This is a genomic window from uncultured Xylophilus sp. (assembly GCA_913776965.1).
GTDB lineage: Bacteria > Pseudomonadota > Gammaproteobacteria > Burkholderiales > Burkholderiaceae_C > Xylophilus.
Genome location: CAJYQL010000117.1, coordinates 1 through 56,253, shown reverse-complemented (window position 1 = coordinate 56,253; position 56,253 = coordinate 1). Strand labels below are relative to the sequence as shown.

Genomic DNA, 56,253 nt, shown 5'->3' with positions numbered 1-56,253 from the left:
ATCGAGCGTGTCGCCGGTGAAGGCCATCTCCGACGCCTTCGACATGCCGACCACCCGCGGCAGCAGCCAGGCGCCGCCGTCGCCCGGCACGATGCCGACCTTGACGAAGCTCTCGGCGAATGTCGCCCGCTCGGAGGCGATGCGGATGTCGCACATGCAGCTGAGGTCCAGGCCGGCCCCGATCGCCGGTCCGTTGACGGCGGCGATCACCGGCACGTCGAGGTGGTAGAGCGCTTTCGGTATCCGCTGGATGCCGTGGCGGTACTCCTCGCGGATCTTCTCGGGGTCGGTGTCCTCGGTCTCGTAGCGGCGCATGTCCTTGACGTTGCCGCCCGAGCTGAAGGCCGGATCGTTGCCGGTCAGCACGACCGCCCGCACGCCCGGGTCCCGGGCGATGGCGGCGCAGGCCGCGACGATCTCGTCGACCGCGCTGTTGCCGGTCAGCGCGTTGCGCGTCTCCGGCTGGCGCATCGTGAGCGTGACGACCGCGCCCTGGCGGTCGGTGTGGAGGAAGGAAGGGTTCGTCATGGCAATGGCAGTCGTGGTCGTGAACGTCAGGCCGGATCGGTCAGGGTGCGCAGCAGGTCGAGCGCCGGGCCGTCGGTGCCGTCCAGCAGCGCGGTGCCCAGCACCTCCTGCCAGTACGACTCGGCGCCGGCCGCCTGTCGCCAGGCGTGCAGCCGGCGGGTGTAGAGCTGCAGGTCGAATTCCTCGGTGAAGCCGATGGCGCCGTGGATCGCGTGGCTGAGCGACGCGACTTCCAGCGCGGCTTCGGCGGTGCGGGCCTTGGCGACCGCGACCCGCAGCCGGTCGCCGCCGCAGCCGAGCTGGGCGGCCATGCGGGCGGCGAAGACGTGCTCGGCGATCACCGCCAGCTGGTGCTGGATCGCCTGGAACTTGCCGATGGCCCGGCCGAACTGCTGCCGCTCGTTGGCGAACTGCAGGGTGCGGGTGAACACCGCGCCGAGCGCGCCGGCCAGCTGCGCGGCGACGACGCCGGCCTGCACGGTGCGCAGCGCGTCGGCGCCGCAGGCCAGCGTGTGCGCCGCGGCCACCGCGGCGGGTGCCCAGGCAAGCGTGGCGTCGAGCGGCGCGACGGCGGGCGCCGATGTCGCCGCAGCGGTCGGCAGCAGCTGGCCGGTGTCGCCGACGCCGGCCAGCACCCAGTCGGCGACGCCGCCGGCGCTCACGCGGCAGCAAGTCACGCCGCCGTCGTCGGTCCGCACGCCCTGTGCCAGCGCAATGCTGCCGGCCGGCGGCGCCACGCCGGCCTGCGCCAGCAGCGCCCGTGCGGCCATCGTCTCGGCCAGCGGCACCGGCAGCACCACGCTGCCGCAGAGTTCGAACAGCGGGAAGGCCTCGGGCCACGTCAGGCCGGCACCGCCCTGGTCGTCGGGCACCAGCGCGTCGGCGAAACCCGAAGCCTCGATGGCGGTCCACAGTGCCGTCGGCGAGCCGCCGTGCTCGATCGCCCGCACCGTCTGCGGCGTGCAGTGGTCGGCGAGCAGGGCGCGCAGGGCGTCGGCGTAGAGATCGTCATGCATGTCGTCGTCTCCGGTCAGCGCAGGCCGAGGCCGCGGGCGATCATGCCGCGCAGGATGTCGCGGGTGCCGCCGCGCAGCGAGAAGGACGGCGCGACCTGCGTCACGTAGTCCAGGGTGTGCAGCAGTTCCAGCGGAATGTCCTGCCCGTCGCGGGAGAACAGGTCGTCGGCGATCGCCGCGGGGATCAGCTGCTCGACGCCGGTGCCGAGGTCCTTGACCAGTGCGGCATCGACCACCGGGCTGCCGCCCTGCGCGACCTTGTCGGTCACCGCCAGCGACATCGCCCGCAACGGCGCGAGCTGCGCCAGGATGCGCCCTGCGAGCTTGGCCGACGCCGGCGTGCGGCCGGCCGGGGTGCGCACGAAGGCGAGCCATTCGTCGAACAGCACGATGCTGGAATACAGCCGTTCCGGGCCGCTGCGCTCGAAGGCGAGCTCGGCGGTCACCTGTTCCCAGCCGTGGCCTTCCGCGCCGATCAGCGCGTCGGCGCCGAGCTGCACGTCCTCGAAGAACACCTCGCAGAAATGCGCGTCGCCCGACAGATCGGTGATCGGCCGCACCGTCACGCCGGGCAGGCTCAGGTCGACGATGAGCTGCGACAGCCCCCGGTGCCGGTCCTGCGGCTCGCCCGAGGTGCGGACCAGCGCGATCATGTACTGGCAGTGGTGGGCGTTGGTGGTCCAGATCTTCTGGCCGTTGAGCGTCCAGCCGGCGGCAGTACGTACCGCGCGGGTCCGCACGCTCGCCAGGTCGGAGCCGGCGCCGGGCTCGCTCATCCCGATACAGAAGAACGATTCGCCGCGGCAGATCGGCGGCAGGTAGCGGCGCTTCTGGGCCTCGGTGCCGTACTTCAGGATCAGCGGGCCGCTCTGGCGGTCGGCGATCCAGTGGGAGCCGACCGGCGCGCCGGCGTTCAGGAATTCCTCCACCAGCACGTAGCGGGCGAAAGCGCTGCGGCCACCGCCACCGTATTCCGGCGGCAGCGTGATGCCCAGCCAGCCCCGGCGGCCCAGCTCTCGGCTGAAGGCGCTGTCGTAGCCCGACCAGGACTTGGCGCGCACCTGCGCCGGTACACCGGCCAGCGCCTCGCGCAGGAAGGCCCGGACCGGGCCGCGCAGGGCCTCGTCCTCCGGCGGGATGGCCGTCATCGGCAATGCACTCAGCTCGCTCATCGTGTGGTTCCGTCGTTCACTGTTGCTCCACATTCGCCTGCGTGGCGATGCGTTTCCAGCGCCGGATCTCGGCGGCCTGGAAGGCCCGCATCTCCTCGGGGCCGCCCTGCATCGTCTCCGCGCCGATCCGTTCGTAGAACTCGCGGGTCTCGGGCAGAGTCTCGATCCGGGTGAGCAGGGCGGCGAGCCGGTCGGTCTCGGCCTTGGGCGTCTTTGCGGCCACCATCGCGCCGACCCAGGTGTAGGCGGTGAAGCCGGGCAGGCCTGCCTCGGCGGCGGTGGGCACGTCCGGCAGCACGGGCATGCGGCGGTCGGCCGCGACGGCCAGCGCCCGCAGCTTGCCCCCGCGGGCCAGTTCCTGCACGCTGGTGACTTCGGCGAAAGCGTAGTCGACCGTGCCGGCCACGACCGCGACGACCGCCTCGCCCGCACCCTTGAACGGCACGTGGGCCGTCTGCAGCCGCGCCGATTCGTTGAACAGCTCCGCCATCAGCTGGTAGCCGGCCGAACCCGCACCGTAGTTCAGGGCCCCCGGCCGTGCGCGGGCGGTGGCAATCAGTTCGGGCAGCGTCCGCGCGGCCGATGCCGCCGGCACGACGATCAGGGCGGGCGAGCGCATCATCATCGTGAGCGGCGCGAAGTCGGCCATCGGGTCGTAGGGCAGCGACTTGAACAGCGCCGCGTTGACCGCCAGCGTCGAATTGCTGCCGACGAAGACGGTGCTGCCGTCCGCCGGGGCCGACAGCACCGCCTTGACCGCGATGAAGCCGTTGGCACCCGGCCGGTTGTCGACGACGACCGTCTGGCCGGTCAGCTCGGTGACCTTGCGCGCGAAATAGCGGGCCGAGGTATCGGTCCCGCTGCCTGGGGGAAACGGGACGACGAAGCGCAGGGTCCGGGCGGTGGCGTCCTGGGCGGCCGCCGGCCAGGCGGCGGCCAGCAGGGCGCCCGTGCCGGCGGCGGCGCGCAGGGCGGAGACGAGGAAGGGGCGGCGGCGCATGGGGCGGGCCTCAGTCCAGCGTGATGCCGGTGGCCTTGACCACGGTGGCCCAGCGGGCCGATTCCTTCTTCACGTAGGCCGCGTATTCCTGCGGCGTCGAGCCCAGCGGCTCGGCACCCTGCAGCGCCAGCCGGTCGCGGACGTCGGGCGACTTCAGCGCCTTGACGATCTCGGCGTTCAGGCGGTCCACCACCGCCGCCGGCGTGCCGGCCGGCACCATCACGCCCTGCCACGCCCCGACCTCGAAGCCCGGCATGCCGGATTCGGCGAGGGTCGGCACATCGGGGAACAGCGACATGCGTTTGGCCGATGTCACGGCCAGCATCTTCATGCGCTTGTCGCGCACGAAGCTCATCACCGAGTTCACCGTATCGGTCATGAACTGGATCTGCCCGCCGGCCAGGTCCACGTCGGCCGGGGCACTGCCCTTGTACGGAATGTGCGTCGCTTCGATGCCGTTGGCCTGCACGAACTGGAAGGCACCCAAGTGGGTGACGTTGCCGTTGCCCGCCGAGCCGTACGACAGCTTCTGCGGGTGGGCGCGCGCATAGGCCACGAATTCCTTCACATTGTTCGCCGGGACCGACGGATGCGTCACCAGGGCGAGCGGCACCACGGCGGTGAGCGCCACCGGCGCGAAGTCGCGCTGCAGGTCGTAGGGCACGCTCTTGTAGAGCGCCGGGCTGAGCGTGATCGACGAGGTGTTGTAGAGCAGCGTGTAGCCGTCGGCCGGCGCCTTGGCGACCAGCTGCGCACCGATGTTGCCGTTGGCGCCGCCGCGGTTGTCCACCAGCACGTTCTGGCCGAGCTGTTCGCCGAGCTTCTGTGCCAGCACCCGGGCCACCAGGTCGGTCGGGCCGCCGGGCGGAAAGGGGACGACGAGCGTGATCGGCTTCGACGGATACGCGCCCTGCGCGACGGCCGCCGCCGGGGCGGCCAGGCCGCCGGCGGCGACGGCCAGAGCAGCAGCGATCGCGCAGGCGCGCCGCCGCGTGGATAGTGCGGAACGGAGGGAAGCGAAGGTGGTAGGTGGCATGGTGGTTTGTCTCCTGTCGTTTTTTATCGGTGGGGGGATGTCGTCAGGCGCCGGTGTCCGGGCGCCCGGCGAGCAGCCGGCGTGCGTCGTAGTGCATGACGCAGCGCCCGTGCTGGTTGAAGACCGTGATCCGCGAATCGACCACGGCCCGGCCGTGTTTCGAGGTCGGGCGGATGCCGGTGACCTCGACCACCGCTTCGATGCTGTCGCCGACCAGCACCGGCGCATGGATCTTCTGCACCAGCTCCAGCATGGCGAGGCCGGTGCCCTGGATCATGGTCTGGAGGATGAAGCCCTCGATCAGCGTGTAGGTCAACGCGGCCGGTACCGGGCGGCCGGCGATTGCGCCGCCGTCGTGGCTGGCGTCGATGAAGATCGCCTCCAGCATGCCGGTGACGCCGATGAAGTTCACCAGATCGGTCTCCGTCACGGTACGGCGGTAGGTGCGCAGCCGCTGGCCGACCGACAGGTCCTGCCAGACGAAGCCCTGGCCCAGGCGAGGCAGGGCGGTATCGCGGGGGTCGAAGGGGGCGGGTGTGGTCATGGGTGGGTGGCGGCAACAGGGGCAGGTCGGGGGTCGGAGGTGCGGGCCGCGCCGTCGGCGATCAGGCGCTCGACCGCCTCGGCGGGCAGGCCGGCGGCCGCGAGGCTGGCGCGGGTGTGTTCGCCGAGCCGCGGCGGCATGCCGACCGGCGGACGCTGGCCGTCGAACTTCACCGGCACGCCGGGAAAGCGCAGGCGGCCCATGTGCGGGTCGTCCAGTTCCTGGAAGAAGCCGGTGGCGGCGAGGTGCGGGTCTTCCGGCAGATCTGCCAGGCGGGTAACCGGGGCGGCCGGAATTTCCAGCCGTTCGCAGGTCGACAGCCAGTGGGCGGTCGTGCCGCGCTCGACGAAGCCGCCGGCCAGCGCCAGCAGCTCGCCGATGTGGCGGGTGCGGGCGGCCATGTCGGCGAAGCGCGGGTCGTCCGCCAACTGCGGCGCGCCGACTTCGGCGAAGAAGCGCTGCCAGTGCTGGGTGGTGTACGGCATCATGCAGACGTGCCCGTCGGCAGTCCGCCAGGGCCGCCGCCACGGCGTCAGCAGCCGCGGATACCCGGTCGGCGCGAGGGCCGGCTCGAAATGCCGGCCGTAGAGATGCTCGACCAGGTTGAACGACACCATCGTCTCGAACATCGGGATCTCGACGAAGCCGCCGCGGCCGGTGCGTTCGCGCCGGAACAGCGCGGCAAGAATCGCCTGCGCCGCCACCAGAGCGCAGGTCTTGTCGGCCGCGATGGTCGGCAAATAGAGCGCGTCGCCGCCCTGCAGCTCCATCAGGGAGGCCAGCCCCGACATGCCCTGGATCACATCGTCGTAGGCGGGCCGGCCGGCGTAGGGCCCGCCCTGTGCGAAGCCGTGCAGCCCGGCATAGACCAGCCGCGGAAAACGCGCGGTGATCGTGTCGGCGTCTAGGCCCAGGGGCGCGAGTTTTTGCGGCCGCATGCTGTGCATGAACACGTCGGCATCCGCCAGCAGGGCCAGCAGGGCTTCGCGGGCGGCGGGGCGCTTCAGGTCGAGCGCCACGCTGCGCTTGCTGTGGTTGCTGCCGAGAAAGACGGCAGACATACCGGGCTCGGTCGCCGGGCCGGTGTGGCGGGTGGAATCGCCCTCCGGCGGCTCGATCTTCGTCACCTCGGCGCCGTAGTCGGCCAGCGACTGGCTGGCCAGCGGTCCGAACACCACGCTCGACAGGTCGAGCACCTTCACACCCTGCAGGGGAAGCATTGTCATGGGGTCTCCTGCGCCGATTCTGCGGAGGGTGCCTAGCGCCGTCCAATATCAAATATGCGCTCTGTGATACTTTTCGGCACCATGGACATCCGCCAGCTTCGGCACTTTCTCGCGTTGGCCGACACGCTCAACTTCCATCGCGCGGCCGAGCGGCTGCACATGGCGCAGCCGCCGCTGTCGGCCTCGATCCGGCGGCTGGAGGCGCAGCTCGGGGTCGAACTGTTCAGCCGCAACCGGCGCGGCACCGAACTGACCGCCGCCGGCGTGGCGGCGGTGGATGACGCCCGCCGCGCGGTGTTCCATGCCGAGCAGTTCGCGCGCACGGCCCAGGCCGCGGCCCGCGGCGAATCGGGGGTGCTGCGCGTCGGCTTCGTCGGCTCGGCCACCTACGCGCTGATGCCGCGGGTGCTGCCGCGTTTCCGGGCGCGCTATCCGGGCGTACAGCTGCAGCTCGGCGAGTCGACCACCGCGCGGATCGTGGCGATGGTCGAGTCCGGCGATGTGGACGTCGGACTGGTACGCTTCCCGCTCGGCCGCGCCGGGCGGGTCCGGGTGTTCCCGGCCGAGCGCGACGTGTTCATGGCTGCGCTTTCGGTGGACCATCCGCTGGCGCGAAGACGTCGGGTCGCGCTGGCCGATCTGGCGCAGGAGCCGTTCGTGATGTACGGGGCCGATGCCGTCCCCGGTTTGCATGCTGCGGCGTTGCTGGCCTGCCAGCAGGCGGGCTTCGTGCCGGACGTGCACCAGGAGGCGGTGCAGGTCCAGACGCTGATCAGCCTGGTCGAGAGCGGCATGGGCGTGGCGCTGGTGCCGTCGGTGGCGGCGCGCCATACGACGCGGGCGGTGGCATTCCGGCCGCTGTCGGGCCCCGGTGCGCAGACCGCGATCGGCATCGCGATCGCGCTGCCGCCGCAGGGCCAGACCTCGGCCGCCCAGCGGTTTCTGGAAAGCGTGCTGGAAGGCGTGTCGGGAACCGTATCGGAAGGCGATCTGCCCGGCTAACGCCCGTGGCGGCGCGGAAGGCCCAGCCGGATCGGGCCGCCCGGTGCAGTCGCCTCGACCGGGAGGCCGCCGCGGGTGACGACCAGCCGGCCCGCGTCGGCCATGCGGCCTGCCACCTGCCGCACCGGTTCCATCGCCGACCGCCAGTCCTGCGCGTCGGGCAGGAGCGCCCGCGCCACCTCGGATGGACAGACGGTCGCGCCCGGCCGGCGTTCGGCGAGCAGGCGGTGGATCGTCGCTTCGATGGTGGACGCGTCGTGCATGCGCGCCAGTGTCGTCGGGAACGGCGGCCGCCGCATACCGTTCCGCCTTCGCACGCACAAACAAAAAGCCCGCCATGCAGAACATGGCGGGCTTTTCAAAGGCCTTGCGGTTAGTTGATGACTCCCTGATCAGTGCTCATTGCTAACCGAGGATCGGTGTTGCTCGCGATGCGGTTGCTGGCAGCGACCCTTGTGGCCGCCTGATCAACTAGCGACGTTTTGGCGCACGCTGCAGTCTAGAAAAACATACGACCACTTGGTGTCTGTAAATCTATGGCGTGACCATGCCGCCGTTGACGTTCAGTGTTGCCCCCGAAACGTAACTCGATTCTGCGGAAGCCAGAAATACATAGGCAGGCGCCAGTTCTGCAGGCTGACCGGAACGCTTGTAAGTACTCTCGTCATCGAAAGCCTTCATCTGCTCATCGGACACACCGCCGGAGATCTGTAGCGCAGTCCACACCGGTCCCGGTGCGACTACGTTGACCCGAATGCCGCGCGAGGCTAATTGCAGCGCGAGACCCTTCGAAAAATTGTTGATCGCTGCTTTGGTGGCCGCATAGTCGATGCGTTCCGGCGAGGGCTTGTAGGCCTCCAGCGATGCAGTGTTGATGATGCTGGCACCTGCCGACATATGATCCAAAGCCGACTTGGTGATCCAGAAATTCGCGAAAACGTTGGTGCGGAAGGTCAGCTCGAACTGCTCGTCGGACAGATCGGCGATCTGCGCGACTGCGACCTGCTTGCCAGCGTTGTTCACAAGAATGTCGAGTCCTCCAAGGACACTTACGGCTTCCGACACGAGCGCGCGGCATCTAGTGGGGTCCGTGATGTCGGCGGCAATGGCGTGGCCCTTTCTGCCGGCTTTCTCGATCTGGTCGAGGACGTGAGCGGCATCCTCCTGTTCGGCAGGCAGGTGCACGATCACGACGTCGGCGCCCTCGCGCGCGAACGCGATGGCGACCGCACCGCCGATGCCGGAATCGCCGCCGGTGATCAAAGCCTTGCGCCCCGCGAGGCGTCCGCTGCCACGGTATGTGGTCTCGCCCAGATCGGGCACCGGCGTCATCCGCGCCTGTACGCCAGGTACCGGCTGGTGTTGCACGGGTGGCTCGACACGGTCGTACTGCTCGACCGGATTCGTGAAGCTGTATTGGTCGCGCGACATGCTATTTGCTCCTAAGTGGGAAAAGAGCCCGGCGCGTTGAGCCGGGTCCACGAGACATGACCATCTCAACAGGGCTTCTGCGACGTCATGACATCGAGAGCCATCACATGTGCCAGATGCGAAAGACCTTGCGGCAGGTTGCCGAGAAACGCGCCTGACTTCGCATCGACCATTTCGGAGAAGACACCCACGCCGCGCCGCGCGAGCGCTTCCTGCGCGCGCAACAAGGTCGAAGTGCCCTGAGCGTGCTGGCCTAGCAGCATGCGGGCTTCGGCCATCCAGAACGTACAGGCCACGAAACATCCTTCTTCCTGGTCGGCGCCGCTGTACCGATAATGAAAATCGCCACAGCCGAGCGCGCGGTCGATCGCATCCAGGGTAGCCGCCAGGCGGTCTCGTCCGTCGAAGCGGAAGCGCACCGCGAGCGCCAAGGATGCGTCGAGCTTTCCGGAACCCGGATAAAACTCGTACGCCTGTAGGTTCTCAGACCAGCAATTCGCGTCGATCCACTCGGCTATTCGGTCGCTTTCGCGTTGCCACCGATCCCGACAAGTGGTGGGCAACTGGCCGCCGTCAGCCAGTTCGACCGCACGGGCCAGCGCTTGCCAGCAACTGATCTTGGAGTTGGTGTAATGCTGCGGAACAGGCAGTTCCCAAATGCCGGAGTCCTTTTGTCGCCAGCCGTCTGCACATTGGTCGGCCAGTTGCGCCAAGACCAGGGCGCTGGATGAATCGAGGATGTTGCCGCATTCCACAAAACGGTGGGCGGTCTCGAAAATGTCGCCGTACACGCCTTGCTGCCGCTGCAGGGTTGCCGCGTTCCCTGCCAAGACTGGCTGGCTGTGCCGATAACCCGGAATATCGACAGACGTAGCGTCGGGGACGGGTGCACCCTGAAGGGTGAAACATACCCGCGGGCCGTATTCGTACAGGCGTTTGAGCAGCCAACTGAACGCCGCTTTCGCCTCTGCATGAGCCCCTGCCGCCAGGAAGGCCTTGACCGTGTATCCGGCGTCGCGCACCCATGCATAGCGGTAGTCGTAATTCTTGTCGCCGCCTATGCGCTCGGGGAGCCCTGCAGTGGCGGCCGCCGCAATCGCACCGGTCGGCGAGTACAGCAACAGCTTCAAGGCCAAGGCACTACGTACGAACTGCTCGCGATGAGCGCCGTCGTATTGCACACCTTCGGCCCAGCGCTGCCATTCGTCGTGGGAAGTGTCGATACGCGCATCGATTTCCGCAATGCTGGGCACCACCAGCGGTTCGTCCTGCCCCGCTACGACGGCCGCCAACTCCCGGCAACCGGCACGGATCTGGACCATGCCACGCACGCCTTCGTCGCTGCGCTCGACCTCGAAGCCGGCGGAGTGCAAAAACAGCCCGAGCACCCGCTCGACATGAAACACCGCATGCTTGCCGATGGTCGACTGGTAGGGGCTCACCGCATTTGCGCGGCGGCTGAACAACAGTTCCAGCGAAAAGGTGACCTCGCCAGTCAACCCCTCGATGCGGCGTGCCAACTCGGCCCAGGGCAGGCGGCCAGCGGTGCCGCTGTTGAGCGACTCCACCACCCGTGCAGAACCCTGGGGTGTGACGAACACTGTCTCGCACACATTGCTGTCGGGCAAGTAGCGTTGGTAAGACTGATATGGGCCTTGGGGCGTGAGCGCGAAGCGTCCGCCCTCGGGCGGGTCCAGTAAACGGTTGAAAAGCGGGGGCGAGTCCAGGTTAGGCACGCACCACCAGTCGATCGACCCATCGGCGCCGGACAAGGCCACGGCGCGGCCGTCGCCCAGCGCGGCGTAGCTTTCCAGCGGAAGTTCTCCCTCGGATCGTTCGGAGGTTGAGGCAGAAACAGCCGCGCACCATTCGGTGTCTGCCGCAGGCCCTTGCATGACCGCGGCAGTCAAGCGACGCCCGCCCCGCCAGTCACACCAAGCACCTCGCCCGTGATGTAGCTGGCCTCCTGGCTTGCGAGCAGCACATAGACCGGCGCAACCTCCACCGGTTGGCCGGGACGTCCGTAGACGCTTTCCTCGCCGAATTTCATGACTTTTTCCGGCGGTTGGCCGCCGGAGGATTGAAGAGGGGTCCAGAACGGGCCCGGTGCCACGACGTTCGCCCGGATGCCTTTCTCGATGAGCTGTTTCGACAGCGCTTTCGTGTACGCCACGATGCCGGCCTTGGTCGTGGCGTAATCCAGAAGGATGGCCGACGGGTCGTATGCCTGAATCGACGCGGTAGTGATCACCGAGGCACCGGCAGGCAAATGCGGCACCGCCGCCTGTGCAATCCAGTGCATCGCATAAAGGTTGGTCTTCAAGGTCTTGTCGAAATCTTCCGACGTGACCTTCGAAATGTCCGGCCGGTTTTGCTGCCGGCCGGCATTGATCACCAGGATGTCCAGCCCGCCCAACGACTTCACCGTCTGGGCAACCAGTTCCTGGCACCATTGCTCGTCGGTCACATCGCCCGGTAGCGCCACCGCCTTTACACCTTCGGCCTTGATGAGTTCGATCACCTCGTCGGCGTCCGCTTGTTCGGTGGGAAGGTAGGAGATAGCGACGTCCGCGCCCTCGCGGGCATAGGCGATCGCAGTAGCGCGGCCGATACCGCTGTCTCCTCCGGTGATGAGGGCCTTTCTGCCCTTGAGACGACCGGTGCCCTGATAGCTGGTCTCCCCGTGGTCAGGGAGCGGATCCATCGCTGAAGCACAGCCGGGGGCTGCCTGGGGTTGCCGGGGGAAAGGCGGCTGGGGGTACTGCGTCCGTGGGTCCTGCATGACGAGTCGGTCGGCCAAGTTGTCACTCCAATGGTTGGTTCGTGACTGATTCTTGATCTTCATTTGCTGCCATCGCGGCAGAAAATGCGACGGTGTAGCGTAGGCATACAGCGACTGCGCGAGCACATCATGTTGCGCGGCCCCACGTCGATCAGGCTTTCAGGAACCGGTCTGCGGTTCTCAACGAGAGCGCCATGATGGTCAGGGCTGGGTTGGCGATCAACGCGCTGGGAAAAACAGAGTTGTCGCAGATCCAGAGGTTGTCGATATCGAAACTTCGGCCGCCGGCGTCGACCACAGCCGTGTCGCGGTCGGCTCCCATACGACAGGTACCAATGGTGTGCGCCGTGCGGGAGACCGCGATGGTCCTTTTCGCGCCGGCGGCTTGCAGGATGTGGTGCATGAGCCCGATGGCGTGCCGGTCGATGGCTTTTTCGTTCTCGCCTGCGGTGAAATGCACCACGGCCTTCGGTACGCCGTAATCGTCTACTTCTGCCGACAGCGTCAGCCGGTTGCGCTCCGCGGGCAGGCATTCGGCATTGATGCCGACACCGGCCATGAAGCGGTAGTCGTCCATCGCATCAACCAACGGCTGCCCCCATAGCCCCGCGCCGCGCACCAGCGAAGTGGCCAGCGTGGCGGGCATGGCGCCCAGGCTCTGGATGAGATAGCCGCCCGCAAAGTCGACACCGGGCAGACGCACCGTATCTTCTGTGAGCAGGGAGGACGGGTAGCCACGGTAAGAGCGGACTTCGTCGTCAAACCTGCCCCACACTTGTGCGGCGCCATGGGCCATGAAGTTTTTGCCGACCTGGCCACTGCTGTTGGCGAGTCCGGTATGCAGCAGCAGGCGCGGTGTCTCCACACCGCCACCACACAAAAAGACCGCGCTGCAGCGCTGCCGCCGTTCCCGACCCTGACCGCGATAGATGACAGCAGTAATTCTTCCGTCGCCATTGCGCTCGAAACCAGTGACACGACACTCCGTTCGTATTTCGGCGCCTTTTGCGACCGCCAGCGGAAGGTAGGTTGTGTCCATGCTCGCCTTGGATGCATTGCGGCAACCCTGATGGCATGACCCGCAGTTCACGCAGGCCTGACGAAGGCCACCGCCTTCCTGGTGCCAGTCGCGCGAGACCAGCGCGGCCGGGGCGTCCGCGGTGCGGATGCCCAGCGATGCACAACCCCGTGCCATGGCATCGGCCGAGGCATTTCGCTTGGCAGGCGGCAAGGGATACCGCCGCTCCGGATCCCAGGGATAAGCGGCGGGGCCAGAAACGCCGATGAATCGCTCGACCCGCTCAATGTAGGGCAGCAGTTCTGCATGTTCCAGGGGCCAGTCCTCACCAACACCTTGCAATGTTCGGAGCTGCAGGTCGCGTGGATCCGGACGGGGCGTGAAGGCGCCCCAGTGCAGGGTGGAGCCTCCCACACCGATACCGCTGTTGTTCGGCCCGAATGCGGTTGGCGTGGCGCCTCCGCTCAGGCGTTCTTCCATCCAGTTGATGTCGCAACCTTCGGCTTCGTCGGCCACATGGTCGCCGGGCTCCCAATTGCGACCCGCCTCAAAGGCCAGTACACGCAGACCGCGCGCTGCCAGGCTTGCCAGCAGGGGCGCGCCACCTGCTCCGGTGCCGACGACGACAGCATCGACGCACTCGCCATCCTCGAAACGCTGCATTGCGTCGAAGTTCATGACTGCACCTCGATCGACGGTTCCCAGGGTTCGCGTTCTCCCGCTGCCAGGCGTTCGAAACCTTGCTTGCGTACACCGTCTCCGCCGTTGGCGAAGCCATCGAACCCAATCCGCGCCATGGTCGCGGGATGCGCGATCCAGAGTCGTACCAGGTCTGCGCATGCGTCCTGGAACCAGAGCTTCATCTTGTCGGCGGACCAGGCTGGATCATGGTCATCGCCCTGCGCTATGCGATGCAGGCGTGCTATCTGTGCTGGTCCCGGGAGATTTTCGAAGCCTGCGAGCCCATCCAATGCGCGCCTGTATGCGTCAAGGTCGCTGGGCATCTCTGCATGCCGCCAGCCGTCGCCCTTGCCTGCACCTAGTTGTGCATCGAGCCTGATGGCCAGATCGACTTCCGGTCCGCACTGCGGGACGACACACTTTGCGATGGCGCGCAAGGTTTGTAGCTGACTGGAGTTCAGAGCCTTGGCCACGTAGGTTTCCGGGTCTGCAATGGCACGTTTGGCGAGAATGGCGCGCATTCTGCGACTCACGCGCGCGGAGGCGACCGTGCGGGCGAAAGCTGCGGGAATTTGCGGAGCCGCAGTGGCGACGGCATTCCACACATCTCGAATGCCGGCTGCGATCGTCTCGGGTCGTTCGAGCGGCAACATATGTCCAGCGCCTTCGAGCACTCGCACTTCAGCACGCGGGTAGGTCTTGGCATTTGTGCGCAACTGCCCTTGCTCTCCCAGATCGCCATCCTGATCGCCCACCATGATGAGCGCAGGCACATCCAGGCAACCTACTTCCCGTGACCAATCTTCCAGACTCCCACGCTCCAGCCATGCAAGCCAGGCTTGCGGCGCACTGCGAACAATGTCGCTGAGAGCTAACTGATCGCGATAAAAAGGCAACGGCGCGCCAACGTTTTCGTCGATGAACTCGCGTGCAGCTACAGATGTGATCGTTGCCTGTTTGGCCCAGCCAATCATTTTTCGGCGTCGGTCTTCATCCATGGGTTCTGGCGAAACAGGCGAACCCGCCAGCAGTACGACGCCGTTCAGCCCGAACAAGCCGCTTTCGCCGGCAAGCGCACGGGAGGCCACCAGCGTTGCAACCTTGCCTCCCATGCTGTGACCCACCAGGAGCCAACGAGTGGCGCCGCTCGTCCGGATGGCTTGCACTACGACTTCGACCATCCCGTCGACGGTCAGGTCTGGTGATTCGCGTGCATCTCCGAAGCCGGGCAGATCCAGGGCAACGACGTGGAAGTCGTCCTCAAAGTGTCGAACCAGTTCGCCCCATGCCTTTCGGCTGCTGCCGAGTGCATGAAGCAGGAACAAAGTGGGTTTGTGATTCATAGCTGTTGTAATGCTTTATCGGAAAATCGTGAGAGTCCACCAAGTCACGAATTCGTGGTGACTAGTGCTGATGATGGGATCATTTGGCAAAGTCGAAAGCAACCAACTGCACGTTATGCCGGCCGCACTCGAGATGCAGTGCAGTACCGGCAAAAACTTGCCAGCGTTTAATGCCGCCCGACGACGCGGACCAGAGCGGCTGACCGGCCCGTTCTATGAAGCCATGACGCCTGCCGCACGGCGCAGCGCCCTCTGATGTGTGCGCCAAGCGAGGCCGGCTAGGTTTGGTCCTGAAGTTCTACAGAACCGGTAATGTCATTTAACGCACTGCATCTATCTAAGATGCCTGCCAAGCCCACGTAAATCTTCCCGTCCTCTCGCGCCAGATGTACGTCAGCTTTTCGCAATTGGAAGACGGCGAAATGTTGGGGATCCTCGAAGACTCACGGCAGCGCAATGCGCAGCACGGAATTACCAGTGCCCTGATGTCTTGCGGCGAGTACCGTTTCCAGGTGCTGGAAGGTCCCGAATCGCAGGTAGACGCGTTGATGGACCGCATCGAGACAAGCAGCCGGCACAAGCAGATGAAGCGTGTTCTGAAGGAACAGACGGGCGTCCGCCACTATGCGCTGTGGACCATGGGTTACGTCGCACTTCCTCAGGCAGGCCAGTTGTTGATGCCGTTGCTGAAATTCACGGATGAAGAGCGAGCAAAGATCATCAGCAGCATGATGCTGCGCGAACTTCGTCGGGGGCATGGCACTCACTGACCAGCATAGTGGACTGTAAACATGTACAGTCTTTGTGTTCTGCCGTGCCGACAGCAGGCATACCTCCAATCACCTCCGGCACGGCGGGCGTGAGCGGATTGCATCAATAAAAAATGGCAACTTCCAGCGAAAAGCCTCCCATCACCGGCTCTCCGAAGCCCCACGTCAGTTCCCAGGACTCGAGCCCGACAGCGATACGGGACCACCGCAACGACATCTTCTTCGCGGCAATTGAGACGACGCGTATGCCGATGATCGTCACGGACCCGCATAAGCTCGATAACCCGATCATCTTTGCCAATCGCGCCTTCCTGTCGATGACAGGCTACGCGGCCGACGAGATCGTCGGGCTGAACTGCCGATTTCTTCAAGGCCCGAACACTGATCGTCTGACCGTTGCCGGCATTCGTGAAGCGATTGAGCAGCGCCGGGAACACTCCACGGAGATCCTGAACTACCGCAAGGATGGCTCGACCTTTTGGAATGCGCTCTTCCTGTCGCCGGTCTTCAATGAGCGGAAGGAACTGGTCTACTACTTCGCATCGCAGCTCGACGTGAGCCGCCGACGGGACGCCGAAGAAGCACTTGCGCAGTCGCAGAAGATGGAGGCACTCGGGCAGCTGACGGGCGGTATCTCGCACGACTTCAACAATTTGCTGCAGGTGATCGCCGGCCAACTCGACCTGCTCAACTTCAAGCTGCGGGCGCCTGAGATCGACCGGGAAAAGGCTCTTCGCAATGTCGAAGGCGCACGCCAGTCCGTCAGCCGCGCTGCCACCCTTACGCAGCAGTTGCTCGCTTTCTCGCGCAAGCAGCGGCTTGAAGGGCGACCGATCAACCTCAACACGTCTGCCTCGGGCATCGTGGAGATGATCGAGCAGTCCTTCACCAATCGTGCGCCTGACGCGCAGATCACGGTAGACCTTCGCCTCGATCCGACGCTGCGCAACTGCCAGATTGATCCGAGCCAGCTGGAAGTGGCGATGCTTAACGTACTGCTCAACGCACGTGATGCGATGCCCGCAGGCGGCAGCATCACGATCAAGACAGCGAACGTCTCGGTCGAGCGCAGCGACAGCGTGTCGTTCGGCGGGTTGCCCGAAGGCGATTACGTTTCGATCTCCATGACGGATACCGGCGGCGGCATTCCAAAGGAAATTGTTCAGCGGGTGATGGAGCCGTTCTTCACGACCAAGGAAGAAGGCAAGGGCACGGGGCTTGGCCTGTCCATGGTCTACGGCTTCACCAAGCAATCCGGCGGCACCACCCAAATTTATTCCGAAGTGGGTCTTGGCACGACGGTCAGACTGTTCTTCCCGGCCACCGCGTCGGAAGTGCGCGAGGCACACGAAAACTTGCCGCGCATGGGTGTACGCGGCGGGCACGAACGGGTCTTGGTAGTCGATGATCGTCCCGAAGTGGCACAGGTCGCGCAGGATCTGTTGGAAAGCCTGGGTTATCAGGTACAGACGGTCCTGAGCGCACATGAAGCACTGGCCACGGTGGATGCGCTGCCCGCGGACCAGAAACCTCAGCTGCTCTTCACCGACATCATCATGCCTGGCAGCATCAACGGCATCGTGCTGGCGCGGGCGATGCGGGAGAAGGTACCGGGAATTCACGTGCTGCTGACCACCGGCTATGCAGGCGACGTGTCCGCACGGAATGCTGACATGGGTTCGGAGTTTGACGTGATCTTCAAGCCGTATCGCCAGGAGGATCTTGCGCGCAAAGTGCGCATGGTGATCGACGGAGCGACGGGGTCGAACCTGCAGCCAGGGTAATACCCGCGCGTCGGACACTCCTGCCGCAAACACGAGGGATCGTGTGCGACGCCGTTGTTGAACACGTTGTTCAAGTTGGCGTGATGAGTGGCCCTATTCAAGAGCACAGGATGGCGTGGCGTTTGCAACGCCCATCGCAGCGGTGCTCGGCATGCGTGATGTTTTGCCGGGTTAATCTAAGCGGCAGTGCGATCAGGAATGCGTCTTCAAGGTGAAAAAGCGTGCCAACGTTGCTCATCACCATCCTTGTCCCTATGGCAGCACTGCGTTGCTGTATTCATAGACCGGGAGATGGCATCTACGACCGCAGATCTTGCGTATAGCCGCCATTGCAGTCGACTGACTACAGGTATCGAATGTCGACTCGTCCCACCTTCATCATCTTTTTTGAAAGACCTACGTGTGGACTCCGAACAAGACCGTCCCGCAGCGCTCGATGCACTGAACACGCAGATCCTCGCATCGGATGAGATCCTGGATGACATGGTGTGGCTGGCCTGCCAGATATGCGAAACCCCGATTTCGCTCGTAACTCTGCTCGATACAGACCTTCAATACTTCGTTGCGCAGATAGGCGTTGACCAAGGCAGTACGGCTCGGAGTGAAGCGTTCTGCCATTACACGGTCCAGCAGACCGAAATCCTTGAAGTGCCTGATGCCACTGTCGATCCGCGGTTCCAGAATTTCTCGACGGTATCAGGTGAGCCGCATATTCGGTTCTACGCCGGCGCTCCGATTCACGACGCCGACGGATATCCGATAGGAACGCTGTGCGTGCTCGACACGAAAGTACGTGCGCTGGACGCCAGACAGCGAGAGGCGCTCACGCGCCTGTCAAGGCGTACCAGCAGCTACCTCGAAGCCCGCCGGCAAAGCACCGTGGCGCGAGGCCGTGCGAACGCTCTCAAAGAACTGCTGGAGCTTTTGCCCGACGGAATCGTGACCTGCGACGCGGACGGAAGGCTGGGCGAGTTCAATGCGAAAGCCCGCGAATGGCACGGCGTCGATCCACGTGCACTATCTTCCGATGACTGGCCGAAGCACTTCGGGCTCTACGAGGCGTCCGGAGAGCAACTGCTGCAGTCCCACGAAGTGCCGCTGGCACGTGCCTGGTCGGGCGAGCGCGTCCTCGGTCAGGTGATCGTGATTCGCACACCCAACATGGAACCCAGGACCGTCAGCTGCAACGCGATACCTCTGCGTGGAATCGGCCAGGCCATCCTCGGCGCCGCCTGCACCATGCACGACGTCACCGAACAGATCCGCTTGAACCGGATTCTGGAGAAGATGGCCCTCACCGACGAATTGACAGGTCTACCGAACCGGGCAGCCTGGATGTCAGAACTGGACCGTGCACTGGCAAGAGCTCGGCGGCACCACAAGCCACTGACGGTCGGATTTCTCGATCTGGATGGATTCAAGGCCATCAACGATAACTATGGCCATGCCGCGGGAGACGAGGTGCTGCGGCAAGTCAGTCAGCGGCTGCGACAGGCACTGCGAGCGAACGACTACGTGGCGCGCCTAGCCGGCGATGAGTTCGTCATGTGCCTGGAAGACGCAGGAGAGAACACCGGCTGGTTGGAGAAGATCGCCATCAACATCAGTGCGAAGGTCAACATGCCGCTCGAAGTAGGCCAGACGACCATCACGCCCGCATGCAGCATCGGCTTCGCAACCTGCACGCGGTTCCAGACGACTGCCACGCAGCTGATGCAATCGGCCGATGCTGCGATGTACCGGGCAAAGCGGAATCGCCAGCAGCACTTCGCGATGGTCGTCGACGCCTGAGTCCGGTTCCCCTCGACACCATTGTCAGTTTCTCACCCGAGAAACTGACACGCCTGCAACAAAGGTCATCTGTTTCGATTCCTCGGGCCAGAGACCTTAAAGACTGTATGTATTTGCAGTGCTTTTATCGGGGCTGTACATTTAAACAGATTCTGGCGGTTGCGAGCCGCGACTGACCAACTGTTATCGCAAGATCGGTTGAACCCACGGATTAATGGTGCGGTAGGAGCGATTCATGAGAACGCACTACCTTGCCGCAACCACCCAAAAAGCGTATGTCGCTTCTGCAGGCGTTGTCTCACAGCCAATTTCCTTTCAGTTCCCAGCACTCTAAAACCGTTGCCATGGTCCGGTCCTATCTTGCTGCAGGTCTGGTCCCAGGTACGGCCGTCGGAGGCAATGGAATCAAGCCCAGGGCCACGGTCACTGCTCTGACGCGAGAAGGCCATAAAGCGCTTACTGATCTGGCCTCCCATCGTAGGGCGAAGGCGGGATCCAGCTTCCGATAGCCAGCCGGCACTCGTATGGCAACGAGACCTAAAACGTACGAGACCGGCACGTTCTCGGGATTCGCGAGCGACTGGCGGGGCGAGGAATGGGTGGTGTATGCCCGCTGGAAGACTGGCGCCGGCTTCGATTTGGTGGCTGGCACCTGGGTGGCGTCGGAGCGTGGCTCTGTCCGCGGTATCAAGGTACCGATCCTGACGATCGAGTTGGCGCACTATCTCTCGGACTACAGCAATCCGCTTGGAGCACTGCCCGCCTATCCGCGGCAGATGAGAAGTTTTCGCCGTGCGATCGGATCCCGATGGACCTGGGACAACTGGTGGGAGGAGCGCCGGAAGGCACTGTCCACCGATCTCACGCTCGAGGCATTCTGTTTCCAACACGGCTGCAGCATTGCAGCTGCGACGACCTGGAAGCAGAAGTGGCAGCAAGAGGACACGGGCCTCGCGTAGATCTACACGACGGACTCAGGCAGAAACTGAACACGGCCCGCCAGGGCGACTACTCGCGAAGTTATGACGCTACGTCCTACGAATGGACCGTGGCGTATCGACAGACTGGGCAGCATCTACCGAAAGACGCCCATGCCCGCTCAACCTCAACTGTCTCAAGCTTTCTACGCCAGCCGGGTCACCCAGAAAGGCACCCGCGCCGAGGACATCCTCGCAGGGTCGCGTGAACGCAACGCGAAGCTCGGCATCACCGGTGGCCTCGTGTTCACCGGGATCCACTTTTGCCAAGTACTCGAGGGTCCCGAGGAAAACGTCGAAATGCTGCTGAGCAAGATCCGTATGGACCTGCGTCATCAGTCGTTTACCCTGGTCTATCACGAGCCGAAGGCGATCCGCTCCTTTGCGCTCTGGACGATGGGGTATGCCGCCATGCCGTTTGCAGATCAGCTGATCGTTCCATTGATCAATTAACCGAGCCATGCCGATGCGGATTCACTGACGGCCATGCTGCTGCGAATCGTCAAGGCGGATCACGGTTATCACTGATGCCACCGGATCCGGTACTGCAAAGCGGTGTTCGCCGCACCGTTAACGGTCAGCCGCTGATGCCATCCACGACCGCGACCGGCTGGCTGGCCGACCGAATGAGTTCGTGGATGAACTGCAGCTTCGCCACGGCATTTCGCGGCAGCACGAACGGGTAGAAGTCGGGCTGGCCCATGCTGCGGGTCAACTCGTTGAGCGCATTGGTGAGGACGACCCACGAATTGAGGAACGACAGGAAGCCGAATGCGTCCGGGTGGTCGGGCTCCCACAGATCCTGCTGGGTGTAGGGCTCGCTCTCGATCTCCACATTGGTCGCGTCGATGCCGAAGCTGACGGCGGTATCCACCGTATCGGCCATGTGGAGGTAATGGGCCCAGGTTTCCGCCCAGTCTTCCCACGGATGCGTCGTCGCATAGCTCGAGATGAAGGTGAGCGGCCAATCGGCCGGCGGTCCGTTCTCGTAATGGCGCTTCAGGGATTCGCCGTAGTCGACCGATTCATCGCCGAACAGCACACGGTACGGTGCGTGCCATGGCGTATCGAGCACCAGGCGGTCCCAGTAGTAGTGGCCCACCTCATGGCGGAAATGACCCAGGAGCGTCCGATACGACTCGTGCATCTCGGCGCGGATTTCTTCCCGCTGGGCGTCGTCCGCTTCGGCGATGTTCAGCGTGATGCGGCCCTCGTCATGACCGGTCAGGACCTTGGGGCCATCGGGCAGCTGCTCGAGCATGTCGAACACCAGGCCGTTCGGCCGCTCTTTGCGCGTCTCGATCGGTAGGGCCAGGGCGAGGAGCTGGGACAGCAGTCGGCGCTTCGCCAGTTCCAGCCGTCCCCACAGTTCGCGATTCACCTCCTTCGACAGGTCGGGGATGGTATCGGTCGTGCTGCAGGACAGGCAGAACGAGGGCGTCAGGTTGCCGGGCACCTGCCGGTGTTCCTGCGTTCCGCCCGGGATGAGCCAGTTGCACGATGCGGGCGACTCCAGGTTGGCGCACCGGTGGACGATTCGGCCGCTCGTGTCGCCTGCGATGGACCAGTCGCCGGATGCAGGGCCGGGCTCGAGCGCCACGACGGTTCGCAGTACCGGGTCGTACCCTAAGGAGTGGCCGCAGTTTAGGCACAGGGAATTGCGCAGGAAGACAGGCTTGCCGCAGACGCACCGGTAGGACCGGCTGGTGGTGGGGCCGACGGCGGAGATGAGGTTGGAAGGCATGGCGGGTGTGAATAGGAGTTCCCGCCATGTTCGTTGCCAGGGTAGTCCGACTACGTAGGCGAAAGGCTCGCAACTCAACAACGGAGGTCGTATCCTGGGTGCAGCCGACTGAACAACAACAACTGTCAGTGCATCGATTCGCGCTTAGACCGCAGGCCCAACATTGACCGGCTGCAGAACTGCATCGCACTCGTCGAAAAACTCGAATCCGCCCCGTCGAGTCTCCTTGATGCTGTACAGCGCCGCATCTGCACGCTCCAGCCACTCTCCAGCGTTGAGAAATTCCGACCGATATGCAGCGGCGCCGATGCTGCAAGAAATCTCTCCAAACCCATCGGTAGGCCGACGTTCGTTCATCAGGACGCGTTGAAGCCGCGCAGCGAAGGCTTCCGCATCCTGCCGGTCCGCATCGATCAGCAACATCACGAACTCATCCCCGCCGTACCGCCCGCACATGTCTCCGCGACGAGTGGCCGAACGAAGGGCGAAGCCGAAACGCCGGATCGCCGCATCCCCTGCGGCATGCCCAAAAGCATCGTTGACGTTCTTGAAATGGTCGAGGTCGATGATCATGAGCACCGCGAAGAACCGACCGCCCGTCTCCGCTTTGGCCTTGGCAAAGCGCTTCCACAGGTGGGTCTCGAACGTCCCGCGATTCATCACGCCCGACAGCGAATCCACCTCCGCCGCCACCTGCAGCTCATCGCGCTTGCGCTGTAGCCGGGTGGAGACGTCCCACATCGTCGCGCCGAAGGCGGTGAAGTAGATCAGCAGTACAGCCATCGACGCGTATTGAACCTCGAGGCTGGATCCGGGATTGAATTTCCAGGGCAGAAGCGCGGCGCCGATGGCGATACCTGCGGCGACGCCGAGGAAGCCGCGGCGCCACATGTTCCAGCCGCCGACTGCGATGTTGTTCATCGCGACGATGGTGAAAGCCGTCGCACTCGGGACAATGTTGGCGCCCGTCGCATAGATGGCAAAACTGACGAGTGCAGCGTCGATCAGGAGATTCCGCCGCTCCGCGCGACCTGGGCGATGGGCGCGAGAGGAAATCTGGAACGCGATGTGGGGCCAGACATAGGCTCCGAAGATGAAGACTAACCACACCCACCGAGGTGCGCCGTGCTCTCCGAGTGCCACCGCCATTCCCAGGCAGCCCAGTCCGAAGCCTAGAGCACGCGGCAGGTATATCTGCCTTGGGAGGTGACCTGCACGCTTTCGGCGGTCTAACGGATAGGAGGTGGTCATGATTTCTTCGTTGAATCACAAACTACCGTGAGACGTCAGAAGAATATCCGCGATGTTGAGGGGCAGGTGACGAGCGGTGTAACCGCTGCGCAATGAGGCTATGTCCAAGGTGCGTAGTGGGTTCCACAGCCGTTCAGCAGGCGCCGATGCGGCCATGTGGACCGGCATGCGCGGCTGCAGGCGGAGGCGCCTCAAGCCGACGACATGCGGGATCTTGGGCGCACCGACCAAGGCAATCGGACGGCCGCCAGCGGCGAGCGGTGCCAGCAAGGGACCGACAAGCCGCCATTCGAGGACGGCCGGCTGCGCAGTGAGGCATTCGGTCAGCGCATTGCAGGGCCAGCCACCGCCCGGTAGCTCGGCATCCAGCGCAGGCCAGCTGGTGGGGACGATACGGGAATGCAGGGGCTTGATGTCGGAGCGGCGCTAGAGGCCCTCGATCGCGGCCAGCGCATTATCTGCACTGCGGCCGGGTGCAGTGGGCGAGAGCAGAAGAAGCTGGGCAGACATGGATATGCGTACACCTGTATTTGCATACAGTTTAAAGCATTCGCCATGGCGGGCAGCGGGATTTACAGCCGCGTTTTGCAACCGCCGTAGCTTGCATGCAAGTGCACGTCAGTGGAGGCCTCCCGTCCCGCGGCACCTTTGCCACCAGTTGGCGCCCCACTCGCGCTGGATGAAGCGTTTATTGTGGCGGGAGGCGGCGAGGATGCCGCCGGCCTGCTTGATCTCCTTGAGGCGGATCATTGGTCCACTCCCAGGAGCTTGCGGATCTCAGCGACCTTCCAGGCGAGGCGGCCGTGGACACGTACAGGGCGGATCGGCCCGTTCTCGAGGGAGGCCCAGGCCCGCAGGGTCTGGGGCTGGCGATTGAGGTAGAAGGCTGCGAGGCCGGTGTCGACAGTCGGGCTGGTTACACCGTCGAGCGGCGGAAAAGCGCGGGAAGATGCAGGGTCTGGCGAAGCGGAAGGGATGCGCACGGTGGGCTCCAACTGAGTTGATGGAGCCTCAAGTTTGATCAAGTTCCTTAGGCATCTTTGGTAATCTGTCCACTGAGAAGCACCCCTTTGTATTTAAAAGATCTCTTAAGAATCAATGGCTTAGGTCATACGCAGCCTATGGCAGCTCATTTGCCCGCGAAAAGGCTTGGATTGCCGTCGTAACCTGTTGATTAGATTGCCTTTTCCTTCAACTTCGACCTGCATCTCGACCACCATGTTCTGGGTGGTGTAAGCGTTGCGGTCATTGAAGACGACCAACTGCGTGACGCTGGCAAAGCCTACAGAGCATAGGCTTTAGGTAAGCGCCGTGACCGTTCGACGCGGTCTTACGTCAAGAATGTGCGGGTCGACGTCCAACACGCGTTTTGATCAGGTCAGCCGGGACCGTCGCTCGGATGCCCTTTCGTCTCGGGCGCAGCTCAGAAACAAGCTTGAGCTGTACCGCTCCACAATCCGCACACGCTTCATCGTCAGGCAATTGAAGGTTGTGCAAACGGCCTTACATCCGCCCCTACATGCAAGTGCGCAGGAAAAAAGCCTGCTATGCAAAACATAGCAGGCTTTGTCAGCGCCTTGCGGCTTATAGGTGGCTCCTCGACCTGGGCTCGAACCAGGGACCTACGGATTAACAGTCCGGCGCTCTACCGACTGAGCTATCGAGGAACAAGCCCACGAGTATAGCGTGGTTTCGGGCCTTTTCTGCGCGGAGGCGGTCGAGCGCTCAGTGCACCAGTTCCACGTCCTTGCCGCAGCTGAGGTTGGCGCCGACGCCGACCTGCGCCAGGTCGATGCCCAGGGCGGTCTGCAGCACCGCCACCAGCCGGTCCAGCAGCGGCGCCAGCAGGGCGTCCACCAGGGATCGGACCGCCACGGCAGCGCTGCCCACCAGCTGCGTCGCACTGCCGATGGCCTCCCCCAGCGCATTGGGCGCGGCCGTGTTGTACCGGTAGGTCTGCAGCTGCACGCCGGTCAGCGTGCTGCGCAGGCTCGCGGCGATCTGCGTGGTGGAGAAGGTCTGGAATGCGGGTGGACGGCCGATCTCCGGCGGGTCGTTCCAGCGGGCGAGGGTGGCCGTACTCGCCACCTGGGCCGCCGCGGCCAAGCCGGTGCGGGAATAGGGCGCCCAGGCGTCGCAGCTCCAGACCAGGCCGAGAAGCGTCTTGGTGCATCTGCGGGTTTCCACGTCCAGGACCGGGATCGGCGTCATCGCGGGCGGCGCAGAAGAGGCGATCGCCGCGGTCTGCTGGGCCGCCGTCATCGAGCCGATCCTCAGGCTGGCCGCGGCGGTGTTCGCCTGGGCGGTCAGCGCGCGGCTCGCGCTCCGGCAGTCCACGTCGGTGACGTGGGTCTCCGCCTGGGCCACTTCCAGGTGGACGCTCAGGTTCGCGGTGGCCGGCACCGGCACCGCGCGGGTCTCGGTGGTGGTGCAGCTCACCACGCACAGCACGGCACCCAGGTCCAGCCGCAACACGCTGTTGAGCAGGCCGGTCACCGGCGCCAGCAGGTTGCCGACCGCCGACAGCAGGCCGGGCACCACCGCCAGCGCCGGGGCGTCGGCGGTCAGCAGGGTGCGGACCTGGGCGGTGCGCACCTGGATGCCGTCCGGACCGAGCGGCTGCAGCCGGGCGCGTTCGGGGTCGCCGATCGCGAACTGCGGTGCCTCGATCACCCGGGTCCGCAGCCGGACCGATGCCAGGCCGGGAATGGTGGCGAGCGGCACGTCCGCCGTCAGGGCCGAGCGACGGTTGGCGAGCTGCGCGAGCATCTGCGCCAGCTGGAAAGCCTGGATGTCCGCCTGCAGGGCCGACGAGGGCGTGCGGCCGGCGACGGTGAGCAGGTCGCCCAGCCGCAGCACCGTGCCGCTGCCGGCCAGGCCCTGCAGCGCCTGCAGCGCCCCCACCGCATCGGCGGCCGGGCGGCTTGTGCCCTGGCGGCGCAGCACGTCGATCGCGCCCTGCAGAAGTTCGTTCAGCCGCATGTCGGTCGCCAGCACCCGGTCCACCTGGCCTGCGCCGATGCCGAGGTTCACGCCCAGCTGGTCGATGTAGTCGAGCAGGCGGATCTGGCTGTCCACCAGCCCCTGCCATCCTGCGGCACTCACCGCGATCAACCCGCCGAGCAGGCTGCCGAGCACGGCGTTGAGCATGCCGCCGTCCACCGCGACCAGGGTGCTGCGGATCGTGAGGGCGGCCCGTGGCCGCGCCCGCGCGCCGGTGCCCCGGGCCGAGACAGTGCGCGCCGCGCTGCCGCTCGCGAAGACGAAGAAGTACGGCACCTGCCGTTCCAGCCGCACCCGTGCCGCATTGAACGGCTGGCGCGCCGCCTGAAAATACTGCACCGCGCCGCCTGCCGACGGGCCGGCGTTCTCGCTGCGCGGGTCCCACAGGCCGCATTCGACGACGAGCGTGTCGGCAGGCCGCGCGCCGTTGCGGACCGCGTTGTCGCGCGCATGGTCGGCGCACTGGGCCGCTTCGGCACTCGCGCCGGCCAGCGCGGCCAGGTCCGCGATCCGCTGCACCTCGCGCTGTTGCCAGAACACGTGGCCGATGTCGATCGCCATCAGGCAGGTGGCCGCCACTCCGATCCAGAGGGCTCCCAGTACCCCGATGGCCCCGCGCGCGTCGCGGCGCCGTGCCTGGGCGGGAAGCGGGGGCCGGCGACGCACGGACGCGCTACCTATCGGGAGGATTCAACACCCGCAACGGTCGGTGTGAAGCTGGGCGGAATCGGCTGCTTGAAGGTGTCGAGGTACCGCTGGTAGCTGAGCCCCGCGACGTCCCCCGCGATCGGGCGCGGCGTGGTCGATGCGGCACTGCCGCCGGACTGCAAGTCGCGCAACGCCCGCGCAGCGTCGCCGATGCGTGCTCCCGGCTGCGGGACCGAAGACGACGCTAGCACCGCGGCCGGGCGGTCGGCCGGCTGCGCGTGGGCGGCGACGGTCGCCGTCAAGACGACCAGTACGGGGGCGAGGCGGTGAAGCGGCGAGGGCATAGGTCGTCCTTTCGACAACGGCGGTGCAATCAGGGGCTGGTCGACGCGGAACCGCCATCGGCGCGCAGGCGGCGGGCTTCCGCACGGATACCGGCGCGGACTGGCCCGGTCATGCGCTGCTCGGCCATCAGCGTTTCGGCCGGCGCCGCCTGCTGTCGCACCAGCAGATAGAGCGCCAGGTTGGCCGCCACCTTGGGATGGTCCGGCCGCAGTTCGCGGGCCTGCATCAGCGGCATGCGGGCGTCGTCGAGCCGGCCCGCCCGCAGCAGGGCGTAGCCCAGGTCGCTCAGCAGCAGGGCGTCGGTCGGCAGGCGCTGGCGCGCTTTGTCGAGGTGCTCCGCCGCTTGATTGAAATCGCCGTCCGCCGCGGCTAGCAGGCCCAGCCCGCGCCAGCCGGCCGCTGCGTCCGTCGAGCTCTGCGTCAGCCGGCGGTAGAGCGCTGCGCTGTCGGCGGCGCGGCCGGTCTGCCGCAGCGCATCGGCCCGCAGCGCGGTCGAATCGTCGCCGGCGCCGTGGCGCTGCTCCAGCGCATCGAGATGCGCGAGCGATGCGTACCAGAGTCCCTGCTCCTGCATCCGTGCCACCAGCGCCAGGTACGGGCCGCGTCCGTCCGCCGGGACCGCCGGTGGTTCGGCCGCGGCCGGGGGAGCCCGGTCGGCCGGGGCCAGGCCGTAGCCGGACTTCGGCGCTGCGGTGCAGCCGGCCAGCGCAGCCAGCACGGCCAGCAGGACGAGTGCGGGCAGCGTCCGGTGCCTCCGAAGGCAAGAGGGGAAAAGAGTGCTCATGTGCCGATGCGCCCCAGGGCGCGGATGATCGCGAGGAAGCCGGGGCCGGCGGTGACGATGACCAGTGCGGGCAGCAGCGTGGTCACCATCACGGCGGTCATCTGGACCGTGATGCGGCCGATGCGGGCCTTCATGCCGGCGCGCCGGGCTTCCCGCAGCCGCTCGCCGAACTGCCGCAGCGGCTCCTGCACCGGGCCGCCGTGGCGGTCGGTCTGCACGATCAGCGCGACCAACGCCGCCAGCGCATCGTTGCCGTGCAGCGTGGCCAGCCGCTGCAGCGACTGTTCGCGGCTGCGGCCCTGGCGGTACTGGCGGTCGGCCAGCACCAGTTCCGGCCCGAGCACCCGCAGCACCGTGTCGAATTCCTCGGCGATCACCTGCAGACTCTGGTCGATCCCGAGGCCCACGCCCTGCAGCAGCCGCAGCAGGTCCACCAGCAGGGGCAGTTCGTCCTCCACCCGCCGGCGCCGCGCCGCCGCGCGGCGCACGATCCACCATTTCGGTGCCATGAAGCCGGTGCCGACCGCCACCGCCAGGGCGAGCGTGCCGAAACCGCCGGCGACCACACCCGGCAGCAGCAGCCACAGCGCCAGCGGCAGCAGCGGCGTGAGCACCAACCGCGCTCCCAGCAGGGCCAGTTGCGCCGGCACCGCCGGATAACCGCACTGCTGGATCAGCCGGCGGTCCTCGTCCGCCACCAGCCACCGTCCGAGCGCATGCTCCAGCCACCGGGCCGGCAGCGCCCGGCGGCCCCCGTCCGCGCCGGCGTCCGAAGCGGCGGGCGGCGCTTCGTCCTCGTCGAGCGGCACCGACTCGACGGTCGTGTGCAGCAGCCGGTCGATCGCCGCGCGGGTCCGGCGGCGCTCGCGGTCGCGTGCCAGCAGCAGGCCGGCGGCCAGCAGCGCGGCCAGGGCGAGCAGCGTCGCAGCCAGGACGAGGAGCATGCGGGCGGTCGGGTCCATCGCGGCTTCAGTCCAGGCGGGCCAGCCGGTACAGCAGAACCGCACCGGTCGCCTGCAGCGCCAGCGCACCCAGCAGCAGCCACCGGCCGGTGGGGTCGGCCCACATGCGGGCGAAATAGCCCGCATTGAGCACCACGATCGCGCTGCCGACCAGCACCGGCAGCAGGCCGAGCACACAGGCCGACAGCCGTGTCTCGGCCGACATGGCCGCCAGCTCCTGCTCGGCCTGTTCGCGGTCGCGCATGAAGGCGGCCATGCGCTCGAGTACCAGATCCGCCCGGCCGCCATAGCGCAGGCCCAGTCCGGTGATGGACGCGAGCAGGTGGAGTTCGGGAATGCCGCTGCCGCGCGCCGACTGCGCCAGCGCCTGGTCCAGGTCCACGCCGGCACGTACCAGGGCTGCGGCGTTGCCCAGCTGGTCCGCGAGCGGTGCCCGCGCACCGGCGAGCGCCTGCGGAAACGCTGACTGCAGGGAGTGGCCGATGGTGACCAGCCGCACCAGCATGTCGAGAAAGGCCGGCAGCTGCGCGACGATGCGCTGGCGGCGCCGCTGCCGGCGCAGCCCGGCCGCGAAGGCCGACAGCAGGCCGGTTGCCACCAGTGCTCCGGCGGCGGCCGGCAAACCGCCGAAGGCGCCCGCGAGCGCCGCAGACGCCGCTGCCAGCAGCGCCGCGAGGCCCGCCGCGCGGACATCGACGGCGTCGACCAGTCCATCCGGTAAGGCGCTGCGCCAGCGGGCGGCCAGCGGCGCCGCCACCAGCGAGCGTTCCGCGCCGGCCGCGCCGGCCGAGCCGACGGGCCGCCAGGCACCGTCGGGGCCGTCGTCGACCGCGATGCCGCTGTCGCGGAAATGGGCGTCGAGCCGCCGCGTGGTGGCCTGTCGTGCGCGCTGGTTCTCCGCCGCGCGCCACAACAGCAGTGCGCCCGCTGCGCACAGCAACGCCAGCGCCGCCAGCAGCAGCCCGACCGCGTTAGCCATGGCGCGGATGCAACGGAGCCGTTGGAACCTGCCGGCGCCGCTGCTGCTGCAGCTTGGGCGAGCTCGGCGGTATGCCCAGCGACACCCAGCGTTCGCGCTCCTCGCCGCGCGGGCCGGTCTGCTGCTCGAAGCGGTAGAGCTCCTGCATCGCGACCACGCTGTCGTTCATGCCGGTGACTTCGGTGAGCGACAGGATGCGGCGCTGGCCGCCCGGCAGCCGGCCGATCTGCAGGACGAAGTCGATCGCGTGGGCGATCTGCCGCCGCAGGCTGGTCTCGCTGCCCTGGTAGCCGGCGAAGCCCGCGAGCATCTCCAGCCGGTGCAGGCATTCGCGCGGCGAGCTGGCGTGGATCGTGCCCATCGAGCCGTCGTGGCCGGTGTTCATCGCCTGCATCATCTCGATCACCTCGGTGCCGCGCACCTCGCCGACGATGATCCGGTCGGGCCGCATCCGCAGGCTGTTGCGCAGCAGGTCGCGGATCGAGACGGCGCCGGCGCCCTCGAAGCCCCCGGGCCGGCTTTCGAGTCGCACGACATGCGGATGGCTCAGCGCCAGCTCGGCCGTGTCCTCGATCGTCACCACCCGTTCGTGCGCGGGGATGTAGCTGGCGAGCGCATTCAGCAGCGAGGTCTTGCCCGAGCTGGTGCCGCCGCTGACCAGGATGTTGCAGCGCGCCTGTACCGCCTGCTCCAGCAGCCGCGCCATGTCGTCGTCCAGCGTGCCGAGCTGGACCAGGTCCGCCGGCCGCAGCGGCTCCTTCCGGAACTTGCGGATCGACACCGCCGGCCCGTCGATCACCAGCGGTTCGATCACCACGTTGATCCGGCCGCCGTCGGGCAGCCGCGCATCCACCATCGGGTTGGATTCGTCGAGCCGCCGGCCGATCGGCGCGAGGATGCGCCGCACGATGCGCAGCAGGTGATCGTCGTCGGTGAAGCGCAGCGTCTCGCGCTGCAGCACGCCGTGGCGCGAGACATAGACCTGCTGGTGGCCGTTGATCAGGATGTCCTCGACCGCCGGATCCGCCAGCAGGTCTTCCAGCGGACCGAAGCCGGCCAGTTCCTTGGTGAGCGCCTCCACGACCTGCCGGCTTTCGCGGTCGTTGACCGGGATGCGGTGCAGCCGCACGAAGGCGTCGAGCTCGGTTTCCACGAACTGGCGGATCGTGGCCCGCGACCAGCGGCCGAAGGCGGCGCCGAGTTCCTCGATGCGGCCGAGCAGATGGTCGTGCGCCCGCGCTAGGATGTCCTGGAACTGCTGCGACTGCTGGAAGACCCGCCGGTCGTCCGCGAATTCGAAATCGGGATGCATGCCGTCTCCGCCGATAGTGGGCGCGCCGTCAGGTCTTCAGACGACCGAGGATCTGGCCCATGACGCTTTTCCAGTCGCCGTCCGGCGGCGCGGCCGGAACGCCTTGCGCGGCATCGGGCCAGAGCGCGCGGGCCATCTCGTGGACGGTGTGGCCGTACGGGTCGTGGCGCGGGCGCTGCAGCAGCAGTTCGCCGCGGCTGGCGGCCGCGGCCAGCGCGATGCCGCGCGCGGGCAGCACGAAGGCCAGCGGCACGCCGAGCCGTTCGGCGATGTCGCGGGCATCCAGCCCGGCGGTTTTTTCGAAGCGGTTCACCACCAGGCCGAACGTGGTGGTGTCCACGCCCCGGCCCCGCAGCCGTTTGAGCATCGCCGCGGTGGAAACGATGGCGCCGATGCCCTGATCGCAGACCACCCAGACTTTGCGGGCCGCCCGTGCCGTCTGGGAGATGAACTCGGGAATGTTGCAGCCGCCCAGGTCGACGATCTGGTAGGCGAAGAAATCGTTGAACCGCTGCATCAGTGCCGCGGAATCCGAGTGGGAGATCTGCCGGATCTCCGACAGGTTGGCCGGCAGTGGCAGCACGCCGGCGCCGCTCGGGTGCCAGGTGAGGGCGGTCTGCAGCAGGGTGCGGTCGAGCCGGCGCAGGTTGTGCACGCCGTCCACGAAGCTGAAATTGCTCTGCAGGTTCAGGTAGAGCAGCGAATCCCGCTCGGGCACGCCCAGGTCGAGCAGCGTCGCGCCGCGCGGACGGGTGCCCGCCTCGGCCGGCAGGCGGCCCAGCATCTCCTGCAGGGCCACGGTCAGGTGCACCGCCAGCGTCGTCGTGCCCAGGCCCGCGCGGGCGCCGAGCAGCACCAGCCCGGGCCCCGCCTGCCCGGGCTCGGTACGGCGTGCCTGCAGCCGCTGCACCGTCGCAGTGACGTCCAGTTCGCTGCCGGACAGATCGACGAATTCGTCCACGCCGGCGCGCAGGGCCGCGACCACGGTGCCCGGCTGTCCGGTCGTGCCGGCGCCGATCAGCGGCAGCGCCGGCCATTCGCGGCGCAGCGCTGCGACGGTCTCGTCCCACTGGCCGGCACGGGCGTCGCCGAAGTCGAGAAAGACCGCGCGCGGCTGGTGGCGGGCGATGCTCTCGTCGAGGCTCGCGGCGTGCGCGGGCACTGCGATCACGCGGCCGAGGGGCGCCAGCGCACGGCTCAGCCAGGCGATGTGGATCTCGTGGTCCGAGGCGAGGACGTAGCGGGCCTCCGGTGGGGCGGCGGAGGGGCGGGACGGATCGGTGGCGTTCATGGGAGGCAGCGGCCGTTCAGCGCGAGAAGCCCGGCAGGGCCTCGTCGTCCGGTCGACCCAGGAGATAGGAGCGCCAGCCCGGTTCGGCGGTCCGCTCGGCCGCCTGGCCGGGCAGGCGGGCGTCGAGTTCGGTGCCGCGCGCGAGCGGCTTGACCAGCCGCGGCGTCACGACGATCACCAGTTCGGACTCGTTGCGCTGGTAGTTCTGCCGCTTGAAAAAGGCGCCGATTACCGGCAGGTCGCCGAGCAGCGGCACCTGGTCGACGCTCGACAGCGTGCGGCGGCTGACCAGGCCGCCGATCAGGAAACTCTCACCGTCGCCCAGCTCCACCGTGGTGTCGGCGCGCCGGGTCGTGATCGCCGGTACCGACACGCCGTTGAGCGTGACCGCGTTGGTGTAGTCGAGGTCGCTCGCCTCGGGTGCGACCTTCAGCACGATGCGGTCGTCCTCCAGCACCGTCGGCGTTACCGTGAGGCCGATGCCGAAGGACTTGTAACGGATGCTGGTGGTGCCCAGGCCCTGCGGCACCGGCACCGGGATTTCGCCGCCGGCGAGGAAGTTGGCGCTCTGGCCCGACAGGGCGACCAGCGTCGGCTCGGCCAGCACCCGCGCGAGGCCCTGGTTTTCCAGCAGGCCCAGGTTGGCGCCGATGCCGGCCTTTCCGAAATTCAGCAAGAGACCGAAGGCCTGCGCGAACGGCGCGGAAGCATCGGTGGCGATCGCGCCGGCCGGCCCGAAGGTGCTGCTGCGCAGCGACGAGGGCGAGAAGAGCCCGAAGTTGAAGCCGTGGCTGTTGGGCCCGGTGCCGAACAGGTTGATCCCTGCCTGCCGCAGCACGTTGCGGTTGAACTCCACCACCCGCACATCGACCTGCACCGTGTGGCTACGGACCCCGACCTGCATGCGGTCAAGCACCGGGCGGTCCGGCCCCTGTTCGGCGGCGGCGGTCGCCAGCGCCTCGCGGTGTTCCGGCAGGCTGCGCAGCGTGCGGTCGAGCACCAGCACCGGCCGGCGCACCTCCACCACATGTCGCTGCACCGCGCCGCCGCCGCGGGGCCAGAGCAGGACCGTCGTAGCGCCCGGCGCCTTGCCGGTCAGGATCACGTGCGCCGCCGACGATCCGGGCGCCGTACGGCCGAGCGTCACGCCGGCGATCCGGTCGTCGGCCACGGCGATCCGGTCCACGCCGCGCTCCAGCACCAGTGCTTCCTGCGCGCCGACTGCGAGCTCGAGCACGGCATCGGCCGCCTGCGGTCGCGCCGCGCCGTGCCAGGCCAGGACCGCCGCTGCGCAACCGACGAGCAGGGCGGGCCGGCGGAGCCGCAGCAACCGCGGAGCGTGTGAGGCAAAGAAGGCCATCTTCTGTGCAGTTCCTCGGCGGCTCAGTAGGTCACGATATCGCGGCGCTCGCCGCGGAAGATTTCGACGCTTCGGGTCGGCGGTGCCGGTGGCGCGGCCGCCGTGCCGCGGGCCGGTATGGCCATTGACGGCAGGGTCGCCGGCGCAGACGCGGGCAGCGGAATCGATACGTCAGGGCGCGCAGGTACGGCGGCGGCCGTCGCCAGGCCTGCGGGTGCCCGGGCCACGGTCTGCAGGGCCGTGCCCCGGTCGGGCGTCGCCCCGTCGTCGGCCGGGTTGCGCAGCGCGAGCACGACGCGCCCGACGCTGTCACCGAGCGCCAACACCGGCACCTCGTCGGCCGGCACCGCCAGCACAGCGGTGCGCGCCGGTTCGCCGCGGGCGTTGTCGGCCGGCGCATCCACCGACGCCTGGCCGAAGGCCAGCACCCGCCGGCGTGCCGACAGCAGGCGGGTCTGGCTGTCGCCGACCTCGGCGCCGTCGCGCCGCAGCATCACGAGCACATCGACCACGTCGCCCGGCTTGATCCGGTGGCCGGCGGCGCTGGATTCGTCCACCCGCACCGAGACCGCACGCTCGCCCACGGCCAACTGTGCGGCCAGGCCCGAGGCCAGATGGGTTTCCAGGACCGGTGTGCCGGCCGGCAGCGGCTGCATCGCGATCCTGCCGACCGCGGCGGCCGGCGTCGCGAGCGCGCCGGCCAGCGCGACCGGCAGCGATGCCAGCCGCAGGTCGGCGGCTTCCAGCACGCGGCCTGCCGGCACATCCCGCGCGGCCACCAGCAGCGGCACGGCGGGAGCGGCGGCCGCTGCATGGCCGGCCGACGGCGGTTCGGCCGGCCGGCCGAGCATCCAGGCGAAACCCGCCAGCAGCAGGGCGAGCAGCACCAGCAACACCGCGGCCGCCTTGATCACATGGCGCATGGCAGCCGGCCGCCGAAGGGCGGGCAGAGAACGATGCGAAGGGAGGCACTCACAGCAGATGTGCCCGGTTGATCTGGACGACCGACCGGGCCGCCAGGACCGCAGGCGTCGGCAGCGCCAGCAGCGGCCCGAACAGGGGCGGCACCAGCGGATGGGCGCGGTAGTCGTAGCGGGCCGAGACCTCGATGCAGGCGTAGCCCACCGGATCGGCACAGGCCGACGTCACCCGTGCTTCGGGGACGCCGTAGCTGTTCAGCGCCAGCAGCGCCCGGCCGGTCGTGGTCTGGGCCATCCGACGCCGTTCTTCCAGGGCCGCCGCGGCCGCCGCACTGCCCGAGCCGGACACCAGTTGGTAGCGCAATGCCGCACGGGCGCCTTCGGCTGCGGCGAGCGTCAGGGTGTGCTGGGTGGCGAACACGAGGCTGTAGGTGACGATGGCATAGAAGACCAGGAAGAAGACGGGGAAGAGCAGTGCGAATTCGATGGCGGCATTACCGCGCTGTGCACGACGAGCCTTGGCTAACGGCAATTCCAAATAACGTTTTTGGATCATTTATGGGGCCTTCTCTCTCATAAATGAAGGTAAGCCTGCAAAATGGCCCCTGCTGCCAAATAGGCAGCATACGGTATAGGTTTTGGACGCGAAGTTATTTCTGAGCTTTCCATGCCACTTGTGGCATTTGACGGGTGGGGCGAGGCTTGCCGCTCAGCGCCGGAGATAAAATGATGCAGCCACCTCGGGATATCCCTGTGTCTGCATATAAGCCACGCGATTGAATGTGCCGCTGCCATGATTCCAGCGAATATGCTCGACCACAGCAAATGGTGCAGGCCCACCCATAATCCGAGCACGGCTGCTGCCTTCACATCGCCCGCACCCATCCAGCCCCACGCGTAGAAGAGGATCAGCCCGGCAAATCCTGCCAGACTCGCCGCCAGACTGTGTCCAGGCGACAGTCCCCAGGGTTGCCACCCGGGCCACCAGGCGACCACCGCACCGACCGCGCCCGCGAGCACGACCGCATTGGGCACCCGCCGCCGGCGCAGGTCGCCGACGATCACCGTCAGCAGCCAGGCCAGCAGGAACAGGCGCACGTCCGGCCGGTCAGGCGGGGGTCAGGGCGGTGACGATGGTTTGGAACACGGTGCGCAGCGAGGTGCCGACGTTGGTCAGGGTGCCGACCAGCACCACGGCGATCAGGCCGGCGATCAGACCGTATTCGATGGCGGTGGCGCCTTCTTCGGCGCGCCAGAATTTCATGATCGACTGTTTCATCTCAACTCCAGATAATAGAAAAATAACCCAAACGGGCTGAAACCGGGCGCCACCACGGCGCTCGATGCTGTTTCCCCTCACTGCACGGATGCACTGCAGTTCGATAATTTTCTTTTTGCCGGCGTCTGACAACTAATCGATGGGGTCACTCGGTCAAGTCTTGTAAAGATCGTAGCAAGACTTTCGCGTGTGCGTAAACCCCCCAAGTAACCGGGGTTACCATGGAGAAGAGGCCATCGAATAAATGACGAGTATTCGCAACATCTGTGCCGTCACAGCATGATTGCGCCCAAGACTCGGCCAGCTCGGCTTTGCTAATGTAGGATAAGTCTTACTTTCGGCCGCAGCGGGGCGCGAGTGTATAAGGGTTTACCCGTGTGTGCAAGTGCCTGCACACCTGTAAATCAACTCACGGCAACGCGACCGCGCCCATCCGTGCGACCACCACGGCCGTGCGGCCCGCAACGTACGCGGACTGGGGCATCTTCTCGAAGTAGCGCGGTCGCGGCAGCATCACCGCGAGCCGCGCCGCCTCCGCGGGTGACAGGCGTGCCGCAGGCTTGCGGAAATAACGCTGCGACGCCGCCTCCGCCCCGAAGATGCCGTCGCCCCATTCGACGCTGTTGAGGTAGAGCTCCAGGATGCGCTGCTTGTCAAGCAGTGCTTCCAGCAGGAAGGACAGCAGCAGCTCCTGCCCTTTGCGCAGCAAGGTCCGTTCGCCGGAGAGGAACAGGTTCTTCGCCAGCTGCTGGGTGATGGTGGAGCCGCCGTAGACCCGGGGTGGCCGCGCCGGGCCCCGGGCCTGGGCGGCACGGCGTGCTGCCGATTCTTCCGCACGGGTGTTGCGCTGCCAGGCCTTCTCGATCGCCTCCCACTCGACGCCGTCGTGGCTGCGGAAGTCGCTGTCTTCCGATGCGATCACCGCGCGCTTCAACGTATCGGGCAGGGTGGCGTAGGGCACCCACTCCTGGCGCCAGCGGCCGAGGTCGCCGGCCGTGGCGAGCCGGAAGGCCTCGGAGCGCTGGAACGCGGTGGATTGCGGATCGACCGCCGCCATCAGCGCGATGCGCGCGACGAGGAACAGCTGCAGCGCGACCGCCGCGACCGCGACCAGGCCGAGCCAGCGCAGCGCCGCCCTCAGCACGACCGCCGCCTCACGCCGCGGTCGCGGCGAGGTGGGCGCGCAGCTCGCCCAGCACCTGCGCCGAGGGCGGCCGTACGCCGCGCCAGTACAGGAAGGCCTCGGCCGCCTGCTCGACCAGCATGCCCAGGCCGTCGCGGGGCTGGGCGCCGTGGCGCAGCGCCCATGCGAGAAAGACCTGCGCGGCGGGGCCGTACATCATGTCGAGCGCCAGCGCGCCCGGCCGCAGCACGCTCGACGGCACCGGCACCATGCCGCCCGCCAGGCTGCTGGCGGTGGCATTGATCACGATGTCGAAATCGCCCTCCAACGCAGGTTGGGCCTGCGCGACCAGCTCCGTTTCCGATAGCAAGGCCAGCGGCTGGTGGGCCGCGACCAGCTCCACCGCGCGCATGTGGGTCCGGTTGGTGACGATCAGCCGGCCCGGCCGGGCGGCCAGCAGCGGCCCGAGCACGCCCGCGGCGGCACCGCCCGCCCCCACCAGCAGCACCTCGCGCCCGGCGATCGGCAGGCCGAGGTTGCGTTCGATGTCGGCCACCAGGCCGGCGCCGTCGGTGTTGTCGCCGTGGATCTCGCCGTCCTCGAAGCGCAGCGTGTTGGCGGCGCCTGCGATGCGGGCCCGGTCGGTCAGGCGGTCGCACAGCGCGATCGCGTCGAACTTGAACGGCACGGTCACGTTGCAGCCCCGGAAGCCCGCATCCGCTAGGCGCCGGATGCCGTCGGCGAAGCCTTCGAGCGGCAGCAGCTGCGCGCCGTAGGCCACCGGCTCGCCGGTCAGCGCGGCGAAGCGGGCGTGGATCCAGGGCGACCGGCTGTGGGCCACCGGATGGCCGACCACGCAATAGCGGTCGGGCTCGGTCGCGGTCGAAGCGATGGGCGGTGCGTCAGCGGACATTGGCTTCCAGGGTGGCGTCGCGGGTGAATCGGAATCGGGAGACGGTGACCAGCTGGTCGGCCCGGCTGCGCAGCGCCGCGTCGAAGGCGCCGAACGGCCCGGCGCCGCGCACGATCGCCTGGGCGCGCTGGTCGAGCGTCGGGCTGCCGGAGCTCTGCACGATCTCGGTGGCGATCACGCTGCCGTCGTACTGCACGGTGATCGTCATCGTCAGTTCGCCATATAGCTTCTTGCCGCGGGCTTCGGGGAAATGGGTGGTGCCGCGGTCCTCGATGCGGCGGCGCATCTGGTCCTGGTAGAGCGCCTCCACGCCTTCGCGGGCGGCGGGGCTCACATAGCGCTTGCGAGGCCGGGCGTTCTCTTCGTTGATGCGGCGTTCGATCTCGGCCAGCAGCTTGACCAACTGCCGCCGCCGTTCCTCCCGCGCCATCTGCTCGGCCGACTGCGCCGGCTGCTTCGGATCGACCAGCGGCAGCGCGGCCACCTGCTGGCGGATCTGGGTTAGCAGCTGCATCTGCTGCTCCTGCAAGGCATCGACCTGGCGCTGCGCTTCGTCGAAGCTCTCGCCGACGCTGGTGAGCGCCGAATAGGGCAGGGGCGAGGTGGCGCGGCCGGCCTGCGCCTCGCCGCCGCCGGCGAGGTTGGCCTGCGCGACCACCTGGGCACGGTCCGGCGCCTCGTTCGACCGGGCATTGACCAGCACCACTTCCAACGAGGTGTCCTGGAACACCCGGGCGAACGTTTCGGGCGCGCCGAAGCGCAGCGCGAGCAGCCCCGCATGGATAGCGAGCGACACGCCGAGGGCGATCTGGAGCGGGCTGGGGCGGCGCACGGTGCAGGTTCCGTCGGGGCGTCGGTCGGTCGTGGAAGATGGGCGGAGCAGGGAAAGGTCAGGAGGCCGTAGCGGGCGCCGGCTCCTCGGTGACATCGACCGCGATCGCGATCGGGCCGGCCACCGCTTCCTCGTCGTCGCCGGCCTCGTCCTCGGCGCCGGCCGCCGTGTCGGCTTCCAAATCCAGCCGCTCGACCACGGTACCGCCGACGTCGAGCGCGATGTCGTCGATCTCGCCGAGCCGCACCCGCACCCGGGCGCCGCGCGGCAGCGCCTGCGCGCCCAGCACCGGCAGCACCAGCGGCAGGTCGTCGGCCCGTACCAGGAAGCTGCCCGCCGGGCCTTCCTTGATGACCGAGGCGACGATCTCGGCGATGCCGTTCTGCCGCAGGTACTGCAGCGTCCAGAAGCGCTCCATGCCCGCCTGGTAGCCGTTGTATGCGGTGTAGGCGGCGTCGAAGCCCGAGATGATCGAGAACAGTTCGGCGTCCTTCGGCTTGAAGGGCGCGGCCAGCGCGGCGGTGGCGCCGTGGCGGGCCGCCGCGATGATCTGCCACTGGTTGACCAGGTCCACGTAGCGGCGCAGCGGCGAGGTGCTCCAGGCGTAGCTCGGCACGCCGATGCCCGCATGCGGCAGCGCCTTGGTGCCCATGCGCACCTTCATGCCGGGCGCGAGGCTCGCCTGGCTGCGGTAGATGCCGGGGACGCCCAGCTCGCCCAGCCAGACGCCCCAGCTGCTGTTGGCCAGGATCATCGCCTCGGCCACGATCAGGTCGAGCGGCGCGCCGCGCTGGCGGGTGGTGATGCGGACCTGCTCCTGCCCGGTCGGCTCGGCGCCGTCGTTGCCGTCGAGGCGGAAGTTGTAGTCGGGCCGGTTGAAAGTCTCGGGCTTGCCGCGCACGACCTCGCGCTTGGCCTTCAGGTCGCGCGCCAGGCGATATAAAAACGATAGCTGCTTGCGCAGGCCGGACGTGCGCTGGGGCTCGATTTCATGCTGGAAAGCCGGGTCGGTGAGCCACGCTTCGGTCACCACCGCGTCGAGCTGATCGTGGCGCAGGTTGGCGACGATCGGCACCCGTTCGATCTTCGTCTCGCGGCTGCGGATCTCCAGCGTCGCCTCGTCGAAGGTCACGTACAGCGACACCGCCGGCCGGGCCTCGCCCTCGCCCAGCGTGTAGCGCTGCACCACTTCGTCGGGCAGCATGGTGATCTTGTGGCCGGGCATGTAGACGGTGGACAGCCGCTGGCGCGCCACCTGGTCGATCGGGCCGCCCGGTATGAAGGCCAGGCCCGGTGCCGCGATGTGGATGCCGACCGTCACCGCGCCGCTGCCCAGGCCCTGGACCGACAGCGCGTCGTCGATCTCGGTGGTCTGCGAGTCGTCGATGGAGAACGCTTCCACGCCTTCGGCCAGCGGCAGGTCGTCGGCGATGGCCGGCGCCTGCAGGGCCGGAAAGCCCGTGCCCTTGGGGAAGTTGTCGAACAGAAAGCGCTTCCAGTGGAACTGGTAAGCCGACTCGATCGCGCCGGCGCGGCGCAGCAGGTCGAGCGGCGGCGTGTGGGTGGCGCGGGAGGCCTCGACCACCGACTTGTACTCGGGCGCGTTCTTGTCCGGCCTGAACAGGATCTTGTAGAGCTGGTCGCGGATCGGCTGCGGCGCGTCGCCGGCGGCCAGCGCCTGTGCCCAGTCGGCGATCTGCTGCTGCTGGGCCTTCTTCTTCTCGATGCCGGCCAGCGCCTGCTGCACCACCTCGGCCGACGCCTTGCGGAAGCGACCCTTGCCGGCGCGGCGGAAGTAGTGCGGCGCCTCGAACAGGCGCAGCAGCATCGCGGCCTGCTCGACGGTCGTGGCCTGGGCGCTGAAATAGTCGCGCGCCAGCTCGGCGAAGCCGAATTCCTCGTCGGGCGCGAACTCCCAGGCCATTTCCAGCTCGATGGTGGCGGCCAGCGCCTGGGCCTCGGCCAGCAGGGCGGCGGGCTGGGGTTTTTCGAACTTCAGCAGCAGGTGGGTGGCCTTGACCTTGACCCGCTTGCCGGACTCCAGCTCCACCTGGGCGGACGATTCGGCTTCGGAGAGGATGCGGCCGGCGAGGAACTTGCCGGCGTCTTCGAACAGTGCGTACATGGGGCGGCATTGTCCCATTGCCGCACGGCTACCTTGGCAGGTCGAGGAAGTCGCACACCCCGTCGATGTGGCGGTCGAAGTCCGACAGCGCATGGTCGCCGCCCGCCAGCAGCCGCACCGTGCCGCCGGCACAGCGGGCGGCCATCTCGCGCCAGTCAAGCACCTCGTCGCCCTGGGCGATCACCGCATAAAGGCGCGCCGGATCGGTCTGCGGCGGGCTCTCCAGCGCGCGCAGTTCCTCGACGAATTCCGGCCGGAAGTAGAAGCGTTCCTCCGGCGCATGCCAGGTCGTCTGCTCGCCGATGTGGCGCGCCAGGTCGCGTGCGGGATCGACCGCCGGGTTGAGCAGCACCGCCCGTGCGCAGCCGGTGCGGTGCTGCAGCCAGCCGGCATAGAAGCCGCCGAGCGAGGAACCGACCACCGCCGTCCGCTCCGCCGGCCAGCCGGCGATACCGGCCTCGCACAGCGCCATGGCGGCGGCGGGCGAGGGCGGCAGCTGCGGGCACCACCAGGTCACCGCCGGATGCCGCTCGGCGATCCGGGCGGCCATCATCCGGGCCTTGGCGGACTGCGGCGACGAACGGAAGCCGTGCAGGTAGAGCAGGTGGGTGGTGGTCGTCATGGCAGGAAAAAGACAGAAGGGCGCCGGCAGCATCGGCGTCGCGCGCGAACCACGGAAACGCGAGCGGCCCCGCTAGGATCGTCGGTCCATGCCCGATTCTGCTCCGCCTGCCGCCGCCGACCCCGTGCCTTCGCCCCGCGAGGCCGCGCTGCAGGCGCTGCTCCTGCGGATGCGGCACCGCACCGACTTTCCGGCGCTGTCGGAGTCGGTCGCGAGCATCCTGCGCACCGCGGCCTCCGACCGCGAAAGCCTGGCCGACCTGACCCACGAGATCCTGAAGGACGTGGCGCTCACCCAGAAGCTGCTGCGCCTCGTCAACAGCGTGCAGTTCGCCCACTACGGCCAGGGCGCGATCGCCACCGTGTCGCGGGCGGTCAGCCTGGTCGGCTTCAACACGGTGCGCAACATGGCGCTCAGCCTGGTGATGCTCGACCAGATGGAGGACAAGGTGCATGCCCGGCAGATGCAGGAGGAATTCGTCCGGGCGCTGATGGCCGGCGCCGTCGCCACCGAGCTGGCGCCCGGCGTGCACGACGGGGAGGGCGCCTTCCTCGGCGCGATGTTCCAGAACCTCGGGCGGATGCTTGGCTGCTTCTATTTCCAGGACGAGACCGGCCGCATCGCCGCGCTGCAGGACACGCCCGACTTCCCCGGCGGCGAGCCGGCCGCCTCGGCGCAGGTGCTGGGCCTGCCCTACGAGGACCTGGGCGTCGGCGTCGCGCGGGCCTGGGGACTGCCCGATGCGCTGCAGCGAGCCATGCGCCGACCCGACGGCCCGCCGCCGCCCCGGGGCGCCGATGACCCGGTTGAACGGCTGCGCTGGATCGGCGCCGCCGCCAACGACGTGGCGCTGGCGGCGATGGCGGCCGCCGAGGATCGCCCGGCGCTGCTGCGCGAGGCGGCCCGGCGCTACGCGGCCGTCGTGCCCGGCGGCTTGGCCACGCTGGAAAAGGCAGCCCAGGCGGCGCGCGAGAAGACGCTGCGGCTCACCGACGCGATGCAGCTGCAGGTGGAGGCGGGCAGCGCCGCGGCCCGGCTGCTGCAGCCGGAGCCGGCCGCCGACGCCCCGCCGCCCGAATCCCGCACCGTCGAGGAAAAGCGCCGGGCCCTGGCGGCCGCGCGCGCCGCCCGCCATGCGCCGCCGCCGCCCGTGCCGGCCGAGGTGCTGGCCGCCGGCGTGCAGGAGATCGTGGATGCGATGGCCGGCAGCGGCGTCCGCGTCGACGACGTGGTCCGCATGGTGATGGAGACGATGCTGCGCGGCCTCGGCCTGCGCCGGGTGGTGTTCTGCCTGCGCGACGCGAAGACCGACACCATGGCCGGCCGCTTCGCGCTCGGCGAAGGCCACCAGGATGCGTCGCGCCTGCTGCGGTTCCCGCTGGCCGCGTCCGGCGACCTGTTTGCGGCGGTCTGCCGCCGGGGCGGCGACCTGCTGATGGCCGACCTGGCCGACCCCGCGCAGGCCCAGCGCCTGCCCGCCTGGTACCGGGCCGCCTTCGCCGGGACCGGTGCCTTCGTGCTGCTGCCGCTGGTCGCCCGCGGGCAGCCGTTCGCACTGCTCTATGCCGACCACGCGAAGCCCGACGGCATCGTGCTCGACGAGCGCGGCTTCGCCCTGCTGCGCACCCTGCGCAACCAGGCGCTGATGGCCTTCCGGCAGGGCGGCTAGCAGCCCGCGTCCGATAATCGCGGGATGTCCGCCGTTTTCGACAAGCCCTCGTTCCCGAAGCGGCTGATGCCCATGTTCCAGGGCTTCGATTTCCTCCTCGCCTGCGCCGTCCTGCTGCTGTGTGCCGCCGGACTGCTGGCCATGTATTCGTCCGGCTTCGACCACGGCACCCGGTTCATCGACCACGGCCGCAATATGCTGATCGCCGGCGGAATCATGTTCCTGGTGGCGCAGCTGTCGCCGCAGCGGCTGATGTCCTTCGCGCTGCCGCTCTACAGCCTGGGCGTGGCACTGCTGGTGGCGGTGGCGCTGTTCGGCATCACCAAGAAGGGCGCGACCCGCTGGATCAACATCGGCGTGGTGATCCAGCCGAGCGAGCTGCTGAAGATCGCGACCCCGTTGATGCTCGCCTGGTGGTTCCAGAAGCGGGAAGGCCAGCTCCGGCCGCTCGACTTCATCGCCGCCGGCGCGCTGCTGCTGGTGCCGGTCGGCCTGATCATGAAGCAGCCTGACCTGGGCACCGCGCTGCTGGTGCTGGCCGCCGGCCTGTCGGTGATCTTCTTCGCCGGCCTGAGCTGGAAGCTGGTGCTACCGCCGGTGCTGCTGGCGGCCGTCGGCATCGCGCTGATCGTCTGGTACGAGCCCGAGCTGTGCGCGGCCGGCGTGCGCTGGGCGGTGCTGCACGACTACCAGCAGCAGCGCATCTGCACGCTGCTCGACCCGGCCAAGGACCCGCTCGGCAAGGGCTTCCACATCATCCAGGGGATGATCGCCATCGGCTCGGGCGGCATCTGGGGCAAGGGTTTCATGGCCGGCACCCAGACCCACCTCGAGTTCATCCCCGAGCGCACCACCGACTTCATCTTCGCGGCCTTTTCCGAGGAATTCGGCCTCTTGGGCAACGGGCTGCTGATCGTCGGCTTCCTGTTCCTGATCGTGCGCGGCCTGTTCATCGCGGCCGAGGCGCCGACGCTGTTCGCGCGGCTCCTGGCCGGGGCGATGACGATGATCTTCTTCACCTACGCCTTCGTGAACATGGGCATGGTGAGCGGCATCCTGCCGGTGGTGGGCGTGCCGCTGCCCTTCATCAGCTACGGCGGCACCGCGATGGTCACGCTCGGCATGGCGCTGGGCATCCTGATGTCGATCTCCCGGGCGCGCCGCCTGATCCAGACCTGATGGCCGCCGGTACCGGGCCGGCGCTGGCCGCCCTGACCGGCGCGGTCATGCTGAGCCAGTTCTTCCGCAGCTGCCTGGCGGTGATCGCACCCGAACTGCAGCACGACCTGGGCCTGAACGCCGCCGGGTTCGGCGCGCTGTCGTCGGCCTTCTTCGGAGCGTTCGCCCTGATGCAGCTGCCCTGCGGCGTGGCCTTCGACCGCTACGGTGTCGGCCGGCCGACGGCGGTGCTCACGGCCGTCGGCATCGCGGGCGGGGCGCTGTTCGCGCTGGCGCCGAACGGCGGCACGGCGCTGGTCGCGCAGGCGGCGCTGGGCGTGGCCTGCGCGCCGGCCTTCATGGGGCTGCTGCACTACGCGTCCGAGCATCTGGACGAGTCCCGCTTCCACCGGGTCACGGCGGTCACCAACGGGCTGGGCATCCTCGGCGCGCTGGTGGCGGCCGCGCCGCTCGGATGGGCGGCCGCCGCGTTCGGCTGGCGCGCCCCGATCCTCTGCGCCACCGCGGGGCTGGCGGTGGTCTGCATCGCGGTCGCCCGCACACTCCACGACCGGGGGCATGCCGAAGCGCGGGCGGAGTCGCCGGCCGCGGTGCTGCGCTCCTGCGCCGGGCTGCTGCGCATCCGGCCCTTCTGGACGCTGATCCCGCTGTGCATGGCGCTGGCGGCCGGCACCAGCTTCCGCAGCGCCTGGGGCGGGCCGTACTTCGCTTCCGTCTTCGGCCTGGAGACGGTGCAGCGCGGCATCGCGATCAGCCTGGTCACGCTCACCGCCTTCGGCTCGGCCTTCGTGCTGCCGGTGCTGATGCGCCGCTGGTCGCTCAAGACCACGGTGCAGCGCTGGAGCGGCGCGAGCCTGCTGCTCTGCCTGGCGCTGGCGGCCGCGCCGGGGCTGTGGCTGCCGCTCGATCTCGTGCTGCTGGCGGCGATGTGTACCGTCGGCATGCTGCACCCGATGGTGATGTCGCACGGCCGCGAAATGATCGGACCGGCGCTGCGCGGGCGCGGACTGGGGCTGCTCAACAGCTTCGTGTTCCTCGGCTCGGCGGTGGTGTCGGCGGCCTACGGCTGGATCGCCGAGGCGGGCCAGCGGCGCGGCTGGAGCGCTGCCGCGACGTTCGGCTGGATCTTCGTCGCGGCCGCCCTGTGGCTCCTCATGGGCCTCGTCGCCTACCGGCGCAGTCCGGTGGCGCGCGGCCGGCCGACGCCCGAGGACGACGCGGCGGGCGTCTGAGGCGCTGCCCCGACGGTCGGTGCGGCATTGGGCCGCGACCTAGAATCTGCCGATGATCTCCCGCGAACCCACCCTCGAACGCCTGTCGATCGCCCAGCGCCTGCTGCTGGAGCCTTTCGGCCTGGACGAATCCCACCTGACCCGCGCCTTGAACGAGATCCGCGCCCACCAGGTGGACGATGCGGACCTCTACTTCCAGTACACCCGCCACGAAGGCTGGAGCCTGGAGGAGGGCATCGTCAAGACCGGCAGCTTCAGCATCGACCAGGGCGTCGGCGTGCGGGCGGTCAGCGGCGAGAAGACGGCCTTCGCGTACTCCGACGACATCTCCGAGGCATCGCTGCTCGACGCGGCCCGGACTGTGCGGTCGATTTCGTCGGTAGCGCAGGCGGGGCGTGTGAAGGTTGCTCGCAAAAAGATAGCGGGCAGCCGCTCGCTGTACCCGGAACTCGACCCGATCGCCTCGCTGGACAGCAATGCCAAGGTCGCGCTGCTCGGCAAGGTCGAGGCCCGCGCCCGGGCCAAGGATCCGCGCGTCGCCCAGGTCATGGCCGGGCTGGCTGCCGAATACGACGTGGTGCTGGTGGCGCGCGCCGACGGCACGCTGGCCGCCGACGTAAGGCCGCTGGTGCGGCTGTCGGTGACGGTGATCGCCGAGCAGAACGGCCGCCGCGAGGTGGGCTCCGCCGGCGGCGGCGGGCGCTTCGGCCTCGCGTACTTCGACGACGCGCTGATCGGCCAGTATGTGGACGACGCAGTGCGCCAGGCGCTGGTCAACCTCGATTCCCGCCCGGCCCCGGCCGGCGAGATGACGGTGGTGCTCGGCTCCGGCTGGCCCGGCATCCTGCTGCACGAGGCGATCGGCCACGGCCTGGAAGGTGACTTCAACCGCAAGGGCTCGAGCGCCTTCACCGGCAAGATCGGCAAGCGCGTCGCGGCCAAGGGCGTGACGGTGCTCGACGACGGCACCATCGCCGACCGGCGCGGCTCGCTCAACGTCGACGACGAGGGCACCGCCAGCCAGCGCAACGTGCTGATCGAGGACGGCATCCTGCGCGGCTACATCCAGGATTCGATGAACGCCCGCCTGATGGGCGTGCCGGCGACCGGCAACGGCCGCCGCGAGAGCTACGCCCACATCCCGATGCCGCGCATGACCAACACCTACATGCTCGGCGGCGACAAGGATCCGCAGGAGATCGTGGCGAGCATCGAGAAGGGGCTGTACGCCACCAACTTCGGCGGCGGCCAGGTCGACATCACCAGCGGCAAGTTCGTGTTCTCGGCGAGCGAGGCCTACTGGGTCGAGAACGGCAAGATCCAGTACCCGGTGAAGGGCGCGACGATCGTCGGCGCGGGGCCGGAGGCTCTGAAGAAAGTCACGATGATCGGCAACGACATGGCGCTCGACCCGGGCGTCGGCACCTGCGGCAAGGAGGGCCAGAGCGTGCCGGTCGGCGTTGGCCAGCCGACGCTGCGGATCGAAGGGCTGACGGTAGGCGGCACCGCCTGATTCCGCGCGGACGGGGTCACAGCCGTCCGTCGCGTTCCCAAAAAAAAGCCCGGCGGATCTCCGCCGGGCTTTTTCGTTCGGGGGACGCGTTTTTTAGTAGGTCGATTCGGCAGCGCGGGATCAGGCAGCGACGTAGACGTCGCGGCGCTGGCGGCGCAGGCCCAGGGTGCCGGCGAACGCGGCGATCGCAGCGCCGATCAGCAGCACCACCAGCGTGCCCCAGGAGCCCTTGGCGACGCTCTTGGCGGCCTCGGCGCCGGCTTCACGGGCCTTCTGCTCTGCCTGCTCCTTGGCCTGGTCGAACTTGGCCCGGGCCTGGTTGTAGGTCTGCTCGTAGTTGTTGGCGATCTGCTCGGCTTCCGCGCGGCTCTTGCCGGTGCGGGCCACGATGATGTTGACCAGCGCCTCCTTGTCGGCGGCGTTCAGCACCTTCTCGCCGCGCTGGATCACGTTGGCCAGCCAGCCCTTGGCATCGGTGTCGGCGTTCTGCGGCGTGGTCGCGGCGTCGCTGGCGCGGGCTTGGCCGTCCTGTGCGGCGGCTTGCGCCTCGCCCTTCAGGTTTTCCGGTTGCAGCTCGGGCTTGCCGGTCTGGCGCAGCAGCTTTTCCAATTCGCTCTGCAGACTGTTGATGTCGAGCGAAATGCCGGCCTGCTCCAGCTGGCCCTTCACCGCGCCGCCGACCGACGGTGCGGCCGCCGAGAGGCCGGCACCGGCCACCGAACCTGCAGCCGACAGGCCAGCGCGTGCGGTGCTGCCGACGGCGCCCAGGGCGCTGCCGGTGGCGCTGATCACCAAGTACACCGTGACCAGTGTGGTCAGGGCCCAGGCCAGCAGGCCGTGCAAACCGCCCTCGGCGCGGGCCAGATGGCCGGCGAAGTAGCCGCCGACCGCGATCGCGATCAGCGTGGTGACGCCCGCCCAAACGCCGGTGGCGACACCGAAGCCGGCGAACGGATTGCGGTCGCCCATCGGATCGATGGCCGACGCGCCGATCGCCGTGCCGAGCACCGACAGGATCAGGTACACGACCAGCGACAGCACAAAACCGGCGAACACGGCGCCCCAGGAAATGGCGGAATGCCAGGGACGCGGGTCGAGCGGCGCGGCGGGGGAAACGATGGGCATGAAGAACTCCCGAGTGGATGAGAACGTTGTGGTTTTCGACGCCGAACCTGCGTCCGGTGACAACGCGATCCTCCGCGCGCAAGCATCACAAATGGGTTGGAAACATCATTTTTGGGTGTAGGACGCAGCAGGTTGCATCTGTCGGGAACGCGGCGGGTATGTAGGGTTTCTGCTCCGTACGCTGAGCCATCGCAGGACGAATCGACGTCCATTGCGAGCGGATCGGCACGCTTGGCGCCGTTGCGCCTTTGCACCACCGAGGTCCGAAGACCGTCGTAGCGACCGGTCAGCAGCATGTGCGTGTGCTACATTCCTGCGCCATGCCAACCCGCAGCGCCGCCTACTTTTACTTTTGGTTCCGTCCATCCGGCGGACTGAGAGTGCGCGCGTAACGCAGGCACACCGAATCTCAGTAAATACCGCCGGCGCTGCAAAGCCCGGCGGTTTTTCTTTTTCCGGCCCCCGAAACCTTCCCCCGAGCACAGGAGCACACCATGAACGCAGCCCCCACCCAAGCCGCCAGCGAGCCCTGGTATGCGAGCGTCGACAAGACCAGTACGACCGACGACGAACGCATCAAGGACATCACCGTGCTCCCGCCTCCCGAACACCTGATCCGCTTCTTCCCGATCCGCGGCACCCCGGTCGAGTCGCTGATCGCCGGCACCCGCCACGCGATCCACGAGATCATCGCCGGCCGCGACGACCGGCTGCTGGTGGTGATCGGCCCGTGCTCGATCCACGACCCGCACGCGGCACTGGAATACGCCCGCCGCCTGAAGGCCGAGCGCGAGAAGTACGCAGACACGCTGGAGATCGTGATGCGCGTCTACTTCGAGAAGCCGCGCACCACCGTCGGCTGGAAGGGCCTGATCAACGACCCCTACCTCGACGAGAGCTACCGCATCGACGAAGGCCTGCGCATCGCGCGCCAGCTGCTGATCGACATCAACCGCATGGGCCTGCCGGCCGGCAGCGAGTTCCTCGACGTGATCTCGCCGCAGTACATCGGCGACCTGATCAGCTGGGGTGCGATCGGCGCACGCACCACCGAGAGCCAGGTGCACCGCGAGCTGGCCTCGGGCATCTCGGCGCCGATCGGCTTCAAGAACGGCACCGACGGCAACATCCGCATCGCGACCGACGCGATCCAGGCGGCAGCGCGCGGCCACCACTTCCTGTCGGTGCACAAGAACGGTCAGGTCGCGGTCGTGCAGACCGACGGCAACCCCGACTGCCACGTGATCCTGCGCGGCGGCAAGGCGCCCAACTACGACGCGGCGAGCGTCGAGGCTGCCTGCGCCGACCTCGCCAGGGCGGGCCTGCCGGCCACGCTGATGGTCGACTGCAGCCATGCCAACAGCAGCAAGCAGCACGAGCGCCAGCAGGTGGTCGCGCAGGACGTGGCGCAGCAGATCGCGGGCGGTTCGCGCGGCGTGTTCGGCCTGATGGTCGAGAGCCACCTGAACGCCGGCGCCCAGAAGTTCACGCCGGGCAAGGACGACGCCGGCGGCCTGGAATACGGCAAGAGCATCACCGACGCCTGCCTCGGATGGGACACGTCGCTCGAGACGCTGCAGGTGCTGTCGGACGCCGTGGCGGCCCGCCGCGCACGCGGTTAAGAAGAAAAGCGGCGCTCGCGCCCGTACGACGGGCGCGAGCAGCTATCGATTAGATAGCGCGGCGAGAGCGTCCAGTAGCCGGCCGTGGATGCCCCCGAAGCCGCCGTTGCTCATGCAGACCACCCGGTCGCCCGGCTGCGCCGCCGCGACGACCTGGTCGACCAGCGTGGCGATGTCCGGCGCCGTACGGGCCCGGTCGCCCATCGGGGCGAGCGCGGCCGCCGCATCCCAGTCGAGGCCGCCGGTGTGGCAGAACGCGAGGTCCGCGGCCTCCAGGCTCCACGGCAGCTGCGACGCCATGGTGCCCAGCTTCATCGTGTTGCTGCGCGGCTCGAACACCGCCAGGATGCGACCGGTGCCACCGCCTGCGCGGGTCGTGTCGCGGCGCAGGCCGTCGAGCGTGGTGCGGATCGCGGTCGGGTGGTGCGCGAAATCGTCGAACACCTGCACGCCGGCCGCCGTGCCGCGCAGCTCCATCCGCCGGCGCACGTTGCGGAACCGGCCGAGCGCCGCCGCTGCGACAGCCGGTGCGACGCCCACATGTTCGGCCGCGGCGATCGCCGCCAGCGCGTTCCACTGATTGTGCACGCCGGTGAGATCCCAGGCCACCCGCGCGACCGGCTGCCCGTCCTGCAATACCTCGAAAGCACCGGGCTCGCCCCGGGCCGCAAAGTCGCTGCCCGCAGGGCCGAAGCGGCGCAGCGCACTCCAGCAGCCTTGCTGCAGCACCCGGTCGATGCTCGCCTCCGCGCCGTTGGCGATCACCCGGCCGCTCGCCGGCACGGTGCGCAGCAGGTGGTGGAACTGCCGCTCGATCGCCGCGAGGTCGTCGAAGATGTCGGCGTGGTCGTATTCCAGGTTGTTGAGCACGGCGGTGCGCGGCCGGTAGTGCACGAACTTGCTGCGCTTGTCGAAGAAGGCGGTGTCGTATTCGTCGGCTTCAATCACGAAGAATGTCCCGCAGCCGAGGCGCGCCGACACGTCGAAGTTCTGCGGCACGCCGCCGATCAGGAAGCCGGGCGCAAGGCCGGCGTCTTCCAGGATCCAGGCGAGCATTGAGCTGGTCGTCGTCTTGCCGTGGGTGCCGGCGACGGCCAGGACATGGCGGCCCTGCAGCACATGCTCGGCGAGCCACTGCGGGCCGCTGGTATAGGGCGCGCCGGCATCGAGGATCGCCTCCATCAGCGGGAACTTGGGAGTCCCGTCGGGTTGGCGCGCCCGGCTCACCACGTTGCCGACGACGAACATGTCGGGCTCCAGGTCGAGCTGCTCGGCGCCGAAGCCTTCGATCAGGTCGATGCCGAGCGCGCGCAACTGGTCGCTCATCGGCGGGTAGACGCCGGCGTCGCAGCCGGTGACACGGTGGCCGGCCTCGCGGGCCAGTGCGGCGAGGCCGCCCATGAAGGTGCCGCAGATGCCGAGGATGTGGATGTGCATCGCGCGATTCTAAAAGCCGGTCCGGCAGAGGGTATTCGGATCCCGAGAGGCTTCCGGCGACCGTCCTACTTGCGCAGATAGCTATCAAATCCATAGCGGACGCCAAGGGCGTGGTGCGCCGTCACACACGCAGGCAGGGCAGGGCGCGACAATCGGGGGCCGACCGCAGAGGACCGCCATGGACACCCTGAAATCCGAAGTCGCCGCCACCGCCGCCCGCCTGGTGGTCGAAGAAGGCCTGGAGTACGGCGCCGCCAAGCGGCGGGCGGTCAAGCAGCTCGGCCTGCCCGCACGCTCGGCGCTGCCCGACAACGATGCGGTCGAGGACGCGGTGCGGGAGTACATCGCGCTGTTCTGCGCCGATACCCAGCCGGCCGAACTGCGCGCCCTGCGCGAGGTGGCGCTGGTCTGGATGGAGCGCATGCGCGAATTCCGCCCGCACCTGGGCGGGGCGGTCTGGCACGGCACCGCGACGCGGCTGTCGGACGTCTATATCCAGCTGTTCTGCGACGACTGCAAGTCCGCCGAGATCGCGCTGATCGACCACCACGTGGACTACGAACCGCAGACCGTCACCGGCTTCCACGGCGAGCCGGTCGAGGCCCTGACGGTGCCGGGCCGCTCGCAGGCCCTGGGCGAGGTGGTCGGCGTGCATCTGCTGGTCTACGATCTGGACGATCTGCGCGGCGCGCTGCGGCCCGACAGCCGCGGCCGTACGCCGCGCGGCGACACTGCTGCGGTGCGCGCGCTGCTCGCCGATCCTTCTTCCTCCGACGCCTCACGATGACCGAACCCCAACTGCCCGCATCCCCTTCCGCCACCGTCCGGCCGCCGACCCGCCGTTGGCTGGTGGGCGGCATCGGCGTGGCGGCCGCGGTCGCCGGGGCCGGCTGGGCATGGCGCGGGCGGCAGCCGGGCGGTGCCGAGGGCGCATCCGCCGACGTGCTCTGGCAGCAGGCCTTCGAGACGCCGACAGGGGTGCCCTTCGACCTCGCGGCGCTGCGCGGCCGGCCGGTTATCGTGAATTTCTGGGCGACCTGGTGCCCGCCCTGCGTGGAGGAAATGCCGCTGCTCGACCGCTTCCACCGTGCCCAGCCGCCGGGCGGCTGGCAGGTGCTGGGGGTGGCGGTGGACCAGCCGTCGGCGGTCCGCCGGTTCCTGGAGCGCACGCCGGTCGCCTTCCCGATCGCGATGGCGGGGCTGCAGGGGACTGACCTGTCGAAGGCGCTCGGCAACGGCGCCGGCGGGCTGCCGTTCTCGGTGGCCGTGTCGGGCGAGGGGATGGTGCTGCACCGTAGAATCGGCCAGCTGTCGGAAGGCGATCTGGCCGGATGGACAGGCGGGACTCACAAGGGCGCTTGATCCCGTTTCCTTGTTTTCGAGGGAATTCCCGGCATTTGTCCAAAAATGGGCGATGTAATCCGTTTCTGCGGTACATTCGCGGCCTGTTTTTTACAAGCATCTCACGGATGCCCCGGCCACCATGGATCTGCGCAAACTCAAGACCCTGATCGACCTCGTGTCGGAGTCGAACGTCTCCGAACTGGAAATCACCGAAGCCGAAGGCAAGGTCCGGATCGTGAAGGGTGGCGGCGTGGTGGTGCAGCAGTTCGTGCCGGCCCCCGCCGTCGCACAGGCACCGGCCGCGGCCGTGCCAGCGGCGGCACCCGCAGCCGCCAGCACACCGGCCGTGCCGGACGTACCCACAGGCCATGTCGTCAAGTCGCCGATGGTCGGCACCCTGTACCACGCGTCGAGCCCGGGCGCCAAGGCGTTCGTCGAGGTCGGCAGCCAGGTCAAGGAAGGCGACACGATCTGCATCATCGAGGCGATGAAGATCTTGAACGAGATCGAAGCCGACAAGTCCGGCACCATCACCCAGATCCTGGCCGAGAACGGCCAAGCCGTCGAATACGGCCAGCCGCTGTTCCTCATCGCCTGACGACGGGCTGCGCTTCATGTTCAAGAAGATACTCGTCGCCAACCGCGGAGAAATCGCGCTGCGTGTCCAGCGTGCCTGCCGCGAAATGGGCGTCACCGCGGTCATGGTCTATTCCGAGGCCGACCGCGACGCCAAGTACGTCAAGCTCGCCGAAGAGGCGGTCTGCATCGGCCCGGCTCCCTCCGCGCTGTCCTACCTCAACATGCCGGCGATCATCTCGGCCGCCGAAGTCACCGACGCCGAGGCGATCCACCCCGGCTACGGCTTCCTGTCGGAGAACGCCAACTTCGCCGAACGGGTGGAGAAGAGCGGCTTCCAGTTCATCGGCCCGACACCCGAATCGATCCGCATCATGGGCGACAAGGTCTCGGCCAAGCTCGCGATGCTGAAGGCCGGCGTGCCCTGCGTGCCGGGTTCCGAAGGCGAACTGCCCGACAACCCGGTGGAGATCCGCCGCATCGCCAAGTCGATCGGCTATCCGGTGATCATCAAGGCGGCCGGCGGCGGTGGTGGCCGCGGCATGCGGGTGGTGCACACCGAGGCGGCCCTGGTCAACGCGGTGCAGATGACCAAGGCGGAGGCCGGCGCAGCCTTCAACAATCCGGCGGTCTACATGGAGAAGTTCCTCCAGAACCCCCGCCACATCGAGATCCAGGTGCTCGCCGACAAGCACCGCAACGCGGTCTACCTGGGCGAGCGAGACTGCTCCATGCAGCGCCGCCACCAGAAGGTGATCGAGGAAGCACCGGCGCCGGGCATCCCGCGCAAGCTGATCGAGCGCATCGGCGACCGCTGCGTCGCCGCCTGCAAGAAGATCGGCTATCGCGGCGCCGGCACCTTCGAGTTCCTCTACGAGAACGGCGAGTTCTATTTCATCGAGATGAACACCCGCGTGCAGGTGGAGCATCCGGTGACCGAGCTGATCACCGGCGTCGACATCGTGAAGACGCAGATCATGGTGGCGGCCGGCGAGAAGCTGCCCTTCACCCAGCGCGACATCGTGCTGCGCGGCCATGCGATCGAATGCCGGGTCAACGCCGAGGACCCGTACAAGTTCACGCCGTCGCCGGGCCGCATCACCACCTGGCATGCGCCGGGCGGGCCGGGGGTGCGGGTCGATTCGCACGCCTACAGCAACTACTTCGTGCCGCCCAACTACGACTCGATGATCGGCAAGCTGATCACCCACGGCGACACCCGCGAGCAGGCGATCGCCCGGATGCGCACCGCGCTGCTGGAGACGGTGGTGGAGGGCATCAGCACCAACATCCCGCTGCACCGCGAGCTGATGCTGGACGCCCGGTTCCAGGAGGGCGGCACCAACATCCACTACCTCGAGGAATGGCTCGCGCACCACAAGCGCTGATGCCTCTGCCGGCCTTCGGGCCGGTTTTGGTTTTTGTGCTGCGGCACGCCTGCGGAAGCCCCCGTCCATGTTCGAACTCCGTCTGCTGGTCCCCGAGACCCGCATCGAATCCGTCAGCGATGCGCTCGAAGCGCTCGATGCCTTGTCCGTCAGCGTCGAGGATGCGGATGCCCAGACCGATGCCGAACAGGCGCTCTTTGGAGAGCCGGGCATGCCGCCGCCCAAGGACGGCTGGCAGCGGTCGCGCGTGATCGCCCTGTTCGCCGACGAGGCGGCGGCGCGGGAAGCGGCCGTGCTGCTCGGCGCGCAGGACTTCTTCGAAGGCTGCGAGATGCTGGAGTGCGCGCCGGTGGCCGACCAGGACTGGGTGCGGCTCACGCAGTCGCAGTTCGCGCCGGTCGAGATCACGCCCGCGTTCTGGATCGTGCCGACCTGGCACGAGCCGCCGGCGGCGGCCCGCCAGGTGATCCGGCTCGATCCGGGCCTCGCCTTCGGCACCGGCACCCATCCGACCACGCGGATGTGCCTGCGCTGGATCGCGCAACAGCCGGCCGGCGCGCTCGGCCGCACGCTGGACTACGGCTGCGGCTCCGGCATCCTCGCGATCGGCGCGGCGCTGCACGGCGCAGAGCCGATCGACGCGGTGGACATCGACGAGGCGGCGGTCGAATCGACCCGGCTGAACGCCGAGGCCAACCAGGCCCGCCTGCAGGCCGGCCTGCCGGACCGCGCGCAGGGCGCCTATGCGACCGTACTGGCCAACATCCTCGCCACGCCGCTGAAAGTGCTGGCGCCGCTGCTCTGCAGCCATGTGGCATCGGGTGGCGCCCTGGTGCTCGCCGGCATTCTGTCCCGGCAGGCCGAGGAACTGCAGGCCGCCTACGCACCCTACCTGGCAATCGAGGTGGCGGACGAGGAAGACGGCTGGATCCTGATGACCGGCCGCCGACCGGGCTGAGCCGGCGCCCGGCGCGCGTTCGACCGCCCGGGCCGCTCCCTACAATCGGTGGCGCATGAGCCTCATCACCAGCTGCCCTTCCTGCGGGACGATGTTCAAGGTCGTCCCCGATCAGCTCAGGATCTCCGAGGGGTGGGTCCGGTGCGGCCGCTGTGCCGAGGTGTTCGACGCGTCGCGCCAACTGCACGACGAGGCCGCTGCATCGGCCGCGGGGGCTATGCGGCCGGCGACACCGCCGGTCCCGGCACCGCCTCAGCCGACGCCGCAGACGACGCCGCGGACAGCCGCAGGCGCTCCGGCCGCCACGCCATCGCGCGTTGTGCCGTCCGCCGCGTCGATCGGTGGGTCAGGATCGTCGGGGGAAACGCGGCCACTCCCGCCAATGCCACCGCGCAACGGCGCATCCGTCTCGATTCCGCCACCCGTGCCGCGTCCGCCCCTGGCGTCGGAAGAAGAACCGGGTGCGGCCGTCTGGCGGCGCCGTTCGCCGGCGGCGCAGGCGGTGCTGCATACCGTACCCCACACCTTGCGGTCCGAACCGCCGCCAGCGGACTTATCGCCTACATCCCCGCCTGTCGACCCCGTGTCCCCAACGGACCGCTCGACCGACGCCTCC

At 67.9% G+C, this 56,253-nt stretch carries 53 protein-coding genes, 1 tRNA gene and 1 pseudogene (1 of these 55 only partly in view); 17 read left to right on the top strand and 38 right to left on the bottom strand.

The genetic code is table 11. The features are described 5' to 3' along the window. The 7 genes in view from QZ500_RS16505 to QZ500_RS16475 are tightly spaced (at most 43 nt apart) and all read right to left on the bottom strand, a layout consistent with a single transcriptional unit that may run on beyond the window. Positions 1-528 carry the 5' portion of a crotonase/enoyl-CoA hydratase family protein gene (locus QZ500_RS16505; RefSeq protein WP_295856660.1) on the bottom strand. Its footprint begins 276 nt before the window's first position, so 528 of the gene's 804 nt are visible here — the first part of the coding sequence; it begins with the start codon at positions 526-528; the stop codon falls past the left edge of the window. 26 nt (positions 529-554) lie between these two features. Next, positions 555-1,544, bottom strand: coding sequence for an acyl-CoA dehydrogenase (locus QZ500_RS16500; RefSeq protein WP_295856659.1), 990 nt, complete (start codon positions 1,542-1,544; stop codon positions 555-557). Between the two features lie 14 nt (positions 1,545-1,558). Continuing rightward, positions 1,559-2,716 (bottom strand): acyl-CoA dehydrogenase family protein, encoded by a 1,158-nt coding sequence (locus tag QZ500_RS16495; RefSeq protein WP_295856657.1) that lies wholly within the window; start codon positions 2,714-2,716, stop codon positions 1,559-1,561. A 16-nt stretch (positions 2,717-2,732) separates the two neighbouring features. Continuing rightward, the gene (locus tag QZ500_RS16490) at positions 2,733-3,716 is read right to left on the bottom strand and encodes a tripartite tricarboxylate transporter substrate binding protein (RefSeq protein ID WP_295856656.1); all 984 of its coding nucleotides are present in this window, start codon (positions 3,714-3,716) and stop codon (positions 2,733-2,735) included. A 10-nt stretch (positions 3,717-3,726) separates the two neighbouring features. Continuing rightward, positions 3,727-4,752, bottom strand: coding sequence for a tripartite tricarboxylate transporter substrate binding protein (locus tag QZ500_RS16485; protein ID WP_295856654.1), 1,026 nt, complete (start codon positions 4,750-4,752; stop codon positions 3,727-3,729). Between the two features lie 43 nt (positions 4,753-4,795). After that, positions 4,796-5,296 carry a MaoC family dehydratase N-terminal domain-containing protein gene (locus QZ500_RS16480; protein ID WP_295856652.1) on the bottom strand — a complete coding sequence of 167 codons (501 nt, stop codon included), beginning with the start codon at positions 5,294-5,296 and terminating at the stop codon, positions 4,796-4,798. Next, a complete protein-coding gene (locus tag QZ500_RS16475; protein ID WP_295856678.1) occupies positions 5,293-6,516 on the bottom strand; it encodes a CoA transferase in 1,224 nt (407 codons plus the stop codon). The genes QZ500_RS16480 and QZ500_RS16475 overlap by 4 nt, the downstream gene beginning before the upstream one ends. A gap of 87 nt (positions 6,517-6,603) precedes the next feature. On the opposite strand from QZ500_RS16475, the gene QZ500_RS16470 reads away from it, so the two are divergent. Next, entirely contained in the window at positions 6,604-7,524 is a 921-nt protein-coding gene (locus QZ500_RS16470; RefSeq protein ID WP_295856650.1) for a LysR family transcriptional regulator, read from the top strand. On the opposite strand, the gene QZ500_RS16465 is transcribed toward QZ500_RS16470, so the two are convergent. From QZ500_RS16465 to QZ500_RS16440, 6 genes are all read right to left on the bottom strand, one after another. Continuing rightward, positions 7,521-7,787, bottom strand: a complete 267-nt coding sequence (locus QZ500_RS16465; protein ID WP_295856649.1) for a DUF3253 domain-containing protein — start codon at positions 7,785-7,787, stop codon at positions 7,521-7,523. The two genes, QZ500_RS16470 and QZ500_RS16465, sit on opposite strands and share 4 nt — an antisense overlap. Before the next feature lie 271 nt (positions 7,788-8,058). Next, positions 8,059-8,955: an SDR family oxidoreductase gene (locus tag QZ500_RS16460; RefSeq protein ID WP_295856647.1), complete on the bottom strand. Its 897-nt coding sequence runs from the start codon at positions 8,953-8,955 to the stop codon at positions 8,059-8,061. A gap of 65 nt (positions 8,956-9,020) precedes the next feature. Continuing rightward, complete coding sequence (locus QZ500_RS16455; RefSeq protein ID WP_295856645.1) at positions 9,021-10,865, bottom strand: glycoside hydrolase family 15 protein; 1,845 nt, start codon at positions 10,863-10,865, stop codon at positions 9,021-9,023. Further along, the gene (locus QZ500_RS16450; RefSeq protein WP_295856643.1) at positions 10,862-11,800 is read right to left on the bottom strand and encodes an SDR family oxidoreductase; all 939 of its coding nucleotides are present in this window, start codon (positions 11,798-11,800) and stop codon (positions 10,862-10,864) included. Before QZ500_RS16450 ends, QZ500_RS16455 begins: the two co-directional genes overlap by 4 nt. Before the next feature lie 88 nt (positions 11,801-11,888). Further along, positions 11,889-13,433, bottom strand: a complete 1,545-nt coding sequence (locus QZ500_RS16445; protein ID WP_295856642.1) for a GMC family oxidoreductase — start codon at positions 13,431-13,433, stop codon at positions 11,889-11,891. Next, complete coding sequence (locus tag QZ500_RS16440) at positions 13,430-14,779, bottom strand: alpha/beta fold hydrolase (RefSeq protein ID WP_295856640.1); 1,350 nt, start codon at positions 14,777-14,779, stop codon at positions 13,430-13,432. Before QZ500_RS16440 ends, QZ500_RS16445 begins: the two co-directional genes overlap by 4 nt. Before the next feature lie 386 nt (positions 14,780-15,165). Here QZ500_RS16440 and QZ500_RS16435 point away from each other — a divergent pair, with 386 nt between their 5' ends. From QZ500_RS16435 to QZ500_RS16415, 5 genes are all read left to right on the top strand, one after another. Continuing rightward, positions 15,166-15,549 carry a BLUF domain-containing protein gene (locus QZ500_RS16435; protein ID WP_295856638.1) on the top strand — a complete coding sequence of 128 codons (384 nt, stop codon included), beginning with the start codon at positions 15,166-15,168 and terminating at the stop codon, positions 15,547-15,549. Between the two features lie 113 nt (positions 15,550-15,662). After that, positions 15,663-17,333, top strand: coding sequence for a histidine kinase famiy protein (locus QZ500_RS16430; protein WP_295856636.1), 1,671 nt, complete (start codon positions 15,663-15,665; stop codon positions 17,331-17,333). Positions 17,334-17,735: 402 nt separating this feature from the next. After that, positions 17,736-19,124 (top strand): diguanylate cyclase, encoded by a 1,389-nt coding sequence (locus tag QZ500_RS16425; RefSeq protein WP_295856634.1) that lies wholly within the window; start codon positions 17,736-17,738, stop codon positions 19,122-19,124. 524 nt (positions 19,125-19,648) lie between these two features. Next, positions 19,649-20,083, top strand: a complete 435-nt coding sequence (locus tag QZ500_RS16420; RefSeq protein WP_295856632.1) for a hypothetical protein — start codon at positions 19,649-19,651, stop codon at positions 20,081-20,083. A 132-nt stretch (positions 20,084-20,215) separates the two neighbouring features. Then, positions 20,216-20,554: a BLUF domain-containing protein gene (locus QZ500_RS16415; protein WP_295856630.1), complete on the top strand. Its 339-nt coding sequence runs from the start codon at positions 20,216-20,218 to the stop codon at positions 20,552-20,554. 124 nt (positions 20,555-20,678) lie between these two features. On the opposite strand, the gene QZ500_RS16410 is transcribed toward QZ500_RS16415, so the two are convergent. The 22 genes from QZ500_RS16410 to QZ500_RS16305 all read right to left on the bottom strand — a co-directional run bounded on the left by QZ500_RS16410 (position 20,679) and on the right by QZ500_RS16305 (position 41,594). Continuing rightward, the gene (locus tag QZ500_RS16410; protein WP_295856627.1) at positions 20,679-21,845 is read right to left on the bottom strand and encodes a putative zinc-binding metallopeptidase; all 1,167 of its coding nucleotides are present in this window, start codon (positions 21,843-21,845) and stop codon (positions 20,679-20,681) included. A 144-nt stretch (positions 21,846-21,989) separates the two neighbouring features. Next, positions 21,990-23,096 carry a diguanylate cyclase gene (locus tag QZ500_RS16405; RefSeq protein WP_295856626.1) on the bottom strand — a complete coding sequence of 369 codons (1,107 nt, stop codon included), beginning with the start codon at positions 23,094-23,096 and terminating at the stop codon, positions 21,990-21,992. Between the two features lie 618 nt (positions 23,097-23,714). Beyond that, positions 23,715-23,846 (bottom strand): hypothetical protein, encoded by a 132-nt coding sequence (locus QZ500_RS16400; RefSeq protein WP_295856624.1) that lies wholly within the window; start codon positions 23,844-23,846, stop codon positions 23,715-23,717. Continuing rightward, a complete protein-coding gene (locus QZ500_RS16395) occupies positions 23,843-24,079 on the bottom strand; it encodes a hypothetical protein (RefSeq protein ID WP_295856623.1) in 237 nt (78 codons plus the stop codon). Before QZ500_RS16395 ends, QZ500_RS16400 begins: the two co-directional genes overlap by 4 nt. A 608-nt stretch (positions 24,080-24,687) precedes the next feature. Beyond that, positions 24,688-24,763, bottom strand: a tRNA-Asn gene (locus QZ500_RS16390). A gap of 58 nt (positions 24,764-24,821) precedes the next feature. After that, positions 24,822-26,765, bottom strand: coding sequence for a TadG family pilus assembly protein (locus QZ500_RS16385; protein ID WP_295856621.1), 1,944 nt, complete (start codon positions 26,763-26,765; stop codon positions 24,822-24,824). Positions 26,766-26,776: 11 nt separating this feature from the next. Beyond that, positions 26,777-27,091: a DUF3613 domain-containing protein gene (locus QZ500_RS16380; protein WP_295856619.1), complete on the bottom strand. Its 315-nt coding sequence runs from the start codon at positions 27,089-27,091 to the stop codon at positions 26,777-26,779. A gap of 29 nt (positions 27,092-27,120) precedes the next feature. Then, positions 27,121-27,876, bottom strand: coding sequence for a tetratricopeptide repeat protein (locus QZ500_RS16375; RefSeq protein WP_295856618.1), 756 nt, complete (start codon positions 27,874-27,876; stop codon positions 27,121-27,123). Further along, positions 27,873-28,820 (bottom strand): type II secretion system F family protein, encoded by a 948-nt coding sequence (locus tag QZ500_RS16370; protein ID WP_295856616.1) that lies wholly within the window; start codon positions 28,818-28,820, stop codon positions 27,873-27,875. Before QZ500_RS16370 ends, QZ500_RS16375 begins: the two co-directional genes overlap by 4 nt. Positions 28,821-28,845: 25 nt before the next feature. Then, entirely contained in the window at positions 28,846-29,817 is a 972-nt protein-coding gene (locus QZ500_RS16365; RefSeq protein ID WP_295856615.1) for a type II secretion system F family protein, read from the bottom strand. Further along, positions 29,810-31,129: a CpaF family protein gene (locus QZ500_RS16360; RefSeq protein WP_295856614.1), complete on the bottom strand. Its 1,320-nt coding sequence runs from the start codon at positions 31,127-31,129 to the stop codon at positions 29,810-29,812. The genes QZ500_RS16365 and QZ500_RS16360 overlap by 8 nt, the downstream gene beginning before the upstream one ends. A 28-nt stretch (positions 31,130-31,157) precedes the next feature. Then, the gene (locus QZ500_RS16355) at positions 31,158-32,420 is read right to left on the bottom strand and encodes a histidine kinase (RefSeq protein WP_295856613.1); all 1,263 of its coding nucleotides are present in this window, start codon (positions 32,418-32,420) and stop codon (positions 31,158-31,160) included. Positions 32,421-32,436: 16 nt separating this feature from the next. Continuing rightward, positions 32,437-33,780: a type II and III secretion system protein family protein gene (locus tag QZ500_RS16350; RefSeq protein WP_295856612.1), complete on the bottom strand. Its 1,344-nt coding sequence runs from the start codon at positions 33,778-33,780 to the stop codon at positions 32,437-32,439. Positions 33,781-33,803: 23 nt separating this feature from the next. Beyond that, entirely contained in the window at positions 33,804-34,703 is a 900-nt protein-coding gene (gene cpaB / locus QZ500_RS16345) for a Flp pilus assembly protein CpaB (protein ID WP_295856611.1), read from the bottom strand. Between the two features lie 49 nt (positions 34,704-34,752). Beyond that, positions 34,753-35,256, bottom strand: a complete 504-nt coding sequence (locus QZ500_RS16340; protein ID WP_295856610.1) for a TadE/TadG family type IV pilus assembly protein — start codon at positions 35,254-35,256, stop codon at positions 34,753-34,755. A gap of 17 nt (positions 35,257-35,273) precedes the next feature. After that, on the bottom strand, positions 35,274-35,798 hold the full coding sequence (locus tag QZ500_RS16335) for an A24 family peptidase (RefSeq protein ID WP_295856609.1): 525 nt from the start codon (positions 35,796-35,798) through the stop codon (positions 35,274-35,276). Between the two features lie 10 nt (positions 35,799-35,808). Continuing rightward, on the bottom strand, positions 35,809-35,979 hold the full coding sequence (locus QZ500_RS16330) for a Flp family type IVb pilin (RefSeq protein WP_295856607.1): 171 nt from the start codon (positions 35,977-35,979) through the stop codon (positions 35,809-35,811). Between the two features lie 409 nt (positions 35,980-36,388). Beyond that, complete coding sequence (gene mtgA, locus QZ500_RS16325) at positions 36,389-37,120, bottom strand: monofunctional biosynthetic peptidoglycan transglycosylase (protein WP_295856676.1); 732 nt, start codon at positions 37,118-37,120, stop codon at positions 36,389-36,391. Positions 37,121-37,133: 13 nt separating this feature from the next. Then, complete coding sequence (aroE, locus tag QZ500_RS16320) at positions 37,134-38,015, bottom strand: shikimate dehydrogenase (RefSeq protein WP_295856606.1); 882 nt, start codon at positions 38,013-38,015, stop codon at positions 37,134-37,136. Next, complete coding sequence (locus tag QZ500_RS16315) at positions 38,005-38,847, bottom strand: energy transducer TonB (protein WP_295856604.1); 843 nt, start codon at positions 38,845-38,847, stop codon at positions 38,005-38,007. The genes aroE and QZ500_RS16315 overlap by 11 nt, the downstream gene beginning before the upstream one ends. Before the next feature lie 58 nt (positions 38,848-38,905). Further along, positions 38,906-40,972: an RNB domain-containing ribonuclease gene (locus QZ500_RS16310; protein ID WP_295856602.1), complete on the bottom strand. Its 2,067-nt coding sequence runs from the start codon at positions 40,970-40,972 to the stop codon at positions 38,906-38,908. Positions 40,973-41,000: 28 nt separating this feature from the next. Then, complete coding sequence (locus QZ500_RS16305) at positions 41,001-41,594, bottom strand: YqiA/YcfP family alpha/beta fold hydrolase (RefSeq protein WP_295856601.1); 594 nt, start codon at positions 41,592-41,594, stop codon at positions 41,001-41,003. An 88-nt stretch (positions 41,595-41,682) separates the two neighbouring features. Here QZ500_RS16305 and QZ500_RS16300 point away from each other — a divergent pair, with 88 nt between their 5' ends. Genes QZ500_RS16300 through tldD form a run of 4 tightly spaced genes read left to right on the top strand, consistent with a single transcriptional unit; the run spans position 41,683 to position 47,187 of the window. After that, positions 41,683-43,263: an HDOD domain-containing protein gene (locus tag QZ500_RS16300; protein ID WP_295856599.1), complete on the top strand. Its 1,581-nt coding sequence runs from the start codon at positions 41,683-41,685 to the stop codon at positions 43,261-43,263. 24 nt (positions 43,264-43,287) lie between these two features. Further along, positions 43,288-44,442 carry a rod shape-determining protein RodA gene (gene rodA / locus QZ500_RS16295; RefSeq protein ID WP_295856597.1) on the top strand — a complete coding sequence of 385 codons (1,155 nt, stop codon included), beginning with the start codon at positions 43,288-43,290 and terminating at the stop codon, positions 44,440-44,442. Next, complete coding sequence (locus QZ500_RS16290; RefSeq protein WP_295856595.1) at positions 44,442-45,674, top strand: MFS transporter; 1,233 nt, start codon at positions 44,442-44,444, stop codon at positions 45,672-45,674. The genes rodA and QZ500_RS16290 overlap by 1 nt, the downstream gene beginning before the upstream one ends. Before the next feature lie 52 nt (positions 45,675-45,726). Beyond that, positions 45,727-47,187, top strand: coding sequence for a metalloprotease TldD (gene tldD, locus QZ500_RS16285; RefSeq protein WP_295856593.1), 1,461 nt, complete (start codon positions 45,727-45,729; stop codon positions 47,185-47,187). Between the two features lie 120 nt (positions 47,188-47,307). On the opposite strand, the gene QZ500_RS16280 is transcribed toward tldD, so the two are convergent. Further along, positions 47,308-48,312, bottom strand: coding sequence for a hypothetical protein (locus QZ500_RS16280; RefSeq protein WP_295856591.1), 1,005 nt, complete (start codon positions 48,310-48,312; stop codon positions 47,308-47,310). A 494-nt stretch (positions 48,313-48,806) separates the two neighbouring features. Here QZ500_RS16280 and QZ500_RS16275 point away from each other — a divergent pair, with 494 nt between their 5' ends. Further along, complete coding sequence (locus QZ500_RS16275) at positions 48,807-49,934, top strand: 3-deoxy-7-phosphoheptulonate synthase (RefSeq protein ID WP_295856589.1); 1,128 nt, start codon at positions 48,807-48,809, stop codon at positions 49,932-49,934. Positions 49,935-49,976: 42 nt separating this feature from the next. Here QZ500_RS16275 and mpl read toward each other — a convergent pair whose 3' ends face one another. Next, complete coding sequence (gene mpl, locus QZ500_RS16270) at positions 49,977-51,371, bottom strand: UDP-N-acetylmuramate:L-alanyl-gamma-D-glutamyl-meso-diaminopimelate ligase (protein ID WP_295856587.1); 1,395 nt, start codon at positions 51,369-51,371, stop codon at positions 49,977-49,979. Between the two features lie 178 nt (positions 51,372-51,549). On the opposite strand from mpl, the gene QZ500_RS16265 reads away from it, so the two are divergent. The 6 genes and pseudogenes from QZ500_RS16265 to QZ500_RS16240 form a co-directional block, all read left to right on the top strand. Next, on the top strand, positions 51,550-52,158 hold the full coding sequence (locus QZ500_RS16265; protein ID WP_295856585.1) for a hypothetical protein: 609 nt from the start codon (positions 51,550-51,552) through the stop codon (positions 52,156-52,158). After that, a complete protein-coding gene (locus tag QZ500_RS16260; RefSeq protein ID WP_295856583.1) occupies positions 52,155-52,733 on the top strand; it encodes a TlpA disulfide reductase family protein in 579 nt (192 codons plus the stop codon). The genes QZ500_RS16265 and QZ500_RS16260 overlap by 4 nt, the downstream gene beginning before the upstream one ends. Positions 52,734-52,854: 121 nt before the next feature. Then, entirely contained in the window at positions 52,855-53,313 is a 459-nt protein-coding gene (gene accB / locus QZ500_RS16255; RefSeq protein WP_295856582.1) for an acetyl-CoA carboxylase biotin carboxyl carrier protein, read from the top strand. 16 nt (positions 53,314-53,329) lie between these two features. Further along, positions 53,330-54,679: an acetyl-CoA carboxylase biotin carboxylase subunit gene (gene accC, locus QZ500_RS16250; RefSeq protein ID WP_295856580.1), complete on the top strand. Its 1,350-nt coding sequence runs from the start codon at positions 53,330-53,332 to the stop codon at positions 54,677-54,679. A gap of 67 nt (positions 54,680-54,746) precedes the next feature. Continuing rightward, positions 54,747-55,637, top strand: a complete 891-nt coding sequence (prmA, locus tag QZ500_RS16245; protein ID WP_295856578.1) for a 50S ribosomal protein L11 methyltransferase — start codon at positions 54,747-54,749, stop codon at positions 55,635-55,637. A gap of 55 nt (positions 55,638-55,692) precedes the next feature. Further along, a pseudogene (locus QZ500_RS16240) lies at positions 55,693-55,797 on the top strand (zinc-ribbon domain-containing protein); the annotation flags it as partial. 92 nt (positions 55,798-55,889) lie between these two features. Here QZ500_RS16240 and QZ500_RS16235 read toward each other — a convergent pair. Next, positions 55,890-56,253: hypothetical protein (locus QZ500_RS16235; RefSeq protein ID WP_295856680.1), on the bottom strand; the 364-nt coding region annotated here is incomplete at its 5' end.

Bases quoted from the DNA above. Each gene is read 5' to 3' on its own strand.
- QZ500_RS16500 (WP_295856659.1), bottom strand. From the start codon at position 1,544: ATGCATGACGATCTCTACGCCGACGCCCTGCGCGCCCTGCTCGCCGAC.
- QZ500_RS16495 (WP_295856657.1), bottom strand. From the start codon at position 2,716: ATGAGCGAGCTGAGTGCATTGCCGATGACGGCCATCCCGCCGGAGGAC.
- QZ500_RS16490 (WP_295856656.1), bottom strand. From the start codon at position 3,716: ATGCGCCGCCGCCCCTTCCTCGTCTCCGCCCTGCGCGCCGCCGCCGGC.
- QZ500_RS16485 (WP_295856654.1), bottom strand. From the start codon at position 4,752: ATGCCACCTACCACCTTCGCTTCCCTCCGTTCCGCACTATCCACGCGG.
- QZ500_RS16480 (WP_295856652.1), bottom strand. From the start codon at position 5,296: ATGACCACACCCGCCCCCTTCGACCCCCGCGATACCGCCCTGCCTCGC.
- QZ500_RS16475 (WP_295856678.1), bottom strand. From the start codon at position 6,516: ATGCTTCCCCTGCAGGGTGTGAAGGTGCTCGACCTGTCGAGCGTGGTG.
- QZ500_RS16470 (WP_295856650.1), top strand. From the start codon at position 6,604: ATGGACATCCGCCAGCTTCGGCACTTTCTCGCGTTGGCCGACACGCTC.
- QZ500_RS16465 (WP_295856649.1), bottom strand. From the start codon at position 7,787: ATGCACGACGCGTCCACCATCGAAGCGACGATCCACCGCCTGCTCGCC.
- QZ500_RS16460 (WP_295856647.1), bottom strand. From the start codon at position 8,955: ATGTCGCGCGACCAATACAGCTTCACGAATCCGGTCGAGCAGTACGAC.
- QZ500_RS16450 (WP_295856643.1), bottom strand. From the start codon at position 11,800: ATGAAGATCAAGAATCAGTCACGAACCAACCATTGGAGTGACAACTTG.
- QZ500_RS16445 (WP_295856642.1), bottom strand. From the start codon at position 13,433: ATGAACTTCGACGCAATGCAGCGTTTCGAGGATGGCGAGTGCGTCGAT.
- QZ500_RS16440 (WP_295856640.1), bottom strand. From the start codon at position 14,779: ATGAATCACAAACCCACTTTGTTCCTGCTTCATGCACTCGGCAGCAGC.
- QZ500_RS16435 (WP_295856638.1), top strand. From the start codon at position 15,166: ATGTACGTCAGCTTTTCGCAATTGGAAGACGGCGAAATGTTGGGGATC.
- QZ500_RS16430 (WP_295856636.1), top strand. From the start codon at position 15,663: ATGGCAACTTCCAGCGAAAAGCCTCCCATCACCGGCTCTCCGAAGCCC.
- QZ500_RS16420 (WP_295856632.1), top strand. From the start codon at position 19,649: ATGGCAACGAGACCTAAAACGTACGAGACCGGCACGTTCTCGGGATTC.
- QZ500_RS16415 (WP_295856630.1), top strand. From the start codon at position 20,216: ATGCCCGCTCAACCTCAACTGTCTCAAGCTTTCTACGCCAGCCGGGTC.
- QZ500_RS16410 (WP_295856627.1), bottom strand. From the start codon at position 21,845: ATGCCTTCCAACCTCATCTCCGCCGTCGGCCCCACCACCAGCCGGTCC.
- QZ500_RS16405 (WP_295856626.1), bottom strand. From the start codon at position 23,096: ATGACCACCTCCTATCCGTTAGACCGCCGAAAGCGTGCAGGTCACCTC.
- QZ500_RS16400 (WP_295856624.1), bottom strand. From the start codon at position 23,846: ATGATCCGCCTCAAGGAGATCAAGCAGGCCGGCGGCATCCTCGCCGCC.
- QZ500_RS16380 (WP_295856619.1), bottom strand. From the start codon at position 27,091: ATGCCCTCGCCGCTTCACCGCCTCGCCCCCGTACTGGTCGTCTTGACG.
- QZ500_RS16375 (WP_295856618.1), bottom strand. From the start codon at position 27,876: ATGAGCACTCTTTTCCCCTCTTGCCTTCGGAGGCACCGGACGCTGCCC.
- QZ500_RS16370 (WP_295856616.1), bottom strand. From the start codon at position 28,820: ATGCTCCTCGTCCTGGCTGCGACGCTGCTCGCCCTGGCCGCGCTGCTG.
- QZ500_RS16365 (WP_295856615.1), bottom strand. From the start codon at position 29,817: ATGGCTAACGCGGTCGGGCTGCTGCTGGCGGCGCTGGCGTTGCTGTGC.
- QZ500_RS16360 (WP_295856614.1), bottom strand. From the start codon at position 31,129: ATGCATCCCGATTTCGAATTCGCGGACGACCGGCGGGTCTTCCAGCAG.
- QZ500_RS16355 (WP_295856613.1), bottom strand. From the start codon at position 32,420: ATGAACGCCACCGATCCGTCCCGCCCCTCCGCCGCCCCACCGGAGGCC.
- QZ500_RS16350 (WP_295856612.1), bottom strand. From the start codon at position 33,780: ATGGCCTTCTTTGCCTCACACGCTCCGCGGTTGCTGCGGCTCCGCCGG.
- cpaB (WP_295856611.1), bottom strand. From the start codon at position 34,703: ATGCGCCATGTGATCAAGGCGGCCGCGGTGTTGCTGGTGCTGCTCGCC.
- QZ500_RS16340 (WP_295856610.1), bottom strand. From the start codon at position 35,256: ATGATCCAAAAACGTTATTTGGAATTGCCGTTAGCCAAGGCTCGTCGT.
- QZ500_RS16330 (WP_295856607.1), bottom strand. From the start codon at position 35,979: ATGAAACAGTCGATCATGAAATTCTGGCGCGCCGAAGAAGGCGCCACC.
- aroE (WP_295856606.1), bottom strand. From the start codon at position 38,015: ATGTCCGCTGACGCACCGCCCATCGCTTCGACCGCGACCGAGCCCGAC.
- QZ500_RS16310 (WP_295856602.1), bottom strand. From the start codon at position 40,972: ATGTACGCACTGTTCGAAGACGCCGGCAAGTTCCTCGCCGGCCGCATC.
- QZ500_RS16305 (WP_295856601.1), bottom strand. From the start codon at position 41,594: ATGACGACCACCACCCACCTGCTCTACCTGCACGGCTTCCGTTCGTCG.
- QZ500_RS16300 (WP_295856599.1), top strand. From the start codon at position 41,683: ATGCCCGATTCTGCTCCGCCTGCCGCCGCCGACCCCGTGCCTTCGCCC.
- rodA (WP_295856597.1), top strand. From the start codon at position 43,288: ATGTCCGCCGTTTTCGACAAGCCCTCGTTCCCGAAGCGGCTGATGCCC.
- QZ500_RS16290 (WP_295856595.1), top strand. From the start codon at position 44,442: ATGGCCGCCGGTACCGGGCCGGCGCTGGCCGCCCTGACCGGCGCGGTC.
- tldD (WP_295856593.1), top strand. From the start codon at position 45,727: ATGATCTCCCGCGAACCCACCCTCGAACGCCTGTCGATCGCCCAGCGC.
- QZ500_RS16280 (WP_295856591.1), bottom strand. From the start codon at position 48,312: ATGCCCATCGTTTCCCCCGCCGCGCCGCTCGACCCGCGTCCCTGGCAT.
- QZ500_RS16275 (WP_295856589.1), top strand. From the start codon at position 48,807: ATGAACGCAGCCCCCACCCAAGCCGCCAGCGAGCCCTGGTATGCGAGC.
- mpl (WP_295856587.1), bottom strand. From the start codon at position 51,371: ATGCACATCCACATCCTCGGCATCTGCGGCACCTTCATGGGCGGCCTC.
- QZ500_RS16265 (WP_295856585.1), top strand. From the start codon at position 51,550: ATGGACACCCTGAAATCCGAAGTCGCCGCCACCGCCGCCCGCCTGGTG.
- QZ500_RS16260 (WP_295856583.1), top strand. From the start codon at position 52,155: ATGACCGAACCCCAACTGCCCGCATCCCCTTCCGCCACCGTCCGGCCG.
- accB (WP_295856582.1), top strand. From the start codon at position 52,855: ATGGATCTGCGCAAACTCAAGACCCTGATCGACCTCGTGTCGGAGTCG.
- accC (WP_295856580.1), top strand. From the start codon at position 53,330: ATGTTCAAGAAGATACTCGTCGCCAACCGCGGAGAAATCGCGCTGCGT.
- prmA (WP_295856578.1), top strand. From the start codon at position 54,747: ATGTTCGAACTCCGTCTGCTGGTCCCCGAGACCCGCATCGAATCCGTC.